Origin of the sequence: Planktothrix sp. (assembly GCF_046067725.1) — a bacterium.
In the GTDB taxonomy this organism is placed as follows: Bacteria; Cyanobacteriota; Cyanobacteriia; order Cyanobacteriales; family Microcoleaceae; genus Planktothrix.
This window is the reverse complement of sequence record NZ_JBJUDF010000165.1, coordinates 1-52,900: the sequence shown is the minus strand read 5'-3', so window position 1 is coordinate 52,900 and position 52,900 is coordinate 1. Positions and strand designations below refer to the sequence as shown.

Below are 52,900 nucleotides of genomic sequence, written 5' to 3'. Positions count from 1 at the left end.
GGCTTTTGGTCATGCGTTAGTGGAATATTGGACACAAAAACTCACCATTGAACAAATGCAACAGCGATTTCAATTTTATAGCACTACTTGAAGAGGGAACAGGGAACAGGGAACAGGGAACAGTAAGAGGTGAATGAGTTTCAGGGTTTATAAATGTCCTCACTGTAATGTGTAGTGCTATAGATGAACTAGGGCTAATAGAAATTCGTTGGATTTTATCGTAGGGGTTTGGGAACAAAACCCTGTAGAGACCTTCCATAGAAAGTCTCTACGTGAGGTTTAGCTTTTCCCGGTTATACAAATCATGAATCAGCGTGTTGACGATACCAATCAATGGTATTTTTTAACCCTTCTTTAAAGCCAACTTCTGCCACAAATCCGAACTTTTCTTTAGCTCTGGTTGTATCTAAACAACGGCGCGGTTGACCATTAGGTTGATCAGTTTCCCAGACAATTTCTCCCTCAAATCCCATCAATTCACAAATCGTTTCTACTAAGTCTTTAATTTTAACTTCGTGATGGGTTCCTAAATTCACAGGATCAGGTTCATTGTACAATTGGGTTGCCATGACAATTCCCCGTGCAGCATCCGTTGAATATAAAAACTCACGGCTAGGACTGCCATCTCCCCAAACAGGAAGGGTTTGATCTCCTCGTTTTTGAGCTTCATAAACCTTGCGAATTAATGCTGGAATCACGTGGGAACTTTTCGGATCAAAATTATCTTCTGGGCCGTATAAATTCACGGGTAACAGATAGATCCCATTAAAACCATATTGTTGACGATAAGCTTGTAATTGCACCAATAATGCTTTTTTAGCGACCCCATAGGGCGCGTTCGTTTCTTCGGGATATCCGTCCCAAAGATCATCTTCTTTAAACGGAACAGGCGTAAACTTAGGATAGGCGCAAATTGTCCCCACACAAACAAACTTTTCGACCCCTGCACGATAGGCGCTATCAATTAATTGAGTACCCATCATTAAGTTATCGTAGAACAATTCAGCAGGTTTAACTAAATTTAAGCCAATACCGCCAACATGAGCCGCCAAATGAATCACAATATCTTGATTCTGAACAACTTTTTGGCAAGCCTCTAATGTACAAAGATTATAATCTTTAGAACGAGGGATCATAATCTGATTGAGATCAGCACCTGCTTGTTGCAATTGTGCGACCACTTGACGTCCTAAAAACCCTGCACCTCCTGTCACCAAAATCCGTTTATTTTTTAAGTCAAGAGAACTCATAAATTTAGCCTCTAATTGATCAATCACTACTCAAATTGATAGGTTGTTTCCTCAGTTTGCTCCAAGGCTTTGAGATCAGCATCTACCATTAATTTAACTAATTCTTCAAAGGTAACGCTGGGTTCCCATCCTAATTTTGCTTTGGCTTTAGCGGGATCACCGATTAAAATATCGACTTCCGCCGGACGCAAATAACGTTGATCAAATTTGACATAATTTTGCCAATCTAAATTGACATAACCAAAGGCAATATCTAAGAATTCTCGAATCGAATGGGTTTCATTGGTCGCAATCACATAATCATCCGCTTCCGAATGTTGAAGCATCATCCACATCGCCCGAACATAATCTTTTGCATAGCCCCAATCCCGTTTAGAATCGAGATTTCCTAGATAAATTTCCTTTTGTTTTCCTTTGACAATTCGAGCCACTGCACGGGTAATTTTGCGGGTAACAAAGGTAGGGCCACGACGGGGACTTTCATGGTTAAATAAAATCCCATTACAAGCAAATAAACCGTAGGATTCTCGATAGTTTACCGTTTGCCAATGACCATAAACTTTAGCACAGGCATAGGGACTGCGGGGATAAAACGGTGTCGTTTCTTTTTGGGGAATTTCTAACACTTTCCCGAACATTTCTGAAGATCCCGCTTGATAAAAACGAACTTCAATTCCGGTACGTTGCTGATAATCTCGAATTGCTTCTAATAACCGTAATACCCCCATCCCAACAGCATCAACCGTATATTCTGGGGAATCAAAACTCACCCGAACATGAGATTGAGCACCGAGATTATAAATTTCTACGGGTTGAACTTCTTCTAAAATTCGACGTAACGTTGTACCGTCTGTTAAATCTCCATAATGTAGAAATAACCGAGCCTCGACGTTATGAGGATCTTTATAAAGATGGTCGATGCGCTCGGTATTAAAGCTAGAGCATCGGCGGATAATTCCATGAACTTCATAGCCTTTTTCTAGTAACAATTCACTCAGGTATGAGCCATCTTGACCCGTAATTCCAGTAATTAAGGCTCTTTTCCGTTCCGTCATTTATTCTATTCCTTATGGTTTTGTAGGTTAGTATTCCCTTGTTTAATTGTACAGAACAATTATTGGGGAAAGTGTATCTTGTCTGCACCCCAGAACACTATCAGCAATTGAGTCATTGAATCTATCATTCTGACCTTGCAGACCCATCAGCCCTGGATCTGTATCCATCCCCAAATTAACCTGAACTTCGGTTTTATTCAAGGCGATTGCAATTTCTGTAGGATGTTGCAACGTTAATTCTACCTCTCGCTGATTCTAACAATCAGGGGGTCATCCTTATCTGGTTTTCCCACTTAGAAACTCACTGCATTCTCAGCAATGATTTCTGATGGGGTAAGCCGTTGGTTAAGAGAAACTGAGGTAACAGGGTCGGAAACCGTTCAACTCTGACCATTTGGCGAAATAAAATTCCTGTGACTTCACCCCCCATTGCAGACAAGCCAACAATTAAAATAGGAATCATCCGATGTAAAATTTGATCTTTCATTTTATGCTGAAAGGTTGGTCTGATTTTTTTTAAAGTGAGTGTTATGACTTTTTCTCCCAAATTCTCCACTGGTAGCGAAATTCGTGAAAAATTCCTCAATTTTTATGCCGAAAGAGGACATAAAATTTTGCCCAGTGCGTCTTTAGTTCCCGAAGACCCGACGGTTTTATTAACCATTGCGGGGATGCTACCCTTTAAACCGATATTTCTGGGACAGCGACAAGCCGAAGTTCCCCGCGCTACAACCTCCCAAAAATGTATCCGTACTAATGATATTGAAAATGTAGGCAGAACCGCTAGACACCACACATTTTTTGAAATGTTGGGTAATTTTAGCTTTGGAGATTATTTTAAAGAACAAGCGATCGCTTGGGGATGGGAAATTTCCACAAAAGTCTTTGAGTTACCTCCAGAACGTTTAGTTGTGAGTGTATTTGAGGAAGATGACGAAGCCTTTGCCATTTGGCGCGACCAAATTGGAGTTCCTCCCCAACGCATTAAACGCATGGGAGAAGCGGACAACTTCTGGAAATCTGGCCCTACTGGCCCCTGTGGCCCTTGTTCGGAAATTTATTATGATTTTCACCCCGAACGCGGCGAAGACAATATTGATTTAGAAGATGATACTCGGTTTATTGAGTTTTATAACTTAGTTTTTATGCAATATAACCGAGATAATGATGGCAATTTAACCCCCTTACAAAATAAAAATATTGACACAGGAATGGGGTTAGAACGCATGGCACAAATTTTGCAACAGGTTCCGAATAATTACGAAACGGATCTGATTTTTCCGATTATTAAAACGGCGGCGGAAATTGCCAAAATCGACTATCACAAATCCGATGATAAAACTAAAGTTTCCCTAAAAGTAATTGGAGATCATATTCGGGCGGTTGTACATTTAATTGCTGATGGTGTTACGGCTTCTAATATTGGGCGGGGTTATATTTTACGGCGCTTAATTCGGCGGGTCGTTCGTCATGGTCGGTTAATTGGAATTAACGGAGAATTTACAACCCTAGTCGCTGAAACTGCCATTCAATTATCAGAAACAGCTTATCCGAATGTTCGTCAACGGGAAACAGCAATTAAGGGGGAATTACAAAGAGAAGAAACCCGGTTTTTAGAAACCTTAGAACGGGGTGAAAAACTGTTAGCAGAAATCATTGATAAAGCTAAGGGTCAAATTTCCGGTCAAGATGCTTTTGTCTTATATGATACCTATGGTTTCCCCTTAGAATTAACCCAAGAAGTTGCTGAGGAAAATGGGTTAACCGTAGATATTCAAGGGTTTGAAACGGCAATGGAAGAACAACGCCGCCGTTCTCAAGAAGCCCATGAAACCATTGATTTAACCGTTCAAGGCAGTTTAGATCAACTCGCAGAACATATTCACTCAACGGAATTTTTAGGCTATACGTTGTTGGCTTCAGATGTTAAAGTTGAAGCGGTTTTAGTGAATGGAAAACCTGTTGAGGAAGCAGAAGCAGGAACAGAAATTCAAGTGATTTTGAATAAAACTCCTTTCTATGCCGAGTCTGGAGGACAAATTGGCGATCGCGGTTATTTAAGTTATGGAGATACCGTCATTCGGGTTTATGATGTTAAAAAAGAATCCAATATTTTCATCCATTTTGGACGAATTGAACGGGGAAAAATTACCCCTGGAATGACCTTAACTGCCCAAATTGATCGTGCCTGTCGTCGTCGTGCCCAAGCCAACCATACCGCAACCCATTTGTTACAATCGGCATTAAAATTAATCGTCGATCCTTCCATTTCTCAAGCAGGTTCTTTAGTGGATTTTGAACGGTTACGGTTTGATTTTAATTGTCCACGAGGGTTAACAACTGAAGAACTGCAACAAGTTGAAGATCAAGTCAATCGTTGGATCACCGAAGCTCATCCAGCCGTTATTGCGGAAATGGCATTAGAAGAAGCCAAAGCCAAAGGCGCTACCGCGATGTTTGGAGAAAAATATTCAGACGTGGTGCGGGTGGTTGATTATTCTGGAGTTTCGATGGAATTATGCGGCGGAACTCATGTTAGTAATACCGCAGAAATTGGGCTATTTAAGATTATTTCAGAAACGGGAATTGCATCAGGAATTCGACGCATTGAAGCCGTAGCCGGACAATCGGTTTTAGAGTATTTGCAAGTACGAGATACGGTGGTTAAAGATTTAGGCGATCGCTTTAAAGCCAAACCTGAAGAATTACCCGACCGAATTACCAATTTACAACAGGAGTTAAAAACAACTCAGAAACAATTAGAAGCCGTTAAAGCGGAATTAGCGATCGCAAAATCTGAACAATTATTAACAACGGCTGAAACCATTGGTGAGTTTAAATTAATTGTAGCAGAACTGAATGATGCGGATGCAGAATCCTTAAAAACCGCCGCAGAACGTCTCCAACAAAAGTTAGGAGAAAGTGCTGTTATCTTAGGTTCAGCAACAACCGATGGTAAGGTTAATTTTGTTGCCGCCTTCAGTAAAACTGTTAATAACAAAGGCTTACAAGCGGGTAAATTTATTGGCGGGATTGCCAAAATTTGCGGCGGTGGCGGTGGCGGTCGTCCGAATTTAGCGCAAGCGGGAGGACGGGATGCAACGAAGTTAAAAGAAGCCTTGAAGAGTGCAAAAATGCAGTTAGTTGATGGGTTGAAATAGTTAACTTATACCCCCTCTCCTAACAGGGGAGGGGCTTTTTATATTCTCAGATTTAGCATAGAATGAAGAACGATTAGCCCATATTTTACTGCATCCTGAATTAACAGCAATGGAGGTTGAAGTAGAAATCACCCTCCAAAACCCAGAACAAGTTAGGCGATCGCGCACTGATCATAGCGTTGAGTCTTTCTAGCAAGGCTTGTGGGTAAAAAAATTAAGTGCGTGACAGCTTATCCTCAATTCTGATTATTTACCCTAAATTTAACTTTTTGCTAAAAAAATGAATATAATGATATTGTCTAAATCCTCCTAGTTACCTAACATTAAAAAACCGTAGGGTGTGTAAGGGCAGCGCACGCACCATCCCAAAATCTAAGGATAAAAAATGCTGAACAAACTACTGACTATCTTATTTTTAACCCTAACCTTAATCCTAACTTCTTTCCATTCCACCGCATTCGCCACTAATCTCGATACCGGAGCCCAAATTTTTGAAGCGCAATGTGTGGGATGTCATGTCGGAGGCGGAAATATTGTCCGACGGGGAAAAACCCTCAAGAAAAAAGCGTTAGAACGTAATCATCTGAATACCTTAGAATCAATTTCAGCTTTAGTTACTAATGGTAAAAATAATATGTCTGCTTACAAAGATCGCTTAACAGATGCAGAAATTCAAGCGGTTTCTGCTTATGTTTTAGAACAGGCAGAAAAGAATTGGAACAAGTAAAAAAAACCGGGTTTATAACAGTTATAAATCCGGTTTTATTGATGGCATTTATTAAATATAATCACTTATTAATTAATAAAAGCAGATTCAGGAAGCCAGATTCCTAGTTCACCTTCTTTTATTTGAAAACACAGTCTTTTGTGTTCTAATTATGGAAAATGATCAATACCCCCTTAACAGATAATCTACTAAGGGGAAATTAAGTTAATATTAATGCTAATTTGCACCCAAGGCTTTTAAGTGATGGTCTTTTTGCTGAAGCCATTTAATTTTTTTTCTGCAAAAAGATCGGACATTGGCTCTACCTTCTAATTTTTAATTCGACCATCTTCTAACGTTAAAATATTATCCGCTACATCCACAATTCGGGGATCATGCGTCACCATTAATACCGTTGTATCACCTTGTTTAGCTAAGGTTTTTAACAAGTCAATTACACCCCGACCGCTACTAGAATCTAAAGCCGCTGTCGGTTCGTCCGCCATAATTAATGGAGGTTCTCCGGCTAACGCTCGCGCCACAGCAACCCGTTGTTTTTGACCTCCCGATAAATCCTGGGGTAACAAATGAATTTTATCTTGTAAACCCACTTGTTCTAAGCGTGTTTTCGCTTCTTCTCTCGCTGCTCTTTTGCTAATTCCTTTGAGATGCAAAGCTAATTCTACATTTTCTAAAGCGGTTAAAGCTGGAAATAAGTTAAATCCTTGGAAAATAAACCCAATATTATGTAACCGAAACTCGGCCAATTGAGTCCGCGATAATTTCGTAATTTCTTCACCTAATAAAAAAACTTGTCCCGCCGTTGGTGTCAACAATCCCGCAATAATAGACAATAATGTTGTTTTTCCCGATCCACTAGGCCCCATCAACAGTTGAATATCACCTTGTTCAACTTCTAAATTAATATTTTGCAGGACTTGAACCGTTTGTCGTCCTGATTGATAAGCCATTTCCACACGATAAGCTTGAATCCCAATTGGCTTAAATTTGGCATTGAGTGAATCGTAACCCCGATGAGGGGATAAAGTGGAATTTGCCTCGCTGACTTGAGTGCGTATCATCGTTCCAAATTAATAATGATGTGGGCTGCTAAGAAGAATTGACGGGTCTAATAAACTAATTACAAGGGAATAAGGTTAGTTTACTGAAGAAATCGGGTAATTCCAGAGAATGAGTGCTGAACATGAACTATTCTGAACCGTTTAGTTCTACTATTTTAAACTGAAATGCTGCTTATTGCCTGTGATCTCACTCAGTCCGTCAACAAAAACTTAATTTTATTAAGCTTTAAACACAATAGCTGGATCAACTTTAGTGACTTTCTGAATTGCAAAAAATGCCGATCCTGTACACATCGCAACGGTTAATCCAAAGACTCCTAAAGCGGATAAAGGAGTAATTAAAATCAAAATACCTTGAGTCGCACCCGCCCAGGATGCCACACCTAAACACAGAGCCATACCCGGAATATAACCTAAAACCGCCATCCAGAGAGCCTGTTCTAAAATAATTCCATAGATCACCCGGTCGGATGCTCCCATCGCCTTCAGGGTTCCAAATTCTTTTAAATGATCACTAACGGAGGAATAAAGAATTTGTCCGACAACCACCATCCCCACTAACACTCCCACCGCCGCTCCTAAACTCAGAACAAACCCAACTCCGGTGCGTTTTTGCCAAAAGGTTCGCATCACCATAGACATTTCTTCACGGGTCAAAACCTGAACATCATCGGGTAAAGCTTCCTCTAGTTTTTGCTTCAGTTGGGTCAAATCTTCACCCAGTTTTGCTTTGACTAAAACATAGTTGATCGGATCAGCTAAATTTAATGGTCTCGGCGGCGGTAAATTCGTTAATTTTTGATTGTTAGATGTTTGATCTTCATAACTTTGAGTACATTGTAAATCCTCATTTTCAACTTGACAAAGAGTTTGAGTTTTTACAGGACTATTCACATAAGCATTGGCATTTTTTAACGAGGTGAACACAAAACTATTACTAACAATAGATTGGGTTCCTTGCGTAATTCCCCCTAATTTGGCTTGTAATCCTCCCAGTTTTGCTTGATCACCCAAATTTTTGAGTTTGAGAGCATCTAATTTACTCTCATCAACCATAATTGTATAGGGTTGTTTTAAAGCATTGAGATCTCCTTGAACAATATTCCAAGGAGAAAATAATTCTCCTTCTGGATCGGAACCCACCACTGTAACCGCATGGATTTTATTATCTAGGGGATCTCGCCAACGAGCACTGCGAAAGATCAAAGGCTCCGCTTGTTCAACCCCAGCAACGCTCTCAGCTTGGGTGACTCGTTCTAAAGAAATTGGCATGGTTAACTCTAAATGAATCATATCTTTAGAGGCGATCCAAATATCCGCTTTTGAGTGATCAATTAACACCGAAGAAGACCGAATAAACCCTGTTAAAATCCCATTTTGAATCGTGACTAAACTGACAGCAAACATGATCCCAGCTTGAGCCACTAAAAAACGGGGAATATCCTCAAATAGATTTTTACGAGCAACAGAAGCCATAGTTAGAACAGAAGAGGAGTAGGAGATCCTTCGCTATGCTCAGGAGGGGGAGCAGGGGGAGAGGAGAAATAACAGATAGTTCTTCCCTAACACCTGACACCTGACACCTGACACCTAACACCCCTATTGTATACGGTCTTTAAGCAGTGGCTTGTTGAGGGAAAAGTTGGCTCAGAGGTTGACGGGATAGAGGTTTTACCCAGGAAAACCAGGGGGTTACGGGTTTAAAATTAACCGCTTGATAGAGCTTTGTTGCACCCGTTAAACTATCAGCATCAACGCTAAGTTTTGCAGTGGTTACACCTGCTTTTTGCAGTTGAGATAAACCTGCCAAAAGGATAGTTTTTCCTAATCCTAATTTCCGAAATCCCCGTCGAGTTCCTAACCAGTCAATCCAACCCATTTGATCAGAGTTTAAGTGACATCTACAAAAAGCCGCAAATGTTCCATTGGGTGCGATCACTACTAAGTCTAATTCAGCTTGATAGTCCGGTTGAATTTGCCAATATTCAGCTTGTTTTAAGGTTAATTCATGATGATCCCAATGGTCAACAAAGGATTCATTAAATAAATCTACCCAAGCTGAAAGGTCTTGTTTCCCCTGAACATGAGATAGTCTAAAACCTGATGGTAATTCGGGAACTAATACATCAGATTCTAAAGATTTTGCCATCGTAATAAATTTCCGATCTACTTTAAAGCCTCGGTGTTGAAGGAATTGATTTTGTTCTGTTTGGTGTTCTAAGGTATAGGTTCGCAGTTGGACAGGTTGGCGTTTTTGTTGTCCGATTTCTCGAATTCGTTTTTCACACCAACGCATCATTTCTTGTCCTAAATTACTGGCTCGGACGCTAGGATGAATATAGAATCCAACATATCCATCAATCCCGATTTTAGAAGGTTGGGGTTCAATTCCAACTAATCCTAAAAGTTGACTCTCTTCATTTGTCCAAAGACGAATATCTTTTTCGGGGTTAACATTTGGAGAAGACAAACTTAATTTTAATTCAGCTAAACTTTCATCTTCACTGAGATGATCAACGGTTTGACACGCTTGAAATAAATGAGCGATCGCAGACCAATCTTTTTGCCCTTCGTAGGGTTTAATTATTAACGAATTCATAACAAATTGTTCCGAAAATTCGGAAGGTTTTGACTTAATCTCAAACTGAAAAATTGAAAACAAAAAATTACGGTTGTTGTTCAATACAACCTTGAATGATTCTCCATTCAATATTGAGGAGGGAGAATATAAACCTAACTCTAATTCCAGCCGGAAACCTTTCAAAATAAAGGTTTTGCGACTTAAATCGGTATAGTTTTAGGGTTAAAAGTTAATAATGATGATAAAACTCTGCTTCCTGTGAAGCACACAGAAATATTCAGGTTTTATCCGATTAAACACTCATAAAAATGGGTTAAAAATTTAATTTTTGTTCTCTTACTGGACTGTTGCATCGGTTAAATGGATATTGCCAGTTCGACCACTGGCCCTTGGAAAGTCACCAAACCAGATCCAAGAGTCATGAGCATTCGATTAAAAAAGTTTTGTCCCGCTAAGTAAAGAAGAATTTCACCTCCAATGAGGTCTTATTTTTAATTCACCCTCAGACCTGACAACCGCAGGCTGGACGACTCCATTTGAGAGTGAGGATTGATTGCGGACGTTCCTACTCTAAGGATAGCGGATCACCCCAAGGGGTTGTCAAGGGTGAGGAGTTGAATTTTGCGGTTCATTAAGAAAAAAGCTCAAAATTCAAAAGACAAGAGATTGTATTTTGAACCTTGAACTCGAATCAAATTTGTTAAATTGTAGAGAGAGAATTTGAAAAATTAACTCCACATTCCCACACTTTTTGTCGGTCGATTCACAAACGGTGCAACTTCAGAATTAGAGTCCGATGAAGTAGAAGAAATTGTGGGAGGGGGAGTATATTCAGAAGTAGGAATACCGCGAGTCTCTTGAGAGTTTGTATCGAGATCATCGGGGCAAAATTCTAAGCGCATCCGAAACTTACCAGTTGTCCAAGATTGATTAGGGCGTAACAGTTGACACTCAATCCCTTCCTGAAATAAATTTTCCTCTTCTAACTTAGATTCCATAATGGACAAAAATTCACTCGCCTTAAACGTACATTGAAACATCAAGGCACTTTCACTGGTACTAATGACATCATCATCATTGAGAAGATAACTTAAATCGCTCATTTGTATGTCCTGTAAATTGTCTATTACCCCAGGGAATCCCCCGGAAAAGGAGTTAACTTATTTAGAAGAACCAGCCATAGGAATGTAAACCTTTTCCTAATAGATTAACTCCTAAATAGCATACCCAAACTACAACAAATCCTGTAGCTGCTAAAATTGCTGGTTTGCGTCCTTGCCAACCGCGAGTAATGCGGGCGTGTAAATAAGCCGCGAACACTAACCAAGTAATTAACGCCCAAGTTTCTTTCGGATCCCAACTCCAATAAGAACCCCAAGCTTCATTCGCCCAAACAGCCCCGGCAATAATCCCAATGGTTAAAAGCGGGAATCCTAAGCCAATAATTCGATAACTAATATTATCAATGGTTTCCACTAAGGTTAATCGTTGGGGGGAAAGGGGTGTAACCGATGGAAGAGGGTTCGCCACTTGAACCACTTCTAATACTGCTGTTGTCCCTTGACCATTGGTTGTGACGGTCTGGTTAGATTCTGTCAGAGTTTGCGAAGAATAACTCACTAAATCCGTAACAGTTTTTTGATGATTTCGAGAAATGCGGGTTCCCAGAGAACTGCCACTTAATTCTACTTCCTGTCCCCGTGTCAAAATTAAAAACGCAACAGCCAACAGGGAACCGACCATTAAGGTGGCATAACTCAACATCATGACGCTAACGTGCATCATTAACCAGTTGGATTTTAAAGCGGGAACGAGGGGTTCAGCCACGCGCATTTGGGGCGGTAATTTTAAGGCGGCAAAGGCGGCAATACTCATCGCCACTGGGGAAGTCACCACCCCTACTAAACGACTCCGACTCATATTTTCCGCAATCAGATGAATTGTTGTGAGCCCCCACGTTAGGAAAAATAGCGATTCATATAAATTACTAATGGGAAAATAACCTGCCTCAATCCATCTGGCTCCTAATAAGGCAGCAATACAGAGATTGGCGATCGCCATTCCTGCGGTTCCCAAAGCCCAGAGATAGGGAATATTGGGAAACGCAGCCCCCACCCAATATAACAATAGGGTGACAAACAAAATGGCAAAGGAAATATTATCTAATCCATTCTGGAGTATGACCAGATTCATGAACGGTTCTCCTGGTAACGGTATTGATGACCGAGTCTTTTTTTAACTCTATGCTTTTATGATCCTAGCGATTCCTGAGCATCCTGGGTCATGTTTCCGTCGAGATCCCGCTTGGGAAAGTTCGGACATTGCGATCAGCCTATCAGCAACAACCGAACCCAATCAAGTTGAAAACCTTGATACGCTGTAAGAGAAGTTAATTACCATTGGGTTATGGAATCTCAGGTGTGGAAGCAATCCAACCCGATTCAGATTAAATTAAAATCACTGGCCATGAAGTGGCTGAACTATATTAATTAAAGAAGACTGTAACCAAATCCGTAGCTTCACAACACTGTATTGAGGAGAGGGGAAGAATGCCTGCCACTGATTATAAAGATTACTATGTGATTTTAGGATTGGACAAAACGGCAACGGCCGATGATATTAAAAAAGCCTACCGTAAACTGGCCCGTAAATATCACCCGGATATGAATCCAGGGAATAAACAAGCCGAAGCCCGTTTTAAGCAAGTTAACGAAGCTTATGAGGTCTTATCTGACTTGGATAAGCGTCGCAAATACGATCAATTTGGTCAATATTGGAATCAAGCCGGAAGTACAGGATGGCCCGGTGGGGCAGGCTCCAACGGCGATGTTAGCGGATTTGATTTTACTGACTTTAATAGTTTTGATGACTTTATTAACGCCCTTTTGGGTCGTGCTGGGGCGGGCGGGACTAGACCGGGAACGAATAGCAGTCGCAGTTCTTCCTATCGTACCCAAACCGCAGGGCCATCAGGATTTGGCGGCGGGGCTTATAATGATTTTTCCTCTGGATTTAATGGCCGAAATCCTTCTTCAGTACCCAATACTGAAGCCATCTTGACCCTCACCCTCAGTGAAGCGTTTCACGGGACTCAAAAACGATATGGGACTGGGGAAGTTACCATTCCAGCCGGAATGAAACCGGGGAGTAAGATTAGAGTTCGAGGTCAAGGTCAACTTGACCCCTACACCCAACAACGGGGAGATTTATACCTGAAAGTGGAACTTCAACCCCATCCCTTTTTCCAATTTGACGGAGAAAATCTGGTTTGTGAATTGCCTTTAACTCCTGATGAAGTGGTTTTAGGAACATCTGTTGAAGTTCCCACACCCGATGGAATGGTGACAATGAATATTCCCCCTGGAATTCGTTCAGGACAATCTTTACGGTTGCGGGGTAAAGGATGGCCAAAGCCCAAGGGTGGAGGACGTAGCGATCAATTGGTTAAAATTGTTGTGGTTCCGCCCAAAGAACTGAGCCCTAATGAACGAGAATATTATGAGAAAATTCGCTCTAGTCGGACGTTTAATCCCCGAACTAGCTTAAAAGAAATTAAACTCTAAAGGATACTTTCAGTATTGTCTGCTATTATTGGCTATTACTATTCAACTCAAAAAAAGAGTAGGGGTTTGGAGACCAAACCCTTTTTCCCTTGGTTTACTTTTCTAATCAAGTTTTTTTTCTACGGGTTTTGTGGTCAGTTTGCAATCGTTTTGTCTTAATAGATCTATTCTTTTTTGATTTCTAAAATCCTTGATTATAGAAAATCTTAAAGCTTCTGGGAATCACAATCTGATCACTGATTAGCAATTATGTCTACTCCTCTATTTCATGCAGCGACGGGGTATTTACTAGGTAAATATTTACCTGCCAATTTTATTCCTCTATCCTATCGGGTTCGTCGCTTTGATCTTAATATTCTATATCCAGTTTTTATTGCTACCTGTGCAGATTTTGATTTTATTCCTCAAATGTTAACAGGATTAAAGTTGCATCGGGGAATTAGCCATAGTTTAATATTTGCCTTGGGTTTTAGTCTTATTATAAGTTGGGTTGCTAGTAAAATTTGGAAAATCTCCTATTTCCAGTTATTTCGATTTACTTTAATTCTTTATAGTTCCCATTTATTCCTCGATTTCTTTGCTGAAGGACGAGGAATTAAACTGTTTTTACCTTTTTTAGATCAGTTTTTTAAATCACCTATTCTCGTTTTCCCTGGTATTCATTACTCCAGAGGATTATTTAATTTGAGTCATCTGATCCCCCTATTATACGAATTATTATTAACGGTTTTTCTGTATGGACTCTTGAATCAATGGCAAACTTATAACGCCCAAAAACGTCAGTTATCGACGGTTAGAAATAATATCCATCCCCATCCGAAACTTCGCTCAAAAGAGATCATTGAACACTAGATTTTTCCCGACTCCAGATTGAGTGCTAATAACCTGAGTATGATTGTATTAATCGTTGTCGCCCTACTGTGAAACTCCATAAAAAAAAGAAAATTAGGGTTTTAACCCTGGTTTCATCCCCAAAAGTATTCCTGAAGATGGAGATCACTGGTGCAAAATTGTCTAACTATGTAATCATAAAATTAAAGTTCAAAAATCAGTCAGTCGATCAGCACTGTCAGCACCCCCAAGCTGGCAATAGACTCTAATCTTTTTCGGGGAATCAATTCCCCTGAGCAGTCACTGAGTTGATCGCAGTGTCGTTCTTCCTCTCAGGTCTAAAGACGCTGAGTGTCCAAATTTCCATGCTTTTTTTATGACAACTACAAAGGATTACATCCCGTCCGAAAAATATCGCCAAATGCTAGTCCGTGATGGCGAGCGCCGTTTTAAGGAATGGCATAACAACTTCTTGAATTACCAACAGGTATTTCTGGAAGATATGAACAAACGCAAAGCCAAATAATTTTTAAATCAGTTCGATCAAGTGATCGCACTTTAACTCACTTGAGTTCCATATCAGATGGAGTCGTTGATTTTCCAGAGCGAGTCAGAGCTTGAAACCTTGACTATAGGTTCACAAGCTTTTGACATCGCTCAATTAGTTTAATGTCGATACTTCCATGAACTACCCTACGGAATTAATGCAGATAGGTATAACGTCGCAAACTGCGTTCATAGTTTTGTAAAAGCAGTTGAGATTCTTCTAAAGTAATCTGATTTGATTCTAATGCGTGTTCGGTTTGACGACGAATACTTTCGATTAAATCCTCTGTATCATACTGAACATAACTTAATACTTCGTTCATGGTATCTCCTTTAATCACGTATTCAATTTGATACCCTTGGGGAGTCAGTTTAATATGAACTACATTCGTATCCCCAAATAAATTATGTAGACTTCCCATAATTTCTTGATAAGCGCCTGCTAAGAACATTCCTAAATAATAAGGTTGTTTTGGTTGGAGATTTTGAACAGAATTTGAGGACTGTTCTAAGGAATGTAATTCTAAAACATATTTAATATCCCGTAAATCAATAAATTGATCAATTTTGCCATCACTATCGCAGGTTAAATCCGCTAAAGTTGCCCGTTTTGTAGGTTCTTCATCTAATCGATGAATAGGCATAATGGGGAATAATTGATCAATGGCCCAAGTATCCGGGGCAGATTTAAAGACCGAAAGATTGACATAATATATTGAAGCCATGATTTTTTCTAAATCTTCTAATTCATCAGGAAGGTAATCGGCATTCCTAACAATTTCTAAAATTTTTCGGCAACAAGCCCAATAAAGTTTTTCTGCTTTTGCCCGATCACTTAAACTTAAATAACCAAAGTTAAATAAACTGATTGCCTCTCCTTTAAATTGAGTTGCATCGTGATACGCTTCTTGATAATTATCTTCATTAATTGAGCGATAAGTATCATCTAAATTTCTTAAAATCAGATGATCTTTTTCAGCAATAATCGGCGGTTCTTCCCTGGGGATATCGCTGGTTCCTAAGACATCAAAAACTAATACGGATTGATGGGATGCGATCGCGCGTCCACTTTCACTAATTAACGTCGGAACTGGTAATTTTCGCTCCTCACAAGCTTCTTTAACCTCCGCTACAACGTCATTGGCATAATTTTGCATATTATAGTTTTTAGAGGCGTGGAAATTGGTTTTAGAGCCATCATAATCAACCCCTAAACCTCCACCCACATCAAAATATTTCATATTCGCTCCTAATTCAGCTAATTCGACATAAATTTGACTGGCTTCTTGGAGGGCTTCTTTAATGACACTAATGGAAGAAATTTGAGAACCAATATGAAAATGTAACAATTGCAAACAATCTAACATCTCAACTTGTTTCAAGCGTTCTACAACTTCCATAATTTCTGGAATGGTTAAGCCAAATTTAGCGCGATCGCCCGTTGAACCGCCCCAACGTCCCATGCCTTTTGTACTTAATTTAGCTCGGACTCCCACAATCGGACGGATACCTAATTGTTGACTCGCAGCTATGACTAAATCGACTTCTTCAATTTGTTCTAAAACAATAATGGCTGTTTGTCCCAATCGTTGAGCTAAAAGAGCAGTATGAATATATTCTTGATCTTTATAGCCATTACAAATCAACAAGGAATCGGGATTTTTTAATAAGGCTAAAGCAATTAATAATTCCGGTTTTGATCCGGCTTCCAATCCAAAATGATAAGGTTGACCAAAGCGAACTAAATCTTCGAGTAAATGGCGTTCTTGATTACATTTAACCGGATAAACCCCGCGATAAACACCGGGGTAACTATAACGGGCGATCGCTTTAGCAAAACAAGCATTTAATCGTTCAATGCGGTCTTCGAGAATATCAGGAAATCGAATTAATAAAGGTAATTCAATATTGCGACTTTTTAAAGATTCAACTAATTTTAATAAATCTAAAGATCCCCCTCGGTTAGCTTTCGGGGAAACCGTGACATGACCCGCAGCATTAATGGAAAAATAAGGATCACCCCATCCTTGAATGCGGTAGAGTTTTTCACTGTCTTCAATTGTCCAGGTTTTTTTGACCGTCACCTGGGAAGCATTTGTGGAGGGAGTTTCTGTGGTAGGAGTGATTGCGTTGACGTCCATCTTGATTTTATCCTTGCCGTTGATCAACCATCAGACAGTTTAACGGGTTCAGTTAAGAATGACTAGCAATCTGTCACCTGGGATACGGTAATCTTAATTGTGAACTTTAATGACAGTTAAGGAGATTCCCTTGGAACGGACATTTATTGCGATTAAACCCGATGGCGTTCAGCGTGGACTCGTGGGCGAAATTATTCGGCGTTTTGAAACCAAAGGGTTTACCCTAGTGGGGCTGAAACTGCTCATCCCCTCTCAGGAATTAGCAGAAAAACACTATGCAGTCCACAAAGAAAGACCCTTTTTCTATAGTTTAGTGTCTTTTATTACTTCTGGCCCGATTGTGGCAATGGTCTGGGAAGGAGATGGTGTGGTAGCATCGGCGCGTAAAATCATCGGTGCTACGAACCCATTAAACGCTGAACCCGGAACCATTCGGGGTGATTTTGGAATCAATATTGGTCGCAATATTATTCATGGTTCCGATGCGATTGAAACTGCACAAAACGAAATCAGCTTATGGTTTAGTGATGCAGAATTAGCCAATTGGGAACCCACGATTAAACCTTGGTTAGTTGAGTAGGTGAACAGGGGTTAGCGGTTAAATCTATCGTTAACCCTGAACCATTAGGGATTACTCGGAGAACTACTGGTTCGTTGGGAAAATCCCCAAGCAAATAAACTTAAGGTGAGAACCACCATTAACCATTCCGGGGGGACTAAAGCTTGATCAATGACTCGCAATAATAAGCGTAATCCGACTAACCCAACCGTTAAATATCCGGCGGTTTCTAAATAGACATATTCTTTTAACCATTGAATAAATAAACTTGCCATAAATCGTAGGATAATAATTCCGACGGTAGCCCCAGTAATCACTAACCAAGCTCGATCTGAAATCGCGATCGCCGCCGTCACACTATCGAGGGAAAAGGCAAGATCCGTAATGGCAATCAAAGGTAAAACTTGCCAGAATGATCGATAACGAACCTCTTTTTCTGATTCATCTTCCTGACTTTTATTGGTAAAATATCGAAAAACCAGCCACAGTAAATATAAAGCTCCTAACAATTCAAATTGCCAAAACTTAATCACCCAAGTCGCTGTTATAATCAAAAGAATTCTTAAAATAAAAGCCATCAATAAGCCGATATTCAGAGCTTTATTTTGAAGCTTTGTATCTTCTAACCCACAAGCTATAGAAGCTAAAGCAATCGCATTATCCGCAGATAATACCGCTTCTAATGCAATTAAAATTGGTAATAAAACGAGAAGATTTAACTCTAAATTTCGAGAAAACTCAAAAACGTGATCAAGGTCTAACATTAAGAATTGATAATTTCCATAGGGTTCTAATTGTAAATTATATTGGAGTTTGACGTTTTCGGGGTTAATGAATTGAGAGGGGGAGTACCCGGAACAGGGGAACAAGAGTGTCCCGCTCCCTAACCGTCAACGGTCTACATCCCACCTTTTTCAACTTTTTGTTACAATGCTCTTCCCAAAACGTCCAAATTAGTTGACATTGGTGAACGATTATCTCAATTTATGAAGGAGCTATTCAACAATGACGGATACTCAAGTGTATATTGCTCTAGTCGTTGCCTTAATCCCTGGAATTTTAGCTTTCCGTTTGGCTACAGAACTCTATAAATAAAAAGTACACAGGAAGCAGAAGGGTTAAGAGTCGGGAGTGCGGAGTCCGAAGGAACAAGGCTATCGGGTTTAGGATGTCGGGAAAAACTTAGAACTTCATGATTTCTCCTCCTGTTCTCCTGTTCCTGGGACTTCTCCAACCTACCCCCTGCTTCCGGTATCTGTCTCGACAGAAAATATTAAGAGTACAGACAATTATCGCCTGAATGGGATAGAGTATTGTGTGTTAACTCGGTCAAACTGTCGAGGCAGTTTTTTATGGGAATCCGAATTTGATGTCAATTGTTGCATCGGTGTTCGGGAAACTTATCATTGACTGCGGCTTGGCTCGACTGAATTGTTATCTGAATTAAACGATCATGTCTGCGACTCGACCTATTCCCTACAATCGTCAACCTGCTCAAGTCTCTCGTCGTTCCCGTGCGCGTCGAATTCCCCAGCAACAACTGAGCCAAAACCTTCGCCTTCTCACGGTTGAAACCACCATCAAGTTAGGGGTGAATTTAATTTTATCGGCTTTTTCCCTATCTGCCTTAATTCAGATTTTGCCGCAACATCGTTTAGCGTCTGAAAAATTACAAGATATTCGGGCTGAGGTCAAAATCACCCAGGAACGGGTGATGAAAGAACAGGAAGAATTTAGCCGTTATTTCGATCCCAAGCAAACCCAAAGTCTGATGATGGAACAAGGGACTCGAATTGATCCTAGCCAAAAACCCATTATTTTCTTAGAAAAAACCTTCTCAGAAACTGCTGAATTAACGGATGAAACTACATCCTATGCCGGTTTAGAATAATTTTACCCTTTTTTGAAAGTTAGGGAATTTGTCGTAAATCTAAGGTTAAAGGATATTCAGGATTGAGGTGTAACGGGGGAATTTTCATCAACCCTGGGGTATGCCCCATTGTAATAAATCGTTCTAACATTCGACTTTCTGCTTCTCGATGATTGACGGGAAATTGGAGATAAATTTTCCCATTCGGAGGATTGACAAAATAAGTACATCCGCCAATAGAACGGTTAGCCCAAGTATCAACAATATCAAAAATTAACGGATCATGGGGGTTAATGGAGGGATGTAAAATTGAGGCATATCGTCGGGCTCTAAATCGCACCGCCCCGACATATTCCCCAGGATTTCCAGTCGATTTTAACGGAATCGGACGACCTTGACAAGTGACAATATATCGAGCGGAATAGCTATCAATATTGGGAGAATTTCCTAACGCATTGCTTAATTTTACTTGTAGTCTTTCCATAGAAGAATCAACATAACGGGCGGTATTTCCCGATACAGTTTCTTCTCCTAAAACGTGCCAAGGTTCAATAGCATGACGCAGTTCTAATTCCACACCTTCTTTTATGATTTCTCCGTAACGGGGAAAACGAAATTCAAAAAATGGGGCAAACCAATCCAAATCAAAGTGATAACCAATGGTTTTTAAATCCCCCAAAACGGCTTTTAAATCTTCTCCTAAATAATGCGGTAACATAAACCGATCATGAAGGGTTGTTCCCCAACGAATTAACGGATAGTTATAAGGTTTTTCCCAAAACCAAGCCACTAATGCTCGAATTAATAACAATTGTAATAAGTTCATGCGCGGATGGGGCGGCATGGCAAACGCTCTAAATTCTAACAATCCTAATTGATTTCTAGGGTTTTCAATCGGGTATAATTTATCAATACAAAACGCCGAACGGTGGGTATTACCCGTAATATCAATTAATAAATTCCTTAATAATCGATCTACTAATTCAGGCGGAATCTGCTCATTAGGTGTTAACTGTTGAAAGGCGATTTCTAAATCATATAAACTTTCGTGTCGAGCTTCATCAACACGGGGAGATTGACTGGTTGGCCCGACAAATAAATCGGAGAATAAAAACGTTAAACAAGGATGATTTTGCCAATAAGTAATTAAACTTCTTAATAAATCAGGACGACGCAATAAGGGACTATCATAAACGGTTTTTCCACCCAGGGTTACATGAGCACCTCCCCCCGTTGGAATTCTACGCCCATCTAAGAGATATTTTTCCGTTCCTAAACGGCATAATCTCGCTTCTTCATATAAAGTTGTGGTAATTTCAACTAATTCTTTCCAATTAGAAGCCGGATGAATATTAACTTCAATCACTCCGGGGTCAGGAGTAATTTGAAACCCAATAATTTCTGTATTACCCGGCGGGGTATATCCTTCTAAAATGACAGGATATTGAACCTGGGCGGCTGTTTTTTCAATGGTAGCAATTAAATCAACAAAACTGCGCGCCGAGCTTACAGGAGGCAGGAAAACGTGAATTTTTCCTTGTCGAGCTTCTACACTTAAAGCAACTCGAATCGAATTAATCGGAGATTCTAAAGGTTCAGAACTCGGAACAATTGGGGTATGATTTAAAGGAAGAACCGCTTCCTGTTCCAGTTCATCTTGATGCCAATTTAAAGAGCTTAAGGGTAAGCGAAACCCGATGGGAGAAGTTCCTGGTAATAGTTCAATTTTGTTAGAATTCGGTAATCGCCAAAGACAACTACTCCAGTGAATCTGATCCCCTTTAAAGATAGGTAAAATCGGTAAGGTATATCCAGCAATGATATTAGAATTGGGTTCATAAGCTTGAATAATACAGTCGGATTTTACCCCTAAATTTTTAACTAATGCTTCGATAAAAATTAAGGCATCTTGTTGAATATAACCATAATCTTGATCTTCTTGAGCATACAGTTCTGGATTTTGCCATAACGGAACGTGATCTTTTCGCCAATAACATCCTAATGCCCAACGAGGTAAGATTTCCCCTGGATACCATTTACCTAATCCATAATGGAGTAATCCTCCCTTTTGAGTAAATTTATCTTGTAAACGGGTGAGGAGTTGTCCAGCGAGTTGACGTTTTTCTTCACCTAATGCGGCGATGCGCCATTGAGGAGATTCAAAATCATCAATAGAAACAAATGTAGGTTCTCCTCCCATAGTTAAACCCACATTTAAACGTTGTAAATCAACTTCAACTTGTTCTCCTAAATCCTGAATAATTTGCCATTGTTCTTCCGTATAAGGTTTCGTAACTCTCGGAATTTCATAATAACGAGAAACCGTAACCGCAAAGTTTAATTTTGACTCACAAGGTTCAAAGGTTCCTTGAACTGGACGAGCTTCTAAAGGGTCAGCAACACACATTAATGGAATATGACCTTCTGCGGTAATTAAACCCGATGTCGGGTCAAGTCCTAGCCAACCGGCACCGGGTAAATACACCTCAACCCAAGCGTGTAAATCGGCATTATCTTGTAATGGCCCCGGTTCTCCATCTAACGGAGGAATATCATTCCTGAGTTGAATTAAATATCCCGAAACAAATCGGGTAGCTAATCCATAATGACGTAAAATTTGTACTAATAACCAAGCGGTATCTCGACAGGAACCAATTTTTTTCTCTAGGGTTTCTTCACAGGTTTGGATTCCAGGTTCAAATCTAACTTGATATTCAATGGTTTGGGATAGTTTCTGATTTAATTCTAATAAAAAATCAAGAATATAAAGATTTTTTTTATAATTAATATCAACCCAATTTTTTAATAATTCTCCCGATTCCCGAATCTCTAAAAAAGGAATCAATTCTTGAGCTAATCTAGTTTCATATTCAAACGGATAGTTTGCTGCATAACTTTCAATAAAAAAGTTGAAGGGATTAATCGGTTGAATTTGGGCGATTAAATCCACTTCAATTTGTAAAAAATCAGTGCTTTCTGGAAAGTTAACTCGCGCTAAAAAATTGCCATCATGATCTTGTAGCCAGGTGAGTTGATAATGGGCGGGGAAAATTTTCAGGGAATAACTTAAAATCGGTGTTCGACAATGGGGAGATGGACGTAATCCCAATGTATGAGGCCCTAGAATAACAGACCGTTCAAACTGATAGGAAATCTGGTGATTTAGACTAACTTTAATAGACATTTTTCCGATATAAATTGTTAACTGTTGACCGTTTGGGAGTGACTGTTAACTGTTAACGGTTGGCCATTGCAAAAGTACCCATTGCCGATTCCCGATTCACGAATTATTGATGATGAATAGGATGTCCACAACTGGAGCAAAATCGGTCTTCGGGTTTAACAGATGCCCCACATTGGGTGCAGAAACGCTGGGTTTGGGGTGTATTTTGGGGTGCAGGTGAACCCATTCGCATTCCCATATTTCCCATTCGCATTTCCATCGGGTTCATGCTCATCTGCATATTCCCCATGTTCAGGTTCATCGGTTCCATGGGTTTCATCGGCGGCATGGGTTTTAGGCTTTCCACTCCCGGCATCGGGGAAACGGGTAAAGTAGCCACTTCATGAACAGGCAATTGTTCTGAGTCTTTCGCCAATGGCATTGAACTGATGACACTGACACCACTGCCTTGAATTTGTAAGGTTTTTTCCCCTTGTTCTGATGTAATTTTCAGCACCATACCATAAGGCGTTTGAAACACCTGGGGCGGCGAACTCCAAACCCCAGTTGTAAAACTGTTACTGGCTTGTTGCTGTTGTCCTGGACTGCTACTCATCAAGGTGACAACGGTTTGCAGACCTTGATTTTCTAAATAAACTCTTTGACCCGCCCCTAGTTCGCATACATACGCCATAGGAAGGCTCCTTTGTCAACTCTATACTCTGCATTGTAGGGTTGTGTTTTGCAAAGAATAAAAGTTCTTAACAATTGTATTAGAAACTTTCAATCAAAAACGATCCAGTCTCGGTCTACTCTTGCCATCGCGCCCCCCGGAAAAGGATCGGTTTGGCTACGGTTGGGGGCTGAAATTAAAAAGATTAATTTTTCAATTTGTTCAAAGTTAGGAGTTGTTGACATAACTTGTTGTAAAACTTTACGACAAACTCGACGTTGTAGGGCTTCATGGGCTTGACGTAAAATTAACCGATTGATTTTTAAGGAGTTTTGACTGTTATTTTCTAAGAATACAACTTGTTGAAACAACGTTTCGGTTAAGGAGTCTAAATAGTCAACTTCTGCACGTAGTAATTCAGCTGTTTGTGCGAGATGGGATTCAACTTGAGGATTAAAATGGGTTTGTAAATAGGGTAACAATTCTTGGCGAATTCGGTTACGAGCATAATGTAAATCATTATTAGTTGTATCGACCCAAATTTTTAAGTTATTTTCTTGACAAAACTGCCCGGTTTGTTCACGGGAAATTTCTAATAAGGGACGAACTAACTGAATAGAAGCCATTAAATTGGTTTCAAGAAGAGGAGATTCTAAAAGTAGAGGACGTTGCCAAGTTAACGCTTGTAAACCATCGGCACCACTACCCCGGATTAAATTATAAAGTAAGGTTTCGGCGCGATCGCTTTTGGTATGACCTGTAACCACATAAGAAAAATGATGGTTTTGGGCAATTTGACTCAAAACTTGATATCTCCATTGTCGGGCGGCGGCTTCTGTCTTGGGAATCACTTCAGCCGTTTCTCGATAAAATTTGATCTGCCAAGTCTGGGCTAATTGTTCAATATAATCCCCATTAACTTGAGAGTCAGAACGCCAGCAATGATCACAATAAACTATTGCAATTTGCCACTGCCATTTCGGTTGTAAATCTAATAATAATTTGATTAAACATAAGGAATCTTGCCCCCCAGAGACAGCAACTAATAACCGTTGAGAGGCAGGTAACAATTGACGCGTTCGTAGGGTACGATGCAGTTGACTATGTAATAAAGTCCACATTTTATAGCTGACTAAAAATAGGTTAATCTAAGAAGAGGACAAATTTAGTCTATAACTCTTATGACTCGTTTATATACAGAAATTAAAATAGAAGCTTCTCAGCGAAAAGTTTGGTATGCCTTATATGAAAAGCAAGATTGGTTTAAGTGGAATACATTTTTATGGGATCGAAATCCCAATCAACCGTTTATTTTAAACCAAGAAGTCACCTTAGCAGTACGTCGGCGCCCCCATGAAGAAGAAACGGTGTTTCAACCTTTAGTCCAGGTGTTACAACCGGAAATTTGCTTAAGTTGGATAGCAGAAATTCCAGGGTTTCGCAACCAAACTGTATTTGAACTTCAAGAAATCGGTCTGGGACGCACAAAATATATCTATCACCAGGAGTTTTCAGGGTGGTTAACCCGCGTGTTTTTACCCTTTATTCAAGAAGACGAAAAACGGGGAATGGAACGAATGGCGTATGAGTTAAAAGAATATGTCGAAGGACAGAGAACGGGAAGTCATTAAGTTGATCAGGGGCTATGCTTTACAGAAGCTTTACATAAATCCGACTGAAATGTGTTGATTCTTCACAAAAACCCCGTGACTTTGATAAGGATAGAGGTTAACATTAATTCTTAAGTTGGATAGTACCCGTACATTATCAAATACCCGTGATTTATTACGCTTAAATTCAAGTAAAGCGGTTAAATATACTGGGTATAGTATGAGTAGAGTTAATCTTCACTAGACTCTAAAAAGTTGCTCTATGATGACTTCAACCAATGCAACCCAACCGATTTGGGCTGATGCTCATGTTCACATCTATGACTGCTATGACCTAGAAGAATTTTTGAATGCGGCACTCAAAAATTTTAATACCACGGCTCAAAAGTCAGGGTATTCCCAAGCCGAAACAGCCCTTTTGTTTTTAACAGAAACCAGTAAAGATCATTATTTCCAGAAACTCATTGAATCCATTCAGTCTGATGGAAATTCTAACCTGATGCTGAAGGATTGGAGCCTTTTGGGAACCCAAGAAAACTGTTCTGTTTATGCCAAACATTCAACGGGACAAGGTATTTTTATTTTTGCAGGTCGTCAAGTGGTTACCGTTGAAGAGCTCGAAGTTCTTGCCTTATTAACGGCGGAGGAATTTTCGGATCGTTTACCGATTGAAACGACAATTCAACAGGTAATTTCAAAGGGCGGTATTCCCCTTATTCCTTGGGGTTTTGGCAAATGGATGGGAGAACGAGGCACGATTATTAGCCGTTTATTAGAACAAAAAGAATCCTTTCCTTTGTTTCTCGGTGATAACGGAGGTCGTCCTACCTTTTGGAGTCAACCTGTTTATTTTAAACAGGCAAAAGAGCGAGGATTAAGAATTTTACCCGGAACTGATCCCCTGCCCTTTGCTTCCGAATCTTGGCGACCCGGAAGTTTTGGATTTGCCATTCAAGGTATCCTTGATTTTAACAAACCGGCCCAAAGTATTAAGGAAATTTTATTAGATCCTAATACTCAACTGCAATGCTATGGAACCTTGGAAACTCCCCTGCGTTTTATTCGCAATCAAATTGCGATGCAACTGGTTAAACGGATGAGAAAAAAAGGATAAATTATGAAAGCATTAGTGATAGCTCCCCAACCTGTTTATACCCCGCGTGGCACTCCTTTTAGCGTCTATTATCGCACCCTAATTACAGCCGAATTAGGGGTTGATATTGATTTACTGACCTATGGCGAAGGTCAAGATTTAGATATTCCAGGGGTTCGGATTATTAGAATTCCCAGTTTTCCGATGTTTGGAAATGTTAAAATCGGCCCTTCTAAACTGAAGTTATTTTTAGATATTTTTATTACCCTGTGGACAATTGCTTTACTGATTAAAAATCATTATGATTTTGTTCACGCTCATGAGGAAGCAATCTTTATTTGTGCACTGTTTAAACCTTTGTTTAAATTCCGCCTGATTTATGATATGCACTCTAGTCTTCCTGAACAGTTAACGAATTTTAGATTTACGACCTCTCAATGGTTAATTGATTTGTTTAAAGCGATGGAAGATGCTTGTTTACACACCTCCGATGCCACCATTACCATCTGTCCAAGTTTATATAACTATGCTTTAGGAGTAATTGGGGATCAACAAAAAGTTTTCTTGATTGAAAATTCGATTTTTGATGAAGTTCAAGTTGCTCCAAAACTTCTTAAATTTTATTAATGGATTCGTTATAACCCCAATCTTAATCACAAGGAGATCTACCCCCAATGACTCAATCAAATATTAACAAAAAATTAAGCGTTCCCCCAGAGATTTTTCATAAGCATTTAGTGATTTATGCAGGAACCTTAGAGTCTTATCAAGGAATTGATTTATTATTAGAAGCCTTTGTTTTTGTTGCTAAAGCTGATCCCGAAGCCTTTTTATTAATTGTTGGGGGAAGTTCTGAACAAACACAATTATTCTCCAATTTAGCAACAGAACTGGGAATTAATCAACAGTGTTTATTTACAGGTCGGGTTGAACAATCTTTAGCGCAACATTATGCCAATCAAGCTAAAGTTCAAGTTTCACCCCGTCGCAGTGGCACCAATACCCCCTTAAAAGTCTATCAACAATTAGCCAGTGGAGTTCCTTTAGTAGCCACTTGCATTTATTCTCATACTCAAGTTTTAAATGATTCGGTCGCTTTCTTAGTTGAACCCGAACCTCAAGATTTAGGACGAGGAATTCTTCAAGCTTTAACGAATGAAGCGGAAGCTCAACAAAAAGCGAAAAACGCTCAAACCCTGTATCAAGAAAAATATTCCCGTGAAGTTTATACCCAGAAAATGATTAATTTATTAGAGTTTGTCACCCAAACTCTGATTAAAAAGCCAGAAGATTCTAACGGTTTAGAAATATCCTCGGCTAAGGGTTTAAACTTAAAATCGAGTTAAGCTAAAATCGGGTTTCTGAGAATCAGGTTGCTGGATGATTCAGAAGCCCGATTTTGCAAATGGGAAAACTTGCCGAACCCATTCATTTTAATTAAAATAGAGCCAACTTAGCGGGGAATCATTAAACCCTAAGTGTAGAGTCCTTTCCTTTTTAATACAGATCCGTTAGGGGATTAAAATCGATGTGTGGAATAACAGGTGTCGCGGCTTTCAAGGGTTCACCTCACCCCACCCTAGAACAGTTAAAAACCATGTGTGATAGCATTTTTCATCGAGGGCCCGATCAAGATGGAATGCACATTCAAGACGGGGTTGCATTAGGAATGCGGCGGTTGTCAATCATCGATTTAAGCGGTGGACGACAACCGATTTTTAACCAAGATCGCACAATTTTAACAGTTTTCAATGGGGAAATTTATAACTTCCGTGAATTGCGGAGCAAACTTGAATCCAAGGGTTATACTTTTGCCACCAAAACCGATACAGAAGTGATTGTTTATGCCTATGAAGAATATGGAATTGAGTTTCCGAAATATCTGAATGGAATGTTTGCCATTGCCCTTCATGATACCGTTCAGAAAAAACTATATTTAGTTCGAGATCATTTAGGAATTAAACCCCTTTATTATGCCTTTAATCAAAACGATTTAGTTTGGGGATCAGAAATTAAAGCCATTTTAGCCAGTGGACGGGTTGAAAAAACCTTAGACTTGGATGCTTTAGGGGAATATTTAGCTTGGGAATATGTACCCGGAAAAGCTACCTTATTTAAGGAAATTCGGCAATTAGAACCCGGACAACTGTTAGAAATTAACTTAGAAAATCCCCGATGTGAACCGCAAACGTATTGGGATATTCCCAGGACGAAAGAAATTGAATTATCCGATGAAGAATGGGCGGATAAAGTTGAAGCACAACTAAGAAAATCGGTGACAATGCAACTGGTGAGTGATGTTCCTTTGGGTGCATTTCTTTCGGGCGGTGTTGATTCTTCCCTGACCGTGGCGTTAATGGGGAAAGCTCAAACCTATAGTATTGGGTTTGATGATCCCTCCTATAATGAGTTGCAATGGTCGGAAAAAGTGGCGGCTTATTTAGGAGTTGAACATATCAATGAAGTGATTCAACCCAATGTAGTCGAATTATTTGAACATTTAATGTATTTCCTCGATGATCCCATCGGGGATTTTTCAATTTTTCCCACCTATTTAGTGTCTCGGTTAGCACGTCAATATGTGACGGTTTCTTTAAGTGGAGATGGCGGCGATGAATTGTTTGGCGGGTATGAAACTTATTTAGCGGATGAAAAAGCCCGACAATATCAAAAAATTCCGGCGATTTTCCGTAAAAATTTAATTGAACCTTTAATTAAATCTCTGCGTCCTCAACCTCAGAAAAAAGGGTTAGTGAATAAAGCTAAACGATTTATTGAAGGGTTAGAAAATCCTGTGGATTTATCCCATGCTCGCTGGCGAATTTTTGCCGGAGATACGGTGCGATCGCAATTATTTACAGCCGAAGCTAATCAAGAATTAGTCACACCTTCCGCCGCTCATATTATTGATTTATTCAATAAAGCAGGCGATCGCCAACCGCAAAATCGCAGTATGTATGTAGATGTCAAAAGCTATTTAAGCGATGACATTTTAGTGAAAGTTGATCGAATGTCGATGGCGGTTTCTTTGGAGTCACGAGTGCCCTATCTTGATGCCGATTTAGTAGAGTTAGCCTTCCAAATTCCTGAACGCTTAAAAGTCACCCCAGGAGAAACCAAAGTGCTGTTAAAATCAGTTGCTGCCCGTCACGTTCCCGCAGAATGTGTGTATCGTCCCAAGGAAGGATTTAGTATTCCGATTAAAAATTGGTTGTGTAATGAATTTCGGCCGTTAATGGAAGAATTATTGAGTGATCAAGCCATTCGAGATCAAGGAATTTTCCAAGTTAAGACCATTAAAAGACTGAAACAGGAACATCTAGCTGGAATGGCAAACCATAGCCATATTTTATGGTCATTAATTGTGTTTCAAAGTTGGTATAAACGCTGGCTAAAAAACTAATTTTATACTTAATTTTGTTCAATTTTTAACTATAAACCTTCTATTTGCTATGACAACAATTACTCGAAATCCATCAAACGCAGCCCAATCTTCCTATAATTTGATTATTATTGGTGGAGGAATTTACGGTGCAATGCTAACCTTAGAAGCTGCTCGAAGAAATCTGCGAGCACTCTTAATAGAAAAAGCCGATTTTGGCGGAGCCACCAGTTACAATAGTCTCCGCATTGTTCATGGAGGATTTCGTTATTTACAAACCTTAGATTTACCTCGATTTTATGAATCTGTTGGAGAACGAAAATGGTTTCTTAAAACCTTCCCTGAATTAGTCAAACCCCTCTCCTGTTTAATGCCTTTATATGGCAAGGGATTACGTCGTCCTCCGATTTTATTAACGGCTTTAAAACTTAACGATACTCTATCTTTTACTCGAAACCAAGGCATTCGTCCTGACCGTCATTTACCCCCCGGAAAAGTCATCAAAACCGAAGCAGTGAAAGCCATTTTTCCGAATGTTGATTCTGAAGGATTACAAGCTGGAGCCATTTGGTATGATGCCTGTATGCCCGATTCTCAACGGTTAGTCATAGGGGCTTTACGTTGGGCTTGTTCCTTGGGAGCAACGGCGTTAAACTATGTAGAAGCTCAGGATTTGTTAAAAGTTAATCAAACGGTTTCCGGGGTTGTAGCGCAAGATCAATTAACCGGAGAAACCCACGAATATCAAGGAAAAATTGTGGTGAATGCTGCTGGCCCCTGGTGTCGAGAATTAGCGGCGAATTTTGATCGAGAGGTTCCCAATCTATTCTATAAATCTATCGCTTGGAATATCCTTTTTGATCGAGCGAGTTTATCCGATTTTGCCTTAGCCATTGAACCTAAAAAACCGAATGCTCAAACCTATTTTCTCCACCCCTGGAAAGGACGATTATTAGCAGGAACTATTCATAACCCTTGGTTTAAAACTATTGAAGCCAACCCCATCCCCGACCCTTCAGAAATTAGCGAATTTATTGATAATCTTAATTTTGCTATTCCGGGGTTAAAGTTAAGTCAAAGTCAAATTCTTCGAGTTTTTTCGGGTTTACTTCCGGCGGAAGAACCTAATAGTAAAGAACTAGCTGTTCGGGAAGTAATTTTAAATCATGAAACTCTGCCTCAAGGCATCAAAGGTTTGTATAGTATTTCTGGGGTTAAATTTACAACCGCTCGTTTAGTTGCCGAAAAAACGATTCAGCAAATTTTCCCTCAACTTTCACCCGTTGATGCAACAGAAATTGCACCCGCAGAAGCACAACGCCTCCAAGGGTTGTATGATTATCATTGGTATCCTCAACCGGAACTCAATGATTGTTCCGAGGAACTCAAGGATATTATTAAAAATGAATCGGTACAGCATTTAGATGATTTAATTCTGCGTCGCACCAGCTTAGGAGATAATCCCCAACGGGCATTAAAAATTGCCCCTATGATTTGCAAACTGTTTAATTGGGATGACTCAAAATCTAAACAAGAAATTCAACGTTTAGAAGAGTTTTATCAACGGTGTGGGATGGCAGAATGGGCTAAAATCTAATCAATAAAATTCATTTTTTTAATAGCATTTAGAGGAGGAAAACCAATGAAAGCTTTAGTGACAGGGGCTAACGGATTTACAGGCAGTTATTTGACCAAACATTTACTTGATAAAGGCTATCAAGTTCGAGTCTTAGTTCGTAAAAATTCTAATCAAAGTGCCCTAGAAGGATTACCCATTGAATATTCCTTTGCTGATATTGCTGATGATAATCCCTTGGATGATTCGGTGATGGAGGGGGTGGATGTGGTTTATCATATTGCGGCATTATATCGAGCAGAAAATGTACCCAGAGAATATTTTTGGGATGTAAATGTTAAGGGAACTCGTAAAGTTTTAGAAGCCGCGAAAAAAGCCAATGTTAAACGGTTTGTTCATTGCAGTACCGTTGGGGTTCAGGGGGAAATTAAAAACCCTCCCGCTAAAGAAGAAGATCCTTATTCACCCGGAGATTATTATCAAGAATCTAAAATGGATGGGGAACTGTTGGCGTTAGATTTCTTTAAAAAAGAAAATTTAGCCGGGTCTGTGGTGCGTCCTGTAGGTATTTATGGCCCTGGAGATTTACGGTTTCTCAAACTGTTTAAATATATCTACAGTGGCAAATTTAAAATGATTGGCAGTGGGGAAGTTCTCTATCACATGACCTATGTGGAAGATTTAGCCGCAGGTATTGCATTAGCCGGAGAAAAAGAAGCCGCAATTGGTGAAATTTTAACCATTGGTGGGAAGGAATTTGTCACGTTAAATCAATTGGTTCAAAAAATTGCAGATATCTATAATAAACCCGTTTCTAAGTTTAAAATTCCCGTTTGGCCGGTTTGGTGGGCGGGTTATTTATGCGAACTGATTTGTTTACCCTTCAATATTTCTCCCCCGATTTATCGCCGTCGGGTTGATTTCTTTATTAAAGACCGGGCGTTTGATATTTCTAAAGCTAAAAAATTATTAGGTTATGAACCTAAAGTTCCCTTGGATGAAGGGTTAAGAAAAACAGCATTATGGTATAAAGATTCTGGGTTATTAGAATCATCAACCGCCCTGAAATCTTAGTTTTTATTCCTTTAGTTGGGTGGGCAATGCCCACCTTATAGATCATGACAGAAACTCGCCAAGTTATTAATAAAGTTTCTTTATCAGAACAACTGAATCAATCGGAATCATCTTTATTAAAACGCTATCAAATGAAAGCGTTAGGAACGAATGATTTAGGGCATTTTATTCAATATGAATTAGCTAATTTTTTCTTTAGCAATTTATCGGGTGCGTTCGGTTATATTGCTCGAAAATCTGCCTATAAAGGATTATTTAAAAGTACGGGTAGCGGGATTATTTTAGGCAAAGGACTTGTTTTACGTCATCCTAAAAAAGTAACATTAGGCGACCGAGTAGCCATTGATGATTATGTTTTAATTGATGCCAGTGGTGCGGGAGATGACGGCATTCAGTTAGGAAATGATGTAATTATTTCTCGAAATTGTGTCATTCAAGGGAAAATAGGGGGAATTTCTATTGGTCAAAAAACTGATTTAGGCTGTAATACAATTTTATCTTCGAGTGGGGGAATATCCATTGGAAGTTCCGTTTTAATTGCTGGTAACTGTTATATTGGAGGCGGTCGATATATCACAGACCGTCTGGATATTCCCATGATGGAACAAGGGGTGTTTACCAGAGGAAAAATTATCATTCAAGATGATGTTTGGTTGGGAGCCAGTTCAGTTGTTTTAGATGGTGTTAAAATTGGTAAAGGCTGTATTATTGGAGCCGGATCCGTGGTGACAAAGGATTTACCAGACTATGCCATTGCTGCGGGTGTTCCTGCAAAAATTATTAAAATGCGAACCGAAGCCAACGATGTTGTAAATCCTCCTTCTAGCCATTATGTCACAACCTAAATTATATTCTTTTCTTGCCCAAACCTACCCTCAAGTTAAACCGTTATATCAACTGTTGAGATATCGTTATCATCAACTTGATTTGTTCAAACAATCATCTTTTGAAAAACTACAATCTATTCCTTATAAACCGACTCAAACAGTCTCTTTCGTTGCCAATAATTTACAATTAAAAGGAGATTTATATCTTCCTCAAAATGCAGAGACTGCTCCTACCTTAATTCTGTTACACGGGTCTTCAATTTTAGGTCGAAAATTGCCGATTATCCCTGCTCTAGCTCAAGGGTTTCAACAGCAAGGATATCGGGTTTTTGCCTTTGATCTTCGTGCTCATGGAGAATCTGAACAACCTAAAACTTATACAACCGATGCCTTTAATTTTGCTCAGGATGTCACCGCAGCTATTGATTATTTAAAGGTTAATTTTCCGAATCAAAATTCAGAAATTTATGTTTTAGGACATTCCTTTGGCGGCGGTGTAACGATGGCGTCTCAAGCTCAAGAATCTCGAATTTCTAAAGCCGTTGTTTTCGCGCCTCCCCGTCGGTTACAAGAACGGTTTTTAAATCCTGAAGCACCAGAAAAAGAAAAGTTAATGTTTCGTTGGCAAATTGATATGCAGCTTCCTAAACCCCTAGAATTTGACTTTTGGAAACCCGTGATGGAAGCTTTAGATATCAAAACTTATTTAAAGGATTTTACCCAACCTCAACATATTCCTTTATTACTGATAGATGCTGAATTTGAACCTGCTGAAGATTTAGAATTTTTAAGGAATTTATCTGAAAAAATGGTTCCTCCTGTTGAGTATTGGACAGTTCCTAAAGCAGATCACTATTTGAATACGGGGTTAATCTTAAATGCTTCATTTGTTCAGGGAACAGCGATCACAACTTTTGTTAATTTTGTAGATAATTGGTTAAAAAAATAAAGTAGCAAACACTTTTTGTAATATCATTTTTTTAATATTTACCGAGTTTTAGATTCTATTAACCCAGGTAGCATTGATTATGAAACCAACTATTTTGAACCTCACAGATTTTTGTAAAGGACTCGCCATCGCACTTGTTTTTTTAGTTCATTATCGAGGCGGTTGGTTTGGATGGCAAGGAGTTCATATTTTTATTATTTTAAGTGGTTTTGGGTTAGCTTATTCCTGTGCTAAAAAACCTCAAACCTTCTCTTGGTTAGATTGGTTTAGCCGTCGCATGAGGCGGGTGCTTCCAGTGTATTGGATAGCGGTTTTATTGTCTTTTCCTCTCTTAGCTTATTTAAGCAATTTCAATTTTGCTGTGATTCGGACAATTTTAGATTTTTTTCTGCTCACAAACGTTTTTGAAAATTTCCGAGGACAAGCTACCGGAGCCTTTTGGTATGTTCCCTTTATTATCGGGGCTTATTTACTTTTTCCTTTATTATACAATCGCTTTAAAAAATATGCGACTTGGCAAGGGTATTTAATGATTTTGTTAGTAACTTTAGCCATTGAATTTATTTATCGAGGAATTGCAATTTATTATTTAGATGGACTTCCCATCGCCCATAGCGATAAATTTTTAGAGGTTATTCCCAGAGACGTTCATGCTCTAAACCACTATCCCGATTGGTTTTTTGGCTTTTTCCAACGCCGATCTCCCTTTGGGTTTATTCTAGCCCGGATTGGGGAATTTACCTTGGGAATAGTGGCTGGATTAGCATTTGCTAACAATAGTAATCTTGTGAATCAAATTGTGATTAATTTCTATATCGGATGGCTAGGGGTTGTGATTTGGCTGGTGGGACAAGCCTTGCTTTATGTAGGATTATGGGGCTGGATTTTTACAGATTTTGTCATTGCTTTAGGGATGATTCTTTGGATGATTAACTTAGCTAATTTCAGTCAGAAAAAAATTCCCCTTCTCTTCCAAAGTTTAACCGGAATCGGAATTTGGTCATATTACATTTACTTGAGCCATCAACCCTTTACCCGTCTGTTTTCCGAACTAGAACGTTATATTATCTTTCAAAATCCTAACGGGCTGACTCATATCATGATTGAACTGATACTGTTAGGCGCGACTATTGCTAGTGCTTATTTAGCAAGTGATTTACTGCGTCGATTTGATCAGTCTGCATTTCCAGCTAAAATCATTGATCAATGTCTTCCTGTCTTTAATTATTTGTTTAGACCTTTCAAAAATCTTTAATTCTCCCGACTTCTATCCGGTCTATTCGGCTGATTATTTCAAATTCACCCTAGAATAAAAAACGAAGAATCATGAAAAATTCCCTCAAATTTTATTCTTTCTGTAAAGTCATTATTTTCAATGGCATTCTAATCAGTTCAATCCTAGCTTGTCGTCCCACTCCAGAAGCCAATTCTCAGACAGAAACGCTGTTAGAACCCATTAATGATGGCCCTGTTGTTAATGCGGGTTTTTCCCAAGTGTTCCCGGCTAAAAAATCAGTTCAACTACAGGGAAATGTGACTTATTTAGGAGATTCAAATTCTCTAAAAACTCAATGGCAAAAAATTAGTGGCCCTGGAAATGTAACCTTTCAAAATCCTCAACTTCCTAACACAACTGTACAATTTTCTCAACCCGGAACTTATGTTTTACAGTTAACCGCAAAAGCTGGAGAACAATCGATCACGGATCAAGTTACAGTTCAAGTCAAACCGATTTCTCAAGCCCAAATTCCAGCGTTTAGTATTTTTGAACAGACCTTTACCCATTCAGGAACTTATCAAAATCCTTACACTGAAGTTGAAGCGATTGCAACTTTAACAACCCCGAACGGTGAAACTCAAATCATCCCTTTATTTTGGGATGGGGGGACAACTTGGAAACTAAGATTTTCGCCGAATCTCGAAGGAAGTTGGAAATGGTCGGTTCAATCAAATGATGCCGGATTAAATAACAAATCAGGGTCATTTCAAACCATTGCCGCCGAAAGCAAAGGCGGAATTCGAGTTAATCCTGAATATCCCCATCATTTTATTTATCAAGATGGAACTCCGTTTTGGTTATTAGGGGATACCCATTGGACATTATTTAATAATAACCCTAAAGAAAACTTAGATCGCAACGTTGTTAAACAATATATTGATACACGCGCCAAACAAGGATTTAATTTTATCCATTCTAACTTAATGTCTCTCTCTCAAAATGAAGGGGGATCTGCCTTTGATAACATTTCGGAAGAAAGATTAAATCCGGGTTATTGGCAAGAAGTTGACTCTCGGATCAAATTCTTAAATCAAAATGGAATCACCTCTATGTTATTCTTAACTTGGGCAAAAGATGGCGTTTCCAAAAATGATTGGAGAGCCTTTCCTAATGAAGCTGCACGGTTGCGATATGCTCGTTATATTGTCGGTCGTTATAGTGCGTTTAATGTTGCCTTTACCGTGGCGGGAGAATGGAATGAATATGGCAAAAAATCCATGTATGAACAGATTGCTCAAGAAATTGTTAAATTTGACCCCCATCAACGATTAATTGGCATTCACCCTGGAGAATTAAGCTATAGTGTCGCTGAATTTGCTGCCAAAGATTGGATGTCTTTTGCCGATTACCAACAAAACTATACTCAATTACATCAACGAGTTTTAGAGCAGCTTAAGTATAATAAACCTGTCGTTAATTCAGAATATGCTTATTATTTACGAGATCAAAATGAGGATGGAAAAGTTGATAAACCCAATAGTGCCACTTTAGATGACATTCGCCATTCAAGTTGGGATATTGTTATGGCGGGTGGCTATTTTGTCACAGGTTGGGGAACTACTTATTTTGGAGGAATTCGTCAGCCGGGGCCTTTTAACGTCAATGATCCGAAAAATGATGATTGGGAAGCACAAGTTCAACACATTCCTAAACTGTTTAAAACTTTAGATTGGTGGAAATTTAAACCCATAGACCGACGGATTAAAGGAGAGGGAACCCGTTATCTCTTAGCCAACGATGATCAACAGTTTATTGTTTATGTTCGGAATACGAACAAACCCCTCTCCTTAAACTTGGAATTAGATACACCCGTTTCCTATACCCTGCAACTTTATAATCCTCGGTTGGGTGAATTTTCTGACCTTCCCAATTTTACAGGAAAAAATACTATCCAACTCAAGCCACCGACTGACGAAGATTGGGTATTTGTTTTAAAAAAAATCAACAAATAAAGGTGTTTTTATAACGCAATTTCTTCTCCTTTTTCGGTAAAAATTACTTGATTGATTTTCCAATCAGGATGATTCGTTAAGGTTTGGCGTAAACTACCAAATAACGCTAATTGTTCACAACTGGATAGGGAGTTAAAGGTTCGTTCAGCCGTTTTGGGAACGCGAAAATCAATAGTAACAATTTGTTGTTCTGAATCAATATTTACCCGGTAACTTAAGGGAAAGTCTGAACTGCTTTGCTGGTTTAAAACTTCAGCAATTGCCGTTTCTAAGGCTTGTTCCTTGGGAACGGTAATTTGACGAGGAACTAACTCAGAACATTGATTATCCACCTGATAAATGGTCACTGGAACCGTGTTAGCTGGGGAAAGAGCTTGTTTTTGAGGTTCAGGTGGGTTTGGAAGGGAAATCGAGGTTGGAGACGGAGTAGGCGGTTGAGTTGAAGGGTCAACCCTCGGAGAACTACAACTACTTAAGCCCAGAATAGTAACCCCCACTAGATAAGGAACTAACAACCTTTGGAAAGTCTTCATGATTCTAAAGTGATCAGTGGAAATCTGTATTAATTTATGATTCAAGGTTGAAGGTTACTATTCCGTTTTGAACAATCACCGAGTATGATTAAACGTTGGATCTTAATCCTGATCATTTTATTATTTTACAATGGCTACTGATCCTTGGACTCGCCGCCATATTTTATCCCTGGCTGATTTTACGGTGGCGGAATATAACACCATTTTGCAAACGGCAACCAGCTTTCGAGAAGTCTTAGGTCGTCGGACTAAAAAAGTTCCTGCCCTACAAGGTCAGGTGGTGGCAAATTTATTTTTTGAACCCTCAACCCGGACTCGGAATAGTTTTGAACTCGCTGCAAAACGACTATCCGCAGATACTTTAAATTTTGCTCCGGGCACCTCTTCTTTGACCAAAGGAGAAACCATTCTTGACACCGCTAAAACTTATTTAGCGATGGGTACGGATATGATGGTGATTCGTCATAAAGAAGCAGGAGTTCCTTTTGCAATTGCGGCTGAATTAGACCGTTTAAATGCTAAAGTTGCTGTTTTAAATGCCGGAGATGGTCAACATGAACATCCGTCTCAAGCTTTATTAGATTTATTCACCATCTGTGGAATTCTTGACCCTGAACATCCAAAAATTGAGTCATTAAAAGGAAAAAAAATTGCTATCGTTGGAGATATTTTACATTCTAGGGTGGCTCGGTCTAATATTTGGAGCTTAACGGCCATTGAAGCCGAACTTCATTTAGCAGCACCGCCCACTTTATTACCCGAACTGTTTGCAGAATTTGGCAAAAATCGTCCGGGTCAATTATTTTTACATTGGGATTTAGAACCGGCTTTAGAAAATGCTGATTTTGTCATGACGTTGCGCTTACAAAAGGAACGCATGACCGCCCATTTGTTACCGAGTTTACGAGAATATCATCAATTATTTGGCATTACCCATGAACGGTTAAAATCCTGTAAACCTGATGTTAAAATCCTGCATCCAGGGCCCGTCAATCGGGGTGTAGAATTAAGTTCAGAATTAATGGATGATCCTCAATTCAGTTTAATTTCTCAACAAGTTACCAGTGGAATAGCGGTGAGAATGGCATTGTTATATTTAATTGGAGGAGGAAAACCCAGTTAAACGGATATTGACCTTGACCTCAACACCCATCCCCCTAAAACTGGGACAAGTTGGGTCTTTTTATAAGTTATTCTTATTTCTAGGTGAAATAACTTGAGTTATTCCAAAGATTGTCAGGAAATCTTAAAAAATATTTGAGAAATATTCTCAAATTGTTGACGAAAGCATCGGGGTTCTGGTACAATGGAAAAAATATCACCCAAGGGCTTATTGTGTCTGTAGCCCAAAATTAAGTCTAAAACCCCTATTCTTCCGTTAAATATTCTGATTTTCTGACAAAATCTGCGTGAGACGATGCACGAATTTTAGAACCCAACCCTGAAGCCCAAAATTAGGGACTTGACAAAATCAACGTTTTATGCAGTTACCCTAGAACTCTACTTACTGTTCCCTAGTGCGATATTAACGAACTGGAACAAAATCATAACCAAAACTTGAACGATTTCCGGGTTCAATGGTGACTAATTGTAAGGCTTGATTGCGATCGCCAGACGGTAAAAAACGAATCACTCCCGTTGCACCTTGAACATTAAAATCCGAGGTAGAAAGAACTTGTTGAACCCCGGTGCGGGTGGGATTTTTACTAATAGCAATCATTAACGCTTTGGCTGCATCATAGCCGGTTGCCGTTCGCCAATTGACATCTCCTCCCCAGAGTTGATTTGCTTCTTGAGCAAACTCAGAATTAGGGTTCGCTAAAATATGCCAAGGAATGGCAATCACCATCCCCACCGCATCACTTCCGACTTTCAAAGTTTCCGGTCGATATACACTATCTCCTCCCAATAAAGGGAACTGTTTGCGATTCATTCGTACCACCTGTAATGCTTGTTCAATGGTGGATAAATCAGGAGTTAAAACGATTGCTTCCGCACCTTGCTCACGGGCTTGTTCTAATGCTTGTATCGGATTAAAATTGGGTTTAGCGATATCAAAAGCCGTAATCACTTCGCCTCCATCTCCACTTAAAGCCGTTGTAAATTCCGTTTGTAAAGAGCTACTATATTCATTGGTACTGTTAAAGAAAACAACAGCTTTTTTTAAGTTTAATGTATTTAAGAGATATCGGGCTAAGGTACTTCCGGCAAAGCGATCGCTCGGAACAGTCCTAAAAATAAAGTCTCCTGCATTAGAAATCTCTGTAGCAGTGCTGGTTGGAGAAATCAAGACTAATTTTCCAGCTTCATAAATCGGTGTGGCGGCTAAGGTGGTGTTACTGCCATAATGACCAATGACCCCTAAAACTTCCGAATCATTGACTAATTTTTGAGCCACTTCTGAAGCAACTGCCGGGCTATTATCATCATTAACAATCATCACCTTAAAAAATTTTCCGTTTAAACCTCCGGCTTTGTTAACTTCTGTTTGCGCTTGAGCAACCCCCCTTAAAATTTCTTGGGCGGTATTGACTGACGTTCCAATAGGGATAGATACAGCTAGAGTATAATAGGATGAATTATTTTTTAGAATTTCAGCATTATTTTTATAAATTAACGTTTCAGGATCATTTTTATTTTGTTCTAAAGCAGCATTAAACTGTTGAATGGCTATTTCATATCGACCAGAAGCTAACGCCGATGTTCCCCCTTGTTTTAACGTTGAATCTCCTGATGGAATTAACACTTTTTCTCCTTGAGAGATGCGAGTATCAATAGTTCCAACCGCCATATTGGGAGAAGACGTTGAGGGGATATTTCCGCCAGGCGATAACGGTTGATTTCGCTCGAACCACCAAAAATAACCCGCCGCTAATAACCCTCCGGTAATTAACAGGGCTAAGACAAAGATTAAAGATTCATTTTTTTGAGACATGGGATTTTCAAGGTTATAATTTTATGAATAGTCAACTCAGATCTATTTTAACACTCTTAGGAAGAATTAACTCATAGATGAATCTAACAAATTTTAATCAATCCTAATTTTTTGATTCATCTCAATTAAATACTGAGAAGTGAATTAAGAGCTTGAATCAATTTCTAACTAACCCGATTAATAATAGAGTTAGAACGATGACCAAGCTCATTTTAATCAAGATCACGAAGCGGTTACTCATGGTTTTAATAGAAAATCCGGGCATTAAAATGACCGACTCCTGAGATCCGTCTAAATATCTTGAACAATCCGAAAACCTGCGTGTTGATAGAAATGGGGACGAAACCAATTGCGATAATATTTCAAAGCTTCTGCGCCGTTTGTAATCCAGCATCCCCCTAACATCATTTGATGTTCGGTATCAAAAAAGATGGCTGAGTTATCTTCATAAAGGAAATGGGGTTCATATCCCGATAAGGGGTTTAAGTGATCACTTAACCATTCCCAAACATTTCCCCGCAAATCATAGAGTCCAGAGTCACTTTTTGCAGTTTCTAACATTCCGACTGGAGTCGGTGAACCGAATTTTAAATTAAGATTGTAATCGTTGACATCCTTTTCTAAGCCATTGCTATAGGTTGCGACATGGTACTCAGCTTCATTCATTAACCGAGTTCCCTCCCCTTTCCAGCGACAATAAGCCATTGCTTCATAATAATTGGTTTCTACTGGCCAATCTAAAGGTAACTCCATTTCATCAAATTGAGCGCGATATTTGTAGTTGCCATTTTCTAAGCGCCAAAATTTAGGATGTTTAATCTTATTTTGAGTTTTCCATCGCCAAGATTTTTCATCCCAATACTCTTGATTTTCGTAGCCACCCGCTTTGAAAAAATCAAGGAATTCCCCATTAGTAATCAGATATTGACTGGCTAAAAAAGGTTTGACTTCAACGGTGCGTGAACCATAATCAATATCCCAACCATAAGTGGAATCATCAAAGGCTTTACCCAGTTTAGCCACCCCACCTGGAACTTGCAGCATTTCATTCTTAGGCGTTAAACCGTTAGAAGGAGCATAGTTCCACCCTGAAGGGCGTTTGACTCGCTCTAGGGGAAGCTGACGCAATAACATGGAAGACGTTTCTACATGAATCCGTTGATGTTCAATGCCCATGATTAAGGCCCATAGGGGATGATGGGGAAGAATGGGCAGGGTAATTGGGACTTTTTCAATGAATTCTGATAGTATTTCTAATACTTGTTGTCGATATTGCCAAACTGTTGTCACGTCGGGCCATTCGAGATGGGCGATCGCTTGATTTAATTCCTCTGGGATTTCTGGATCAACCCCAATTCCAAACAGAATTTCATAATCAGGATTGAGGCATTTTTCTAATAATCCAACGAGACTTAATTTATTGATGTAAAAAGCTGCTGAATGTCCCAGATAAAAAATGAGCGGGTTTCTTAACGGGTCAGGATTCAGATAAAAGGTGTCTTCCCCAACTAAGCTATTGAGGAATTGCTCTTCAAGTTGCCAAGCCTCTTGAAAATAGTTGAGGAGAGTTTGGCGATCGCAACAATCTAGTTTAGGTGGACAATGAGATTGTAAAGTATTCATGGTTACTCTGAATGAATGTTTTTATTTTATCCCTACTTTTTAATTCCTTATCAATTAATTTTGTTTAGGGACTGAGCTTAACGAATTTTAATAAATCCTAATTTTTCGATTAAATCTTGACCTTGAGACGTTAATAATAGTTAACTGTAAGTTTCTCCAGCTTGTTGTTCTATGGGGTGATTTTGTTTAATAATAATAAATAAACGCCGGGTTAGGGGATAGTCTCCGGTTCTAAACACAACGTTTTTTTGAGCCATAAGATTCAGGAGGTTTCGGAGTTATTATAGAATTCTTTGCAAAAGAAGATAAACTAACCGAAATAACGCGGTAACAGCCACCGCTAATATAGCAGTGATAAAAGGAACCATTGTTAAATTGACATAAAAACTACTTAATTTTAATAAAATAAAATATAGAATTCCAATGGAAATAAACGCAATAATAATAAAATCAATTCCCCATTCAATCCAACGGCGATATACAGCCAGAATTAATCCTATACTAGCAACTAAACCGATGATTGATAAAACCACCGGACTGAACCCAAACCCTTTAAATACAGCAAATCCTAAGCAAGCCAAAACTCCCAACTCAAACCCGGTAAATGCCGCACTCGATAGCAATTCTAAGGGAGAGGTAAAACGAGGGGGGACAACAGGTTGGAGTTGAGTGCTTGAAGCAGATACAGGCGGAGGAGAAACTGAGGAAAGCTGAGGAATGGGTGGGATTGAAACCGGATTTAAAGCAGTTAAAACTTGAGTCGCAGAACCAAAGCGATCGCTCGGTGTAGGTAATAACATTCTATCAAAAATTGGAGCTAATTGATCGGAAACCGAAACCAATTGTTTCCACCGCCATTGATCACTATAACTATCAAATAATTCTTGGGGTTCTTTTCCCGTTAATAACACTAAACAAGTCACAGCCAAAGCATATAAATCCGTTGAAGGAAAAACCGTATATCCTCGCATTTGTTCAGGAGGTGCAAACCCCAAGGAATAAATACCCGTTGATTGACCCCCTGGATTTTGTGTCACCTGTTTCACCGCCCCAAAATCTAATAAATGTAAATGACCCTGTTCATCTCGCATAATATTAGAGGGTTTAATGTCGCGGTGAATCACATCATGATCATGAACAAACTCTAAAATTTTGAGAATTTCTTGTAAGACTTCTCGAACTTCAATTTCAGAAAACTGTCCTTTGGTCGCCAGTTCTGTTTCTAAGTTTTCGCCTTTAATATATTCTTGAACAATATAAAAAAATTGTTGAGCTTTTGAGGATTGCCATCCGGGTGCTTCTAAGGGAAAATAGGCAAATAAATCAGGAATTTGGAGGTGTTGATTTCCTAATTGTTCTAAAACATGAGCTTCTCGTTCAAACAGATTTTGGGCGGTTGCTAATTGTTGGGGGCTTAAATCGGAGGAAGGTTGAAATTGTTTAACAACACAATATTTAAAAGTAGGAGAACGACGATCTTTTGCTAAAAATGCGGTTCCAAACCCTCCTTTTCCTAATAATCTTTCGGGAAGATACCGACCATCTAAGATTAAAGGCATTCCACAGGTTGTACAGAATTTTTGCTGGACGGTTTTAAGCAGCATTGGATCTTCTAAATCCGTAAAATTATTGCGATCAGCACCAAAACAACTGGGACGAGTACAGTAAATTTTCATAGTAATGAACACTCTAGCAATGGGAAATTAGGAATCGTAATTCTAGTTTTTTAGGGTCTTTTTAAGACCGGGTACATCATTATAAATGTTTTAATTTTTAAATCAAAAATTATGATCTTTTAATGCTAGAATTTATGATCACATTTTTGCAATTCAGTTCCTCATTTTATCAGTAAACAATAAAAACCAGGAGTATCCGTTTCTCAAACTCTGAAAACATTATCGTTTAAAATTCAGATTCTGGTTCCTCCGGGTCGTTTAAATCGGAAGCGGGAATAAAAGTTTCAAAGTTAGCCGAGAGTTTAGCTGCATTTTGAGATAAATTATCGGTCTTTAATTTCCAATCTGGGGGAGCAAATAACGGTAAAATATCTTGACTAAATGCTTCGGCTGCCTTAGATTGATAACGATTCGGGTTAACAATGACAGAAAGCATCCGTTTAACCACAACATCTTCAATCATGACTCGATGTAAAATATTCATTTGTAACTCTTTTTCAATGGCTGAAGTCGAGACAAATGCCGCTCCTAAGCCCGCTTGGACAGTATTTTTAATGGCTTCAATGGAATTTAACTCCATTTCCACTTTCAAACAACGGGGATCGATCTGACATCGAGTTAACACTTGATCAATCACTTTGCGAATGGTAGACTGAGAATCTAAGGCAATAAATTGTAGTTGATATAAATCTTCTTTCTGAATTGTCTTGAATTGAGCAAAAGGATGGGATGGAGGAATAATTAAAGCTAATTCATCTTCAATATAAGGCTGAATAGTTAACGCCTCTTGTAATTCTGGTGGAACTTCTCCCCCAATAATAGCTAAATCAATTTGTCCATTAGCAACACTCCAAGCAGTGCGTCGTGTCGAATGAACATGAAGTTGAACCGCAACATCAGCATATTTTTGTCGAAATAATCCAATCATTCGGGGAAGTAAATATGTCCCAGTGGTTTGGGAAGCCCCAACAATTAAAGTTCCTCCTTGAAGATTTTGTAAATCCTCAATAGCGCGACAGGTTTCCTGACATAAACTCAGGATTTTTTCACCATAATTGAGGAGCAAATGTCCCGCTTCTGTTAATTTGGCTCTGCGTCCTCCTCGATCAAATAAAGGAACGCTTAACTGTCGTTCTAAATTTTGAACTTGTAAACTAATGGCAGGTTGAGAGACATATAAACTATCTGCCGCCCGCTTAAAACTTCCCTCAGTCGCGATCGCTTTGAGAATGCGTAATTGATCTAACGTAAAAGGAACATCTGTCATTGTTGCAAAAGGTATAAAATTCAGGTGAAAATTCTGTAGACTATCAGATTCATTAATCAGATAAAGGTAAGGATGTATAATCCATTGGATACTGAATATCAATGGAATGTTGGTTAAAATTCGGGCTGGCAAATTTGGGTAAAATTTCATTAGTAAATGCCTCAGCCGCCTTAGAGCGATAGCGATTTGGATTATAAATCACAGATAAGGTTCGTTTGACAATTACTTGATCAATTTTAACCGTTTGGATTACCCCCATTTGCAATTCTTTTTCAATGGCAGAGGTAGAAACAAACGCCACCCCTAACCCGGACTGCACGGCATTTTTAATTGCTTCAATGGAACTGAGTTCCATTTCTAATTTCAGATGGGTGGTATCAATTCCACAACGAGTTAACACTTGATCAATGACTTTGCGAATCGTAGATTGAGAATCTAAGGTAATGAAATTTAATTGATATAAATCCTCTTTAAGAATAGTCTCACGTTGGGCAAATTCATGGGAGGTGGGAACAATCAACGACAGTTCATCCTCAGCATAGGGAACAATTTCCAACGCCTGAGCCAGTTCTGGAGCAATTTCACCCCCGACAATGGCTAAATCAATTTGTCCATTCACCACACTCCAAGCGGTGCGTCGGGTTGAATGAACATGAAGTTGAACCGAAACATCCGGGTATTTTTCCCGAAATAATCCAATCATGCGCGGGAGCAAATACGTCCCGGTGGTTTGAGATGCCCCGATGATTAAGGTTCCCCCCCGCAGATTTTGTAAATCGTCAATGGCGCGACAGGTTTCTTGACAGAGGGACAAAACTTTTTCACCATAACTGAGGAGCAGATGACCGGCTTCGGTCAGTTGCGCCCGACGTCCCCCCCGATCAAATAAGGGCACATTCAACTGTCGCTCTAAGTTTTGTACCTGGAGACTGACAGCAGGTTGGGAGACATACAAACTATCAGCAGCGCGTTTAAAGCTGCCTTCAGCGGCAATAGCTTTAAGAATCCGTAACTGATCTAAAGTGAATGGAAGGTCAGACATATTCCTCAACCTCGGTAAAATCAGAAAGCTTAATGGCTGTTAGGTTTGGGGATCAAGTTCTTTCAGCATACTGCGGGATGATCTGTATTGAAGTTAACTTTATTATCTATCCAAATTGAAAAGAGGTAAAAATGTCCGATCATTGGCTAACTCCGAGCCATTTTGTCATGTTAGGCTTATTGTTAGGATTTGCGATCGCCCATAGTGGTTTAGCGGCACTGCGACCTTGGGGAGAATCAAAAATTGGCCCCCGACTGTATCGGGTTTTGTTTGCCTTGGTGAGTATCCCCTTCGCCACCGTTCTGATTATCTACTTTTTTAATCACCGTTACGATGGTTTACAGTTGTGGCTGGTGCAGGATGTCCCAGTTGTTAAACCGATCGTTTGGGTGTTATCGGCAATTTCGTTTATTTTTCTCTATCCAGCTACTTTCAATTTGTTAGAAATTGCCGCCATTGCTAAACCGGAAGTTCATTTATATGAAACGGGAATTATTAGAATTACCCGACATCCTCAAATGGTGGGTCAAGTGATTTGGTGTATCGGTCATACCTTATGGCTGGGAACCAGTTTCACCTTGTTAACTTCCCTGGGGTTAGTGTTGCATCATTTGTTTGCTGTGTGGCACGGGGATCGCCGTTTATTAGCTCGTTATGGGAAATCTTTTGAAATGGTGAAATCTCGGACATCGGTGATTCCCTTTGTGGCGATTTTACAAGGTCGTCAAACCTTTGAATTCAAGGAGTTTTTCCGATGGGCTTATTTAGGAGTGGGTGTTTTTATTCTCTTACTCTGGCAAGTTCATCCATTATTAATTCGTGCCACTGGTAACGTAGACTGGTAGCATGATCCCAGGGATATAAAAACATTCATTAATAAAATTCGAGGGATCATGCTATTGTCGGTCAGTGAGCAGATGTTTCCGCAAGAAGTTCTCGAAGCTTCTACTCCCGTTCTTGTCCATTTTTGGGCACCTTGGTGTGGACTGTGTAAGCTGATTATGCCTCAACTACGTCAATTCCAAGAAGACTGGCGAGGCAATATCAAGTTGGTTGCGGTTAATGCCGATCAAAGTTTAAAATTAGCCACCACCTATCGCCTACAAACCTTGCCAACCTTGATTGTTTTTGATCGCGGTCAAGTGTTATATCGACTCGACCATTTTCAAGGGCGAGAAGATTTACGTCGCAGCTTGGATACGTTCATGGCAAGTTATCACAAACAGAGCCTTCAAGCTTCTAAAGTTCTACCCTTAGAAGTTTGACTTGTTTGGGCGGGGTTTTCCCGCCCCAACTTAATGATTCGTTAACTTTTAGGATGGAAATTGATGGCTACGCCTCTTCAACAACCGTAACCACTTGAGGAATATCAATCACTGTATTCTCAATCGGTTTGGCTTGAGTGAGTTGGTTTTTCAGTTTTAGTTTTAAAGGATCGGTAAGCGGTAAAATATCAATTTCCTTGAGAAGATTGTCTAAAGGTTCATTTTTAGCACGCTCAATATAGACAGCCCCAAGAACCATTTCAATTCCATAACCGGTTAAACTATCTCCAATCACCGCCACTGGGCCAGCTAAAGCCGTTGCTAGAGCCACAACCAGTCCTGCACCCCCAAAGGTGGTAAATGTCGCTGCAACAATAATACCCGGTATGGTTAAAGAAGCAAATTTTTTGGCAACTTCATCTAAGGAAATTCCCATAGATGCCAGTTGTTTAGAGAGTTCTTCTGGGGAAATTCCTAAAGCGGTTAGTTGTTTATTGAGTTCGTCCATTGACTTGAAACCTTGCGAAATTGAATAAATTTTTGGGTTCAATTTTAATACTGGTTTACAGTATAGCGGATTCGTGTAATTTCGTTAATCGATTATAAAATTGTCTTCAAGATTATCCTGATTTTTGTTGCCTATTTTATCCATTTTGTAGCCTTTTTTTGTTCCCACCGGAGTTTGTCTCCTTCAACTTGAGAAAAAAGGTTAATAGCTAGGTAATGTTTGACAACAGAAATGACTACTTCAACCGAGATGTTGTAGTCCTCTTTTTTGTTTTATTGCGAGTTTCTCCTGTACTTTTTGGGGTTGAGTCTTGGGTTTTTTGTCGGCGATAGTCCTCAACGGTCATGAGTTGCCAACTTGAATCTTGAGACAGTTCTAAAACCCATTGATGATAATTCAATAAACTGTCTCGATGCCCAACACTAATAAATGTAGTTTTAGTTGCTTTGAGTTGTTCATATAAATGGTTTTCATTGTTTAAATCTAAGGCACTGGTGGCTTCATCTAAGATGGTAAATTTAGCCCGAGTAATTAAGATCCGGGCAAAAGCAAGACGCTGTTGTTCACCCAAGGATAAGATATTTTCCCAAGGAACTTCCGTATCAAAACCATTAACACGGTTGAGTAAATGTTGCAGATTCACTTGTTGTAAAATTTCTGTTAATTCCCCATCACTCAAGGAATGATCAGTGTGAGGATAAAGTAATTGTTCCCGTAAGTTTCCTAAAATAATATAGGGACGTTGGGGCAAAAATAGTAACTCTTCCAACGGAGGACGCACAACACGACCTGTTCCCGCATTCCATAAACCTGCAATTCCCCTCAATAAAGAACTTTTCCCTCGACCACTGGGGCCAACAATTAATAAACCTTCTCCTGGGGGAACCTGCAACGACAAATCTTCCACAATCACTCGTTCGTAATTGGGAGTTTGTAAGGTAACATCTTCAAAACCGAGATAATTGTCTTCTTTGACTTGAATAATACTGACATTTTCGGGCTTTTGAGTGACCGTTTTTAAGGCTGTTGAAAATTCGTTCAACCGTTCAACATAACTTGAAAAATATCCCGCATTGCTAAATTCACGGATGACTTCTCCCAGGGCGTTAGAGAACATGAAACTCGCTAAACTTACTTGATTAATTTGTCCAAAATCAATTTTTCCCTCAATAAATAAAGGGGTAAGAATGAACATGGAAAATACCGTAACCGCCGATTGATAAGCTCGATTAAAAATATCTTGATTTCTTTCTTGATTCAGACGACGTTCCATTGATGCAATCACATTATTAAAGCGTCGCTGAATAATTTTTTCTTCTTCGGATTCTCCTTGGAAAAAAGCAATAGATTCAGCATGATTGCGAACATGGGTTAAACAATAATTATAATCTGCCTTACAAGCTAATTCCTCTTGATTAATTTTATTTAAGGCTTGATTTAAGTACAGAGCAATTAAATTCCCCAAAACTGTATAAACAAAAAGAATAACAGCAATAACGGGAGAAATTGTATAAAGAATAATCATAAACGCTATCATCTCTAGGACTTTTTCAAAGAAAGTTCCTGAAAAATTAAGCGCGGTTCGAGTAATCGGTTCTAGTTCTTGTGCTAACCGTTGATCAGGATTATCAAAACCAGATTTAAAGTTAAGGTTATAATAGGCGCGATTACTTAAATATTTACCTAAAAATACATGATTAAGCCATTTGTACCAATCTAAGGAAATTTTTTTCCGAATATATTTAGAAAATGCTCCTAATAGTGTACAGAGACCAATCCCAGCAGCGAAACCCAAAGCGTTCCCAGATATTTAGAAAGATCTCTCTCTTCAATCACAATATCAAGAACATAGCGATTCCAATAACTATTAAACGCTGTAATACCGACAAGTGCAAGCACTAATATAATCATCAGCGTCAGCATTCCCCAAGTCCGAATTACATCAGAGAAAACTCTTCCTTTGGAGTCGGTGGGATACCAGTAAGGTTGAATAATAACTTTAACTTGTTCCCAAAATGAAAAAAATGAAGCCGTCGGATTAAAAGGTCGCTCATCAACAACTTGAGTTTGCATATTTTATAGCAGGGAACAGGGAACAGGGAACAGGGAACAGCTTAACAGTAAGCAGTGAATGATTTTCAGGATTGATCTGAATCTTCTGTGTATTTTAACTGATTTGTGTCACTCTCCCATCTTGGCTTTCCCAGAATTAACCGACAATTGTTATTTTTTATTCACTAAAATTTCTCCAATGGCTTGAGAAATTGGAAAATAAGGGGAATATTTTTCTAACCAGAAAAACTCTCCCACTGGGTTAACTTCCAGAAAAATATGCTCTCCATCAGGACTAACAATAATATCAATCGCTCCATAATTTAAACCTAAATAATTCATCAGTTGAAAGAGCTTTCCCTCTACATCGTTAGGCAAATTATAAGGTTTCCAATCTTGAACTAAGGCTTTTCCTTCTTTACGCCAATCATAAGTTGAACCTTGCAAACTTTGAGAATCTACCGAAGCCGTAAACGCCTGATTTCCGACAATAATGGTGCGTAATTCTAAAGCTTTAGGAATATTTTCTTGAAAGGTCATGGGACAGAAACGCAGTCCATCTAGTTCTGCTAAATCTTCTTCGGTTACTGGACTGGTAAACACCACTAATTCTTCCCCCAAATCATTATAAATGGCAAAGGAAGATAACATTTTAGTCACAATTCCCCGTTCCTGACATTCCTGAGCAAATTGTTTCACTGCTTCTGGATTATTGGAGGTTAAAGTCCGAGGCGTTATTAATCCTAATTCCCGTGCAATTTTTAACTGTAATTGTTTATGATTGGCAATATCGACATGGGACATTTGATCAAAATGAAACGCCGGAAGACTGGCGATCATTCCTCTTACCGTGCGCCGACATTCTTCGATGGAAGCTTTCCTAAATTGTTCATCCATTGTCTCAGGAATTTTAGCTCCGTAGCGCATCCGTCGATACCAAACTGACGATACTTCGCTTAAATCTAATTTCTGATCGCCATCGGTAATAATAATTCGTTCAGCATCACTATAATAAATATCCAGTTTAACTTCCGTCGGAAATCGATCGGTATCAAATCGAAAGGTTTTCCCCCCTCGTTCTTCAATGGCTTTTGTGACTAAGGGAATACTTTCATTATCTTGACTAAATGTAACGATTAGAACGGTCATTGATTTTAATCCTTGAAACGGTTTACTTTATTAAAGCATCTGCGATCGCATCAGAAATCGGTAAGTTTAAATCTTTTTCTAACATTCCCCATTCGCCAATGGGATTGACTTCTAAAAAGATATATTCTCCCGATGGCGTCACGATGAAATCGAAGGCGCCAAATAATAGTCCTAACTTCGCCATAAAGGCTTTAATTTGATGGATTAAAGACTCAGGAAGTTGATGGATTAACCAGGAACCCACATTCACCCCAGAACGTCGCCAATCCACCGTAGAATCATTATAAATGGATGAATCTAATGCTCCTACAAACACCTGACCCTCGACAAAGACAACCCGTAATTCTAATTGTTTAGGAATTTCGGCTTGAAACACCATCGGACAGTAACGCAGTGACTCCGCATCCTCTAAATCTTCCGCTTGAACTTTACTGGTATACAAAAAGAAATCAGTGGGTTCCATACTGCGGGAAATGGCGGTTAATAATTTACTCACCATTTTTCCCTCAACTTGTTGAAAAAATTCTCGCACTGAGTTGGGGTTATTCGTTACTAAAGTTGGAGGAATCACTAAACCGACTTCTGAGGCGACCCGCAGTTGATAAAGTTTATTTTTAGCCGCTTGAATGCGTTGTAAATCATCGACCCAACGGGCGTTTCTCAAACTATCCCAAAACCCGTCTAAGGTCGCTTGAGATTCTCGAATACAAGCGTCTCGAAATTGGGGTGCTAATTCTGAACTGAATTGTGGTTCCCAAATGCGGCGCATCCAAACTGATCGCACCTGTTCTGTATGAATTGACTGATGATTATAGGTGAGTTGGTGCTGACTTTGGGATGAGTTAAACTGGGCGGTTAATTGTACTGATTCAGGAAATTGATCGGTATCAAGACGAAAGGGTTCTCCACCTTTTCTCCTCACCGCTTCTGCGACCCGATCAATTGTGAAAAAATCTTTACTATGGGTAATTAATAAAACAACATTACATGACGAGGACATAAAAGATCTTCTGGAATTAATTTTTAATAAAATTATTATCTATTCAGCAAAAATAAATCTTTACCGACTTTTTGATTCGCGATCGGTAAAGATTGTATTTGACATTTAGGCTTGGGGTGATTGCATCAGCACTAAGCCTAATTGATCAATCAAACGTTTGATTCAAGGAATAAAGTTTAGTATTCTTCCCAGTCAGAAGGATATTTCAGAGTGGTAATAGGTTGGGTTTTATCATCAGCTTTAGAAGATTGTGCTTCTAAGAAACGAGCAAAAAAGGGCAGATTTTTGACTTCAGATCCTTTAACAGTATTGGACATGAATTCCTCCAGAAAAGTTTTGTTCTGTTTCTATTTTTATATCACTCGATTCAATAGATGTCAACCCTTTTTTGGAAAATTGTTTAATTTTAAAAACCTCTGGACATTCAGTATAATTACTTAAGTTTTTTAGTTTTTTTTAAGGATTAAAGCATGGAAACAATCCCCACAAAACGATTAAAACTGCGTCGTTTGGGCTGATTAACAAAACAACATTATTGGTCAGCAATTTTTAATAGAAGTATTGATTCAGCAAAAATAAATCTTTACCGATCTTTTGATTTGGAATCGGTAAAGATTGTATTTGACATTTAGGCTTGGGGTGATTGCATCAGCACTAAGCCTAATTGATCAATCAAACGTTTGATTCAAGTAATAAAGTTTAGTAATCTTCCCAGTCAGAAGGCCATTTCATGGTATAACCGGGTTTGGTTTTATCTTCGGCTTTAGAAGATTGTGCTTCTAAGAAACGAGCAAAAAAGGGCAGATTTTTGACTTCAGATCCTTTAACAGTATTGGACATGAATTCCTCCAGAAAAGTTTTGTTCTGTTTGTTATTGTTTTAACACCCCATTTAATAGATGTCAACCTTTTTTTCAAAAATTATATG

General features: G+C 39.2%; 48 protein-coding genes. 21 read left to right on the top strand and 27 right to left on the bottom strand.

Annotation, left to right across the window (positions count from 1 at the left end):
* Nucleotides 1–302: 302 nt before the first annotated feature.
* The 4 genes from ACKPEB_RS10020 to ACKPEB_RS10005 form a co-directional block, all read right to left on the bottom strand.
* Complete coding sequence (locus tag ACKPEB_RS10020) at nt 303–1,250, bottom strand: GDP-L-fucose synthase family protein (RefSeq protein ID WP_408964738.1); 948 nt, start codon at nt 1,248–1,250, stop codon at nt 303–305.
* 26 nt (nt 1,251–1,276) lie between these two features.
* A complete protein-coding gene (gene gmd / locus ACKPEB_RS10015; RefSeq protein WP_408964737.1) occupies nt 1,277–2,305 on the bottom strand; it encodes a GDP-mannose 4,6-dehydratase in 1,029 nt (342 codons plus the stop codon).
* 42 nt (nt 2,306–2,347) lie between these two features.
* Nucleotides 2,348–2,536 carry a hypothetical protein gene (locus ACKPEB_RS10010; protein ID WP_408964736.1) on the bottom strand — a complete coding sequence of 63 codons (189 nt, stop codon included), beginning with the start codon at nt 2,534–2,536 and terminating at the stop codon, nt 2,348–2,350.
* A 70-nt stretch (nt 2,537–2,606) separates the two neighbouring features.
* Complete coding sequence (locus ACKPEB_RS10005) at nt 2,607–2,792, bottom strand: hypothetical protein (RefSeq protein WP_408964735.1); 186 nt, start codon at nt 2,790–2,792, stop codon at nt 2,607–2,609.
* A 43-nt stretch (nt 2,793–2,835) separates the two neighbouring features.
* Here ACKPEB_RS10005 and alaS point away from each other — a divergent pair, with 43 nt between their 5' ends.
* Nucleotides 2,836–5,466, top strand: a complete 2,631-nt coding sequence (gene alaS / locus ACKPEB_RS10000) for an alanine--tRNA ligase (protein WP_408964734.1) — start codon at nt 2,836–2,838, stop codon at nt 5,464–5,466.
* Nucleotides 5,467–5,851: 385 nt separating this feature from the next.
* Complete coding sequence (gene petJ, locus ACKPEB_RS09995) at nt 5,852–6,193, top strand: cytochrome c6 PetJ (protein WP_408964733.1); 342 nt, start codon at nt 5,852–5,854, stop codon at nt 6,191–6,193.
* A gap of 308 nt (nt 6,194–6,501) precedes the next feature.
* Here petJ and ACKPEB_RS09990 read toward each other — a convergent pair whose 3' ends face one another.
* The 5 genes from ACKPEB_RS09990 to ccsB all read right to left on the bottom strand — a co-directional run bounded on the left by ACKPEB_RS09990 (nt 6,502) and on the right by ccsB (nt 12,028).
* Complete coding sequence (locus ACKPEB_RS09990) at nt 6,502–7,254, bottom strand: ABC transporter ATP-binding protein (protein WP_408964732.1); 753 nt, start codon at nt 7,252–7,254, stop codon at nt 6,502–6,504.
* 219 nt (nt 7,255–7,473) lie between these two features.
* Nucleotides 7,474–8,730, bottom strand: coding sequence for an FtsX-like permease family protein (locus ACKPEB_RS09985; RefSeq protein ID WP_408964731.1), 1,257 nt, complete (start codon nt 8,728–8,730; stop codon nt 7,474–7,476).
* 139 nt (nt 8,731–8,869) lie between these two features.
* The gene (locus tag ACKPEB_RS09980; protein WP_408964730.1) at nt 8,870–9,853 is read right to left on the bottom strand and encodes a GNAT family N-acetyltransferase; all 984 of its coding nucleotides are present in this window, start codon (nt 9,851–9,853) and stop codon (nt 8,870–8,872) included.
* 710 nt (nt 9,854–10,563) lie between these two features.
* The gene (locus tag ACKPEB_RS09975; protein ID WP_408964729.1) at nt 10,564–10,938 is read right to left on the bottom strand and encodes a KGK domain-containing protein; all 375 of its coding nucleotides are present in this window, start codon (nt 10,936–10,938) and stop codon (nt 10,564–10,566) included.
* A gap of 61 nt (nt 10,939–10,999) precedes the next feature.
* Entirely contained in the window at nt 11,000–12,028 is a 1,029-nt protein-coding gene (ccsB, locus tag ACKPEB_RS09970; protein WP_408964728.1) for a c-type cytochrome biogenesis protein CcsB, read from the bottom strand.
* 356 nt (nt 12,029–12,384) lie between these two features.
* Between ccsB and ACKPEB_RS09965 the strand changes: the two genes are divergently transcribed.
* Both ACKPEB_RS09965 and ACKPEB_RS09960 read left to right on the top strand, forming a co-directional pair.
* Nucleotides 12,385–13,398 (top strand): DnaJ C-terminal domain-containing protein, encoded by a 1,014-nt coding sequence (locus ACKPEB_RS09965; protein WP_408964727.1) that lies wholly within the window; start codon nt 12,385–12,387, stop codon nt 13,396–13,398.
* 249 nt (nt 13,399–13,647) lie between these two features.
* Nucleotides 13,648–14,250 (top strand): metal-dependent hydrolase, encoded by a 603-nt coding sequence (locus ACKPEB_RS09960; protein ID WP_408964726.1) that lies wholly within the window; start codon nt 13,648–13,650, stop codon nt 14,248–14,250.
* 680 nt (nt 14,251–14,930) lie between these two features.
* Here ACKPEB_RS09960 and speA read toward each other — a convergent pair.
* Nucleotides 14,931–16,916, bottom strand: coding sequence for a biosynthetic arginine decarboxylase (speA, locus tag ACKPEB_RS09955; protein ID WP_408964725.1), 1,986 nt, complete (start codon nt 16,914–16,916; stop codon nt 14,931–14,933).
* 130 nt (nt 16,917–17,046) lie between these two features.
* Between speA and ndk the strand changes: the two genes are divergently transcribed.
* Nucleotides 17,047–17,496 carry a nucleoside-diphosphate kinase gene (ndk, locus tag ACKPEB_RS09950; RefSeq protein ID WP_408964739.1) on the top strand — a complete coding sequence of 150 codons (450 nt, stop codon included), beginning with the start codon at nt 17,047–17,049 and terminating at the stop codon, nt 17,494–17,496.
* Nucleotides 17,497–17,540: 44 nt separating this feature from the next.
* On the opposite strand, the gene ACKPEB_RS09945 is transcribed toward ndk, so the two are convergent.
* The gene (locus ACKPEB_RS09945; protein ID WP_408964724.1) at nt 17,541–18,239 is read right to left on the bottom strand and encodes a TerC family protein; all 699 of its coding nucleotides are present in this window, start codon (nt 18,237–18,239) and stop codon (nt 17,541–17,543) included.
* A 241-nt stretch (nt 18,240–18,480) separates the two neighbouring features.
* On the opposite strand from ACKPEB_RS09945, the gene psaM reads away from it, so the two are divergent.
* Both psaM and ACKPEB_RS09935 read left to right on the top strand, forming a co-directional pair.
* Entirely contained in the window at nt 18,481–18,570 is a 90-nt protein-coding gene (psaM, locus tag ACKPEB_RS09940) for a photosystem I reaction center subunit XII (protein ID WP_408964723.1), read from the top strand.
* 358 nt (nt 18,571–18,928) lie between these two features.
* Nucleotides 18,929–19,366 (top strand): hypothetical protein, encoded by a 438-nt coding sequence (locus tag ACKPEB_RS09935; protein ID WP_408964722.1) that lies wholly within the window; start codon nt 18,929–18,931, stop codon nt 19,364–19,366.
* Between the two features lie 19 nt (nt 19,367–19,385).
* Here ACKPEB_RS09935 and ACKPEB_RS09930 read toward each other — a convergent pair whose 3' ends face one another.
* The 3 genes from ACKPEB_RS09930 to tilS all read right to left on the bottom strand — a co-directional run bounded on the left by ACKPEB_RS09930 (nt 19,386) and on the right by tilS (nt 24,302).
* On the bottom strand, nt 19,386–22,529 hold the full coding sequence (locus tag ACKPEB_RS09930; RefSeq protein ID WP_408964721.1) for a DUF2126 domain-containing protein: 3,144 nt from the start codon (nt 22,527–22,529) through the stop codon (nt 19,386–19,388).
* A 103-nt stretch (nt 22,530–22,632) separates the two neighbouring features.
* A complete protein-coding gene (locus ACKPEB_RS09925) occupies nt 22,633–23,202 on the bottom strand; it encodes a zinc ribbon domain-containing protein (protein ID WP_408964720.1) in 570 nt (189 codons plus the stop codon).
* Nucleotides 23,203–23,291: 89 nt separating this feature from the next.
* Nucleotides 23,292–24,302, bottom strand: coding sequence for a tRNA lysidine(34) synthetase TilS (gene tilS / locus ACKPEB_RS09920; protein WP_408964719.1), 1,011 nt, complete (start codon nt 24,300–24,302; stop codon nt 23,292–23,294).
* A 60-nt stretch (nt 24,303–24,362) separates the two neighbouring features.
* Here tilS and ACKPEB_RS09915 point away from each other — a divergent pair, with 60 nt between their 5' ends.
* From ACKPEB_RS09915 to ACKPEB_RS09865, 11 genes are all read left to right on the top strand, one after another.
* Entirely contained in the window at nt 24,363–24,812 is a 450-nt protein-coding gene (locus ACKPEB_RS09915; protein WP_408964718.1) for an SRPBCC domain-containing protein, read from the top strand.
* Nucleotides 24,813–25,053: 241 nt separating this feature from the next.
* A complete protein-coding gene (locus ACKPEB_RS09910; RefSeq protein WP_408964717.1) occupies nt 25,054–25,905 on the top strand; it encodes a hypothetical protein in 852 nt (283 codons plus the stop codon).
* Between the two features lie 3 nt (nt 25,906–25,908).
* Nucleotides 25,909–26,511, top strand: coding sequence for a glycosyltransferase (locus tag ACKPEB_RS09905; RefSeq protein ID WP_408964716.1), 603 nt, complete (start codon nt 25,909–25,911; stop codon nt 26,509–26,511).
* 47 nt (nt 26,512–26,558) lie between these two features.
* Nucleotides 26,559–27,230, top strand: coding sequence for a glycosyltransferase (locus ACKPEB_RS09900; RefSeq protein ID WP_408964715.1), 672 nt, complete (start codon nt 26,559–26,561; stop codon nt 27,228–27,230).
* 182 nt (nt 27,231–27,412) lie between these two features.
* Nucleotides 27,413–29,287 (top strand): asparagine synthase (glutamine-hydrolyzing), encoded by a 1,875-nt coding sequence (gene asnB, locus ACKPEB_RS09895; protein WP_408964714.1) that lies wholly within the window; start codon nt 27,413–27,415, stop codon nt 29,285–29,287.
* A 49-nt stretch (nt 29,288–29,336) separates the two neighbouring features.
* Nucleotides 29,337–30,863, top strand: coding sequence for an FAD-dependent oxidoreductase (locus ACKPEB_RS09890; protein ID WP_408964713.1), 1,527 nt, complete (start codon nt 29,337–29,339; stop codon nt 30,861–30,863).
* Between the two features lie 45 nt (nt 30,864–30,908).
* Entirely contained in the window at nt 30,909–31,916 is a 1,008-nt protein-coding gene (locus tag ACKPEB_RS09885) for an NAD-dependent epimerase/dehydratase family protein (protein WP_408964712.1), read from the top strand.
* Nucleotides 31,917–31,960: 44 nt separating this feature from the next.
* Nucleotides 31,961–32,761, top strand: a complete 801-nt coding sequence (locus ACKPEB_RS09880) for an acyltransferase (RefSeq protein WP_408964711.1) — start codon at nt 31,961–31,963, stop codon at nt 32,759–32,761.
* Nucleotides 32,748–33,692, top strand: a complete 945-nt coding sequence (locus ACKPEB_RS09875) for an alpha/beta hydrolase (protein ID WP_408964710.1) — start codon at nt 32,748–32,750, stop codon at nt 33,690–33,692. Before ACKPEB_RS09880 ends, ACKPEB_RS09875 begins: the two co-directional genes overlap by 14 nt.
* 79 nt (nt 33,693–33,771) lie before the next feature.
* Complete coding sequence (locus tag ACKPEB_RS09870; RefSeq protein WP_408964709.1) at nt 33,772–34,947, top strand: acyltransferase family protein; 1,176 nt, start codon at nt 33,772–33,774, stop codon at nt 34,945–34,947.
* A 71-nt stretch (nt 34,948–35,018) separates the two neighbouring features.
* Complete coding sequence (locus ACKPEB_RS09865; protein WP_408964708.1) at nt 35,019–36,923, top strand: DUF4038 domain-containing protein; 1,905 nt, start codon at nt 35,019–35,021, stop codon at nt 36,921–36,923.
* A gap of 8 nt (nt 36,924–36,931) precedes the next feature.
* Here the strand turns inward: ACKPEB_RS09865 and ACKPEB_RS09860 are convergent, their stop codons facing one another.
* Nucleotides 36,932–37,456, bottom strand: coding sequence for a hypothetical protein (locus tag ACKPEB_RS09860; RefSeq protein ID WP_408964707.1), 525 nt, complete (start codon nt 37,454–37,456; stop codon nt 36,932–36,934).
* Between the two features lie 130 nt (nt 37,457–37,586).
* Here ACKPEB_RS09860 and ACKPEB_RS09855 point away from each other — a divergent pair, with 130 nt between their 5' ends.
* Nucleotides 37,587–38,579, top strand: a complete 993-nt coding sequence (locus ACKPEB_RS09855; protein ID WP_408964706.1) for an aspartate carbamoyltransferase catalytic subunit — start codon at nt 37,587–37,589, stop codon at nt 38,577–38,579.
* 402 nt (nt 38,580–38,981) lie between these two features.
* Here ACKPEB_RS09855 and ACKPEB_RS09850 read toward each other — a convergent pair whose 3' ends face one another.
* The 5 genes from ACKPEB_RS09850 to ACKPEB_RS09830 form a co-directional block, all read right to left on the bottom strand.
* Nucleotides 38,982–40,391, bottom strand: a complete 1,410-nt coding sequence (locus ACKPEB_RS09850; RefSeq protein ID WP_408964705.1) for an ABC transporter substrate-binding protein — start codon at nt 40,389–40,391, stop codon at nt 38,982–38,984.
* A gap of 291 nt (nt 40,392–40,682) precedes the next feature.
* Nucleotides 40,683–42,014: a 5-histidylcysteine sulfoxide synthase gene (ovoA, locus tag ACKPEB_RS09845; protein ID WP_408964704.1), complete on the bottom strand. Its 1,332-nt coding sequence runs from the start codon at nt 42,012–42,014 to the stop codon at nt 40,683–40,685.
* Between the two features lie 281 nt (nt 42,015–42,295).
* Entirely contained in the window at nt 42,296–43,690 is a 1,395-nt protein-coding gene (locus ACKPEB_RS09840) for a protein kinase domain-containing protein (RefSeq protein WP_408964703.1), read from the bottom strand.
* Between the two features lie 226 nt (nt 43,691–43,916).
* Nucleotides 43,917–44,957, bottom strand: a complete 1,041-nt coding sequence (locus tag ACKPEB_RS09835) for a LysR family transcriptional regulator (protein ID WP_408964702.1) — start codon at nt 44,955–44,957, stop codon at nt 43,917–43,919.
* 52 nt (nt 44,958–45,009) lie between these two features.
* Complete coding sequence (locus ACKPEB_RS09830; protein ID WP_408964701.1) at nt 45,010–45,999, bottom strand: LysR family transcriptional regulator; 990 nt, start codon at nt 45,997–45,999, stop codon at nt 45,010–45,012.
* 131 nt (nt 46,000–46,130) lie between these two features.
* Between ACKPEB_RS09830 and ACKPEB_RS09825 the strand changes: the two genes are divergently transcribed.
* Complete coding sequence (locus ACKPEB_RS09825; RefSeq protein ID WP_408964700.1) at nt 46,131–46,844, top strand: NnrU family protein; 714 nt, start codon at nt 46,131–46,133, stop codon at nt 46,842–46,844.
* Between the two features lie 48 nt (nt 46,845–46,892).
* A complete protein-coding gene (locus ACKPEB_RS09820; RefSeq protein ID WP_408964699.1) occupies nt 46,893–47,264 on the top strand; it encodes a thioredoxin family protein in 372 nt (123 codons plus the stop codon).
* A 67-nt stretch (nt 47,265–47,331) separates the two neighbouring features.
* Here ACKPEB_RS09820 and ACKPEB_RS09815 read toward each other — a convergent pair whose 3' ends face one another.
* The 7 genes from ACKPEB_RS09815 to ACKPEB_RS09785 form a co-directional block, all read right to left on the bottom strand.
* Nucleotides 47,332–47,772 carry a hypothetical protein gene (locus ACKPEB_RS09815; RefSeq protein ID WP_408964698.1) on the bottom strand — a complete coding sequence of 147 codons (441 nt, stop codon included), beginning with the start codon at nt 47,770–47,772 and terminating at the stop codon, nt 47,332–47,334.
* Nucleotides 47,773–48,007: 235 nt separating this feature from the next.
* Entirely contained in the window at nt 48,008–49,567 is a 1,560-nt protein-coding gene (locus ACKPEB_RS09810; RefSeq protein ID WP_408964697.1) for an ABC transporter ATP-binding protein/permease, read from the bottom strand.
* Nucleotides 49,528–49,845 carry a hypothetical protein gene (locus tag ACKPEB_RS09805; RefSeq protein WP_408964696.1) on the bottom strand — a complete coding sequence of 106 codons (318 nt, stop codon included), beginning with the start codon at nt 49,843–49,845 and terminating at the stop codon, nt 49,528–49,530. Before ACKPEB_RS09805 ends, ACKPEB_RS09810 begins: the two co-directional genes overlap by 40 nt.
* A gap of 150 nt (nt 49,846–49,995) precedes the next feature.
* On the bottom strand, nt 49,996–50,973 hold the full coding sequence (locus tag ACKPEB_RS09800) for an MvdD family ATP-grasp ribosomal peptide maturase (RefSeq protein WP_408964695.1): 978 nt from the start codon (nt 50,971–50,973) through the stop codon (nt 49,996–49,998).
* A 22-nt stretch (nt 50,974–50,995) separates the two neighbouring features.
* Nucleotides 50,996–51,973, bottom strand: a complete 978-nt coding sequence (locus tag ACKPEB_RS09795) for an MvdC family ATP-grasp ribosomal peptide maturase (RefSeq protein WP_408964694.1) — start codon at nt 51,971–51,973, stop codon at nt 50,996–50,998.
* Nucleotides 51,974–52,149: 176 nt separating this feature from the next.
* Nucleotides 52,150–52,290, bottom strand: coding sequence for a microviridin/marinostatin family tricyclic proteinase inhibitor (locus ACKPEB_RS09790; protein WP_408964693.1), 141 nt, complete (start codon nt 52,288–52,290; stop codon nt 52,150–52,152).
* A 382-nt stretch (nt 52,291–52,672) separates the two neighbouring features.
* Entirely contained in the window at nt 52,673–52,813 is a 141-nt protein-coding gene (locus tag ACKPEB_RS09785; RefSeq protein WP_408964692.1) for a microviridin/marinostatin family tricyclic proteinase inhibitor, read from the bottom strand.
* Nucleotides 52,814–52,900 lie beyond the last annotated feature (87 nt).

What these genes read in the sequence shown, in the direction of transcription:
- ACKPEB_RS10020 (WP_408964738.1), bottom strand. Translation starts at nt 1,250, where the DNA reads ATGAGTTCTCTTGACTTAAAAAATAAACGGATTTTGGTGACAGGAGGT.
- gmd (WP_408964737.1), bottom strand. Translation starts at nt 2,305, where the DNA reads ATGACGGAACGGAAAAGAGCCTTAATTACTGGAATTACGGGTCAAGAT.
- ACKPEB_RS10005 (WP_408964735.1), bottom strand. Translation starts at nt 2,792, where the DNA reads ATGAAAGATCAAATTTTACATCGGATGATTCCTATTTTAATTGTTGGC.
- alaS (WP_408964734.1), top strand. Translation starts at nt 2,836, where the DNA reads ATGACTTTTTCTCCCAAATTCTCCACTGGTAGCGAAATTCGTGAAAAA.
- petJ (WP_408964733.1), top strand. Translation starts at nt 5,852, where the DNA reads ATGCTGAACAAACTACTGACTATCTTATTTTTAACCCTAACCTTAATC.
- ACKPEB_RS09990 (WP_408964732.1), bottom strand. Translation starts at nt 7,254, where the DNA reads ATGATACGCACTCAAGTCAGCGAGGCAAATTCCACTTTATCCCCTCAT.
- ACKPEB_RS09985 (WP_408964731.1), bottom strand. Translation starts at nt 8,730, where the DNA reads ATGGCTTCTGTTGCTCGTAAAAATCTATTTGAGGATATTCCCCGTTTT.
- ACKPEB_RS09980 (WP_408964730.1), bottom strand. Translation starts at nt 9,853, where the DNA reads ATGAATTCGTTAATAATTAAACCCTACGAAGGGCAAAAAGATTGGTCT.
- ACKPEB_RS09975 (WP_408964729.1), bottom strand. Translation starts at nt 10,938, where the DNA reads ATGAGCGATTTAAGTTATCTTCTCAATGATGATGATGTCATTAGTACC.
- ccsB (WP_408964728.1), bottom strand. Translation starts at nt 12,028, where the DNA reads ATGAATCTGGTCATACTCCAGAATGGATTAGATAATATTTCCTTTGCC.
- ACKPEB_RS09965 (WP_408964727.1), top strand. Translation starts at nt 12,385, where the DNA reads ATGCCTGCCACTGATTATAAAGATTACTATGTGATTTTAGGATTGGAC.
- ACKPEB_RS09960 (WP_408964726.1), top strand. Translation starts at nt 13,648, where the DNA reads ATGTCTACTCCTCTATTTCATGCAGCGACGGGGTATTTACTAGGTAAA.
- speA (WP_408964725.1), bottom strand. Translation starts at nt 16,916, where the DNA reads ATGGACGTCAACGCAATCACTCCTACCACAGAAACTCCCTCCACAAAT.
- ACKPEB_RS09945 (WP_408964724.1), bottom strand. Translation starts at nt 18,239, where the DNA reads ATGTTAGACCTTGATCACGTTTTTGAGTTTTCTCGAAATTTAGAGTTA.
- psaM (WP_408964723.1), top strand. Translation starts at nt 18,481, where the DNA reads ATGACGGATACTCAAGTGTATATTGCTCTAGTCGTTGCCTTAATCCCT.
- ACKPEB_RS09935 (WP_408964722.1), top strand. Translation starts at nt 18,929, where the DNA reads ATGTCTGCGACTCGACCTATTCCCTACAATCGTCAACCTGCTCAAGTC.
- ACKPEB_RS09930 (WP_408964721.1), bottom strand. Translation starts at nt 22,529, where the DNA reads ATGTCTATTAAAGTTAGTCTAAATCACCAGATTTCCTATCAGTTTGAA.
- ACKPEB_RS09925 (WP_408964720.1), bottom strand. Translation starts at nt 23,202, where the DNA reads ATGGCGTATGTATGCGAACTAGGGGCGGGTCAAAGAGTTTATTTAGAA.
- tilS (WP_408964719.1), bottom strand. Translation starts at nt 24,302, where the DNA reads ATGTGGACTTTATTACATAGTCAACTGCATCGTACCCTACGAACGCGT.
- ACKPEB_RS09915 (WP_408964718.1), top strand. Translation starts at nt 24,363, where the DNA reads ATGACTCGTTTATATACAGAAATTAAAATAGAAGCTTCTCAGCGAAAA.
- ACKPEB_RS09910 (WP_408964717.1), top strand. Translation starts at nt 25,054, where the DNA reads ATGATGACTTCAACCAATGCAACCCAACCGATTTGGGCTGATGCTCAT.
- ACKPEB_RS09905 (WP_408964716.1), top strand. Translation starts at nt 25,909, where the DNA reads ATGAAAGCATTAGTGATAGCTCCCCAACCTGTTTATACCCCGCGTGGC.
- ACKPEB_RS09900 (WP_408964715.1), top strand. Translation starts at nt 26,559, where the DNA reads ATGACTCAATCAAATATTAACAAAAAATTAAGCGTTCCCCCAGAGATT.
- asnB (WP_408964714.1), top strand. Translation starts at nt 27,413, where the DNA reads ATGTGTGGAATAACAGGTGTCGCGGCTTTCAAGGGTTCACCTCACCCC.
- ACKPEB_RS09890 (WP_408964713.1), top strand. Translation starts at nt 29,337, where the DNA reads ATGACAACAATTACTCGAAATCCATCAAACGCAGCCCAATCTTCCTAT.
- ACKPEB_RS09885 (WP_408964712.1), top strand. Translation starts at nt 30,909, where the DNA reads ATGAAAGCTTTAGTGACAGGGGCTAACGGATTTACAGGCAGTTATTTG.
- ACKPEB_RS09880 (WP_408964711.1), top strand. Translation starts at nt 31,961, where the DNA reads ATGACAGAAACTCGCCAAGTTATTAATAAAGTTTCTTTATCAGAACAA.
- ACKPEB_RS09875 (WP_408964710.1), top strand. Translation starts at nt 32,748, where the DNA reads ATGTCACAACCTAAATTATATTCTTTTCTTGCCCAAACCTACCCTCAA.
- ACKPEB_RS09870 (WP_408964709.1), top strand. Translation starts at nt 33,772, where the DNA reads ATGAAACCAACTATTTTGAACCTCACAGATTTTTGTAAAGGACTCGCC.
- ACKPEB_RS09865 (WP_408964708.1), top strand. Translation starts at nt 35,019, where the DNA reads ATGAAAAATTCCCTCAAATTTTATTCTTTCTGTAAAGTCATTATTTTC.
- ACKPEB_RS09860 (WP_408964707.1), bottom strand. Translation starts at nt 37,456, where the DNA reads ATGAAGACTTTCCAAAGGTTGTTAGTTCCTTATCTAGTGGGGGTTACT.
- ACKPEB_RS09855 (WP_408964706.1), top strand. Translation starts at nt 37,587, where the DNA reads ATGGCTACTGATCCTTGGACTCGCCGCCATATTTTATCCCTGGCTGAT.
- ACKPEB_RS09850 (WP_408964705.1), bottom strand. Translation starts at nt 40,391, where the DNA reads ATGTCTCAAAAAAATGAATCTTTAATCTTTGTCTTAGCCCTGTTAATT.
- ovoA (WP_408964704.1), bottom strand. Translation starts at nt 42,014, where the DNA reads ATGAATACTTTACAATCTCATTGTCCACCTAAACTAGATTGTTGCGAT.
- ACKPEB_RS09840 (WP_408964703.1), bottom strand. Translation starts at nt 43,690, where the DNA reads ATGAAAATTTACTGTACTCGTCCCAGTTGTTTTGGTGCTGATCGCAAT.
- ACKPEB_RS09835 (WP_408964702.1), bottom strand. Translation starts at nt 44,957, where the DNA reads ATGACAGATGTTCCTTTTACGTTAGATCAATTACGCATTCTCAAAGCG.
- ACKPEB_RS09830 (WP_408964701.1), bottom strand. Translation starts at nt 45,999, where the DNA reads ATGTCTGACCTTCCATTCACTTTAGATCAGTTACGGATTCTTAAAGCT.
- ACKPEB_RS09825 (WP_408964700.1), top strand. Translation starts at nt 46,131, where the DNA reads ATGTCCGATCATTGGCTAACTCCGAGCCATTTTGTCATGTTAGGCTTA.
- ACKPEB_RS09820 (WP_408964699.1), top strand. Translation starts at nt 46,893, where the DNA reads ATGCTATTGTCGGTCAGTGAGCAGATGTTTCCGCAAGAAGTTCTCGAA.
- ACKPEB_RS09815 (WP_408964698.1), bottom strand. Translation starts at nt 47,772, where the DNA reads ATGGACGAACTCAATAAACAACTAACCGCTTTAGGAATTTCCCCAGAA.
- ACKPEB_RS09805 (WP_408964696.1), bottom strand. Translation starts at nt 49,845, where the DNA reads ATGCAAACTCAAGTTGTTGATGAGCGACCTTTTAATCCGACGGCTTCA.
- ACKPEB_RS09800 (WP_408964695.1), bottom strand. Translation starts at nt 50,973, where the DNA reads ATGACCGTTCTAATCGTTACATTTAGTCAAGATAATGAAAGTATTCCC.
- ACKPEB_RS09795 (WP_408964694.1), bottom strand. Translation starts at nt 51,973, where the DNA reads ATGTCCTCGTCATGTAATGTTGTTTTATTAATTACCCATAGTAAAGAT.
- ACKPEB_RS09790 (WP_408964693.1), bottom strand. Translation starts at nt 52,290, where the DNA reads ATGTCCAATACTGTTAAAGGATCTGAAGTCAAAAATCTGCCCTTTTTT.
- ACKPEB_RS09785 (WP_408964692.1), bottom strand. Translation starts at nt 52,813, where the DNA reads ATGTCCAATACTGTTAAAGGATCTGAAGTCAAAAATCTGCCCTTTTTT.